Source organism: Parasphingomonas zepuensis, assembly GCF_036663735.1.
In the GTDB taxonomy this organism is placed as follows: domain Bacteria; phylum Pseudomonadota; class Alphaproteobacteria; order Sphingomonadales; family Sphingomonadaceae; genus Sphingomonas.
The window spans coordinates 1-54,224 of the sequence record NZ_JAXOJO010000010.1 but is presented as its reverse complement, the minus strand read 5'-3'; the positions used below and the strand labels follow the sequence as shown (position 1 = coordinate 54,224).

Annotated in this window: 60 protein-coding genes; 47 read left to right on the top strand and 13 right to left on the bottom strand. The window is 65.0% G+C overall.

Features of this window, described 5'->3' with window-relative positions; genetic code table 11:
* The 7 genes from U1769_RS24345 to U1769_RS24315 form a co-directional block, all read right to left on the bottom strand.
* Nucleotides 1-547 (bottom strand): hypothetical protein (locus U1769_RS24345; RefSeq protein ID WP_332720756.1); only part of this gene is annotated, 547 nt, incomplete at its 3' end.
* Nucleotides 548-577: 30 nt separating this feature from the next.
* Nucleotides 578-2,662: a DNA cytosine methyltransferase gene (locus tag U1769_RS24340; protein WP_332720755.1), complete on the bottom strand. Its 2,085-nt coding sequence runs from the start codon at nt 2,660-2,662 to the stop codon at nt 578-580.
* Nucleotides 2,659-3,036 (bottom strand): XkdD/Y8K6 family phage-associated protein, encoded by a 378-nt coding sequence (locus tag U1769_RS24335; protein WP_332720754.1) that lies wholly within the window; start codon nt 3,034-3,036, stop codon nt 2,659-2,661. The genes U1769_RS24340 and U1769_RS24335 overlap by 4 nt, the downstream gene beginning before the upstream one ends.
* Before the next feature lie 115 nt (nt 3,037-3,151).
* Nucleotides 3,152-3,316, bottom strand: a complete 165-nt coding sequence (locus tag U1769_RS24330) for a hypothetical protein (RefSeq protein WP_332720753.1) — start codon at nt 3,314-3,316, stop codon at nt 3,152-3,154.
* A 75-nt stretch (nt 3,317-3,391) separates the two neighbouring features.
* Nucleotides 3,392-3,703, bottom strand: a complete 312-nt coding sequence (locus U1769_RS24325; protein ID WP_332720752.1) for an HIRAN domain-containing protein — start codon at nt 3,701-3,703, stop codon at nt 3,392-3,394.
* An 87-nt stretch (nt 3,704-3,790) separates the two neighbouring features.
* Nucleotides 3,791-4,132 carry a hypothetical protein gene (locus U1769_RS24320; protein WP_332720751.1) on the bottom strand — a complete coding sequence of 114 codons (342 nt, stop codon included), beginning with the start codon at nt 4,130-4,132 and terminating at the stop codon, nt 3,791-3,793.
* 2 nt (nt 4,133-4,134) lie between these two features.
* Nucleotides 4,135-4,731 carry a S24 family peptidase gene (locus tag U1769_RS24315; protein ID WP_332720750.1) on the bottom strand — a complete coding sequence of 199 codons (597 nt, stop codon included), beginning with the start codon at nt 4,729-4,731 and terminating at the stop codon, nt 4,135-4,137.
* Between the two features lie 171 nt (nt 4,732-4,902).
* Between U1769_RS24315 and U1769_RS24310 the strand changes: the two genes are divergently transcribed.
* The 32 genes from U1769_RS24310 to U1769_RS24155 all read left to right on the top strand — a co-directional run bounded on the left by U1769_RS24310 (nt 4,903) and on the right by U1769_RS24155 (nt 27,800).
* A complete protein-coding gene (locus U1769_RS24310) occupies nt 4,903-5,178 on the top strand; it encodes a hypothetical protein (RefSeq protein WP_332720749.1) in 276 nt (91 codons plus the stop codon).
* Nucleotides 5,175-5,654, top strand: a complete 480-nt coding sequence (locus U1769_RS24305; protein ID WP_332720748.1) for a phage regulatory CII family protein — start codon at nt 5,175-5,177, stop codon at nt 5,652-5,654. The genes U1769_RS24310 and U1769_RS24305 overlap by 4 nt, the downstream gene beginning before the upstream one ends.
* The gene (locus tag U1769_RS24300) at nt 5,654-5,953 is read left to right on the top strand and encodes a hypothetical protein (RefSeq protein WP_332720747.1); all 300 of its coding nucleotides are present in this window, start codon (nt 5,654-5,656) and stop codon (nt 5,951-5,953) included. The genes U1769_RS24305 and U1769_RS24300 overlap by 1 nt, the downstream gene beginning before the upstream one ends.
* Nucleotides 5,953-6,192 (top strand): hypothetical protein, encoded by a 240-nt coding sequence (locus U1769_RS24295; RefSeq protein WP_332720746.1) that lies wholly within the window; start codon nt 5,953-5,955, stop codon nt 6,190-6,192. Before U1769_RS24300 ends, U1769_RS24295 begins: the two co-directional genes overlap by 1 nt.
* A 5-nt stretch (nt 6,193-6,197) precedes the next feature.
* Nucleotides 6,198-6,764 (top strand): hypothetical protein, encoded by a 567-nt coding sequence (locus U1769_RS24290; protein ID WP_332720745.1) that lies wholly within the window; start codon nt 6,198-6,200, stop codon nt 6,762-6,764.
* Complete coding sequence (locus U1769_RS24285; RefSeq protein WP_332720744.1) at nt 6,761-7,255, top strand: hypothetical protein; 495 nt, start codon at nt 6,761-6,763, stop codon at nt 7,253-7,255. Before U1769_RS24290 ends, U1769_RS24285 begins: the two co-directional genes overlap by 4 nt.
* Nucleotides 7,252-8,370 (top strand): DNA polymerase III subunit beta, encoded by a 1,119-nt coding sequence (dnaN, locus tag U1769_RS24280; RefSeq protein WP_332720743.1) that lies wholly within the window; start codon nt 7,252-7,254, stop codon nt 8,368-8,370. The genes U1769_RS24285 and dnaN overlap by 4 nt, the downstream gene beginning before the upstream one ends.
* A gap of 11 nt (nt 8,371-8,381) precedes the next feature.
* Nucleotides 8,382-8,636 (top strand): hypothetical protein, encoded by a 255-nt coding sequence (locus U1769_RS24275; RefSeq protein ID WP_332720742.1) that lies wholly within the window; start codon nt 8,382-8,384, stop codon nt 8,634-8,636.
* Nucleotides 8,633-11,203, top strand: coding sequence for a DNA methyltransferase (locus tag U1769_RS24270; RefSeq protein ID WP_332720741.1), 2,571 nt, complete (start codon nt 8,633-8,635; stop codon nt 11,201-11,203). Before U1769_RS24275 ends, U1769_RS24270 begins: the two co-directional genes overlap by 4 nt.
* Nucleotides 11,200-11,793 carry a DUF1643 domain-containing protein gene (locus tag U1769_RS24265; RefSeq protein ID WP_332720740.1) on the top strand — a complete coding sequence of 198 codons (594 nt, stop codon included), beginning with the start codon at nt 11,200-11,202 and terminating at the stop codon, nt 11,791-11,793. Before U1769_RS24270 ends, U1769_RS24265 begins: the two co-directional genes overlap by 4 nt.
* A gap of 239 nt (nt 11,794-12,032) precedes the next feature.
* Entirely contained in the window at nt 12,033-12,275 is a 243-nt protein-coding gene (locus U1769_RS24260) for a DUF2312 domain-containing protein (protein ID WP_332720757.1), read from the top strand.
* Nucleotides 12,275-12,733: a hypothetical protein gene (locus tag U1769_RS24255; RefSeq protein WP_332720739.1), complete on the top strand. Its 459-nt coding sequence runs from the start codon at nt 12,275-12,277 to the stop codon at nt 12,731-12,733. The genes U1769_RS24260 and U1769_RS24255 overlap by 1 nt, the downstream gene beginning before the upstream one ends.
* Complete coding sequence (locus tag U1769_RS24250; protein WP_332720738.1) at nt 12,730-13,173, top strand: hypothetical protein; 444 nt, start codon at nt 12,730-12,732, stop codon at nt 13,171-13,173. The genes U1769_RS24255 and U1769_RS24250 overlap by 4 nt, the downstream gene beginning before the upstream one ends.
* A complete protein-coding gene (ssb, locus tag U1769_RS24245) occupies nt 13,164-13,649 on the top strand; it encodes a single-stranded DNA-binding protein (protein ID WP_332720737.1) in 486 nt (161 codons plus the stop codon). Before U1769_RS24250 ends, ssb begins: the two co-directional genes overlap by 10 nt.
* 88 nt (nt 13,650-13,737) lie before the next feature.
* On the top strand, nt 13,738-16,542 hold the full coding sequence (locus U1769_RS24240; protein WP_332720736.1) for a phage/plasmid primase, P4 family: 2,805 nt from the start codon (nt 13,738-13,740) through the stop codon (nt 16,540-16,542).
* A gap of 285 nt (nt 16,543-16,827) precedes the next feature.
* Entirely contained in the window at nt 16,828-17,307 is a 480-nt protein-coding gene (locus U1769_RS24235; protein ID WP_332720735.1) for a hypothetical protein, read from the top strand.
* Between the two features lie 168 nt (nt 17,308-17,475).
* A complete protein-coding gene (locus U1769_RS24230) occupies nt 17,476-17,850 on the top strand; it encodes a hypothetical protein (protein WP_332720734.1) in 375 nt (124 codons plus the stop codon).
* Between the two features lie 113 nt (nt 17,851-17,963).
* On the top strand, nt 17,964-18,572 hold the full coding sequence (locus tag U1769_RS24225; RefSeq protein ID WP_332720733.1) for a phage terminase small subunit P27 family: 609 nt from the start codon (nt 17,964-17,966) through the stop codon (nt 18,570-18,572).
* Nucleotides 18,572-20,233, top strand: a complete 1,662-nt coding sequence (locus U1769_RS24220; RefSeq protein ID WP_332720732.1) for a terminase large subunit — start codon at nt 18,572-18,574, stop codon at nt 20,231-20,233. The genes U1769_RS24225 and U1769_RS24220 overlap by 1 nt, the downstream gene beginning before the upstream one ends.
* The gene (locus U1769_RS24215; RefSeq protein ID WP_332720731.1) at nt 20,233-21,609 is read left to right on the top strand and encodes a phage portal protein; all 1,377 of its coding nucleotides are present in this window, start codon (nt 20,233-20,235) and stop codon (nt 21,607-21,609) included. Before U1769_RS24220 ends, U1769_RS24215 begins: the two co-directional genes overlap by 1 nt.
* Before the next feature lie 2 nt (nt 21,610-21,611).
* The gene (locus U1769_RS24210; protein ID WP_332720730.1) at nt 21,612-22,316 is read left to right on the top strand and encodes an HK97 family phage prohead protease; all 705 of its coding nucleotides are present in this window, start codon (nt 21,612-21,614) and stop codon (nt 22,314-22,316) included.
* Nucleotides 22,317-22,336: 20 nt separating this feature from the next.
* The gene (locus U1769_RS24205; protein WP_332720729.1) at nt 22,337-23,590 is read left to right on the top strand and encodes a phage major capsid protein; all 1,254 of its coding nucleotides are present in this window, start codon (nt 22,337-22,339) and stop codon (nt 23,588-23,590) included.
* 102 nt (nt 23,591-23,692) lie between these two features.
* Nucleotides 23,693-24,193, top strand: a complete 501-nt coding sequence (locus U1769_RS24200; RefSeq protein ID WP_332720728.1) for a hypothetical protein — start codon at nt 23,693-23,695, stop codon at nt 24,191-24,193.
* Between the two features lie 35 nt (nt 24,194-24,228).
* Nucleotides 24,229-24,504 carry a hypothetical protein gene (locus tag U1769_RS24195; protein ID WP_332720727.1) on the top strand — a complete coding sequence of 92 codons (276 nt, stop codon included), beginning with the start codon at nt 24,229-24,231 and terminating at the stop codon, nt 24,502-24,504.
* A gap of 2 nt (nt 24,505-24,506) precedes the next feature.
* Nucleotides 24,507-25,076 (top strand): head-tail connector protein, encoded by a 570-nt coding sequence (locus U1769_RS24190; RefSeq protein WP_332720726.1) that lies wholly within the window; start codon nt 24,507-24,509, stop codon nt 25,074-25,076.
* Complete coding sequence (locus tag U1769_RS24185; protein ID WP_332720725.1) at nt 25,073-25,399, top strand: phage head closure protein; 327 nt, start codon at nt 25,073-25,075, stop codon at nt 25,397-25,399. Before U1769_RS24190 ends, U1769_RS24185 begins: the two co-directional genes overlap by 4 nt.
* Nucleotides 25,400-25,426: 27 nt before the next feature.
* Nucleotides 25,427-25,837 (top strand): hypothetical protein, encoded by a 411-nt coding sequence (locus U1769_RS24180; RefSeq protein ID WP_332720724.1) that lies wholly within the window; start codon nt 25,427-25,429, stop codon nt 25,835-25,837.
* Complete coding sequence (locus U1769_RS24175) at nt 25,838-26,296, top strand: HK97 gp10 family phage protein (protein ID WP_332720723.1); 459 nt, start codon at nt 25,838-25,840, stop codon at nt 26,294-26,296. It abuts the gene before it with no gap.
* Nucleotides 26,297-26,299: 3 nt separating this feature from the next.
* Complete coding sequence (gene gp17, locus U1769_RS24170; RefSeq protein ID WP_332720722.1) at nt 26,300-26,692, top strand: tail completion protein gp17; 393 nt, start codon at nt 26,300-26,302, stop codon at nt 26,690-26,692.
* Nucleotides 26,693-26,704: 12 nt separating this feature from the next.
* The gene (locus U1769_RS24165) at nt 26,705-27,139 is read left to right on the top strand and encodes a hypothetical protein (protein ID WP_332720721.1); all 435 of its coding nucleotides are present in this window, start codon (nt 26,705-26,707) and stop codon (nt 27,137-27,139) included.
* On the top strand, nt 27,139-27,486 hold the full coding sequence (locus U1769_RS24160) for a hypothetical protein (protein ID WP_332720720.1): 348 nt from the start codon (nt 27,139-27,141) through the stop codon (nt 27,484-27,486). Before U1769_RS24165 ends, U1769_RS24160 begins: the two co-directional genes overlap by 1 nt.
* A gap of 83 nt (nt 27,487-27,569) precedes the next feature.
* The gene (locus tag U1769_RS24155; protein ID WP_332720719.1) at nt 27,570-27,800 is read left to right on the top strand and encodes a hypothetical protein; all 231 of its coding nucleotides are present in this window, start codon (nt 27,570-27,572) and stop codon (nt 27,798-27,800) included.
* Here the strand turns inward: U1769_RS24155 and U1769_RS24150 are convergent.
* Nucleotides 27,797-28,243 (bottom strand): zinc ribbon domain-containing protein, encoded by a 447-nt coding sequence (locus U1769_RS24150; RefSeq protein ID WP_332720718.1) that lies wholly within the window; start codon nt 28,241-28,243, stop codon nt 27,797-27,799. The genes U1769_RS24155 and U1769_RS24150 overlap by 4 nt on opposite strands.
* Before the next feature lie 102 nt (nt 28,244-28,345).
* Here U1769_RS24150 and U1769_RS24145 point away from each other — a divergent pair, with 102 nt between their 5' ends.
* The 14 genes from U1769_RS24145 (at nt 28,346) to U1769_RS24080 (ending at nt 40,712) form a co-directional block, all read left to right on the top strand.
* The gene (locus tag U1769_RS24145) at nt 28,346-30,643 is read left to right on the top strand and encodes a hypothetical protein (RefSeq protein WP_332720717.1); all 2,298 of its coding nucleotides are present in this window, start codon (nt 28,346-28,348) and stop codon (nt 30,641-30,643) included.
* A gap of 20 nt (nt 30,644-30,663) precedes the next feature.
* Nucleotides 30,664-31,290 carry a hypothetical protein gene (locus U1769_RS24140; RefSeq protein WP_332720716.1) on the top strand — a complete coding sequence of 209 codons (627 nt, stop codon included), beginning with the start codon at nt 30,664-30,666 and terminating at the stop codon, nt 31,288-31,290.
* Nucleotides 31,287-31,919 (top strand): hypothetical protein, encoded by a 633-nt coding sequence (locus U1769_RS24135; RefSeq protein WP_332720715.1) that lies wholly within the window; start codon nt 31,287-31,289, stop codon nt 31,917-31,919. Before U1769_RS24140 ends, U1769_RS24135 begins: the two co-directional genes overlap by 4 nt.
* 1 nt (nt 31,920) lies before the next feature.
* Nucleotides 31,921-32,322 carry a DUF6950 family protein gene (locus U1769_RS24130; protein WP_332720714.1) on the top strand — a complete coding sequence of 134 codons (402 nt, stop codon included), beginning with the start codon at nt 31,921-31,923 and terminating at the stop codon, nt 32,320-32,322.
* A complete protein-coding gene (locus tag U1769_RS24125) occupies nt 32,322-34,919 on the top strand; it encodes a phage tail protein (protein WP_332720713.1) in 2,598 nt (865 codons plus the stop codon). The genes U1769_RS24130 and U1769_RS24125 overlap by 1 nt, the downstream gene beginning before the upstream one ends.
* A 32-nt stretch (nt 34,920-34,951) precedes the next feature.
* A complete protein-coding gene (locus tag U1769_RS24120) occupies nt 34,952-35,365 on the top strand; it encodes a hypothetical protein (protein ID WP_332720712.1) in 414 nt (137 codons plus the stop codon).
* Nucleotides 35,362-37,509, top strand: coding sequence for a hypothetical protein (locus tag U1769_RS24115; RefSeq protein ID WP_332720711.1), 2,148 nt, complete (start codon nt 35,362-35,364; stop codon nt 37,507-37,509). Before U1769_RS24120 ends, U1769_RS24115 begins: the two co-directional genes overlap by 4 nt.
* Nucleotides 37,506-38,474, top strand: coding sequence for a hypothetical protein (locus U1769_RS24110; RefSeq protein WP_332720710.1), 969 nt, complete (start codon nt 37,506-37,508; stop codon nt 38,472-38,474). Before U1769_RS24115 ends, U1769_RS24110 begins: the two co-directional genes overlap by 4 nt.
* Nucleotides 38,475-38,566: 92 nt before the next feature.
* Entirely contained in the window at nt 38,567-38,998 is a 432-nt protein-coding gene (locus tag U1769_RS24105; protein ID WP_332720709.1) for a hypothetical protein, read from the top strand.
* Complete coding sequence (locus U1769_RS24100) at nt 38,998-39,423, top strand: N-acetylmuramoyl-L-alanine amidase (RefSeq protein ID WP_332720708.1); 426 nt, start codon at nt 38,998-39,000, stop codon at nt 39,421-39,423. Before U1769_RS24105 ends, U1769_RS24100 begins: the two co-directional genes overlap by 1 nt.
* Nucleotides 39,420-39,812, top strand: coding sequence for a hypothetical protein (locus U1769_RS24095; RefSeq protein WP_332720707.1), 393 nt, complete (start codon nt 39,420-39,422; stop codon nt 39,810-39,812). Before U1769_RS24100 ends, U1769_RS24095 begins: the two co-directional genes overlap by 4 nt.
* Complete coding sequence (locus tag U1769_RS24090) at nt 39,809-40,180, top strand: hypothetical protein (protein WP_332720706.1); 372 nt, start codon at nt 39,809-39,811, stop codon at nt 40,178-40,180. Before U1769_RS24095 ends, U1769_RS24090 begins: the two co-directional genes overlap by 4 nt.
* The gene (locus U1769_RS24085; protein ID WP_332720705.1) at nt 40,140-40,382 is read left to right on the top strand and encodes a hypothetical protein; all 243 of its coding nucleotides are present in this window, start codon (nt 40,140-40,142) and stop codon (nt 40,380-40,382) included. Before U1769_RS24090 ends, U1769_RS24085 begins: the two co-directional genes overlap by 41 nt.
* 42 nt (nt 40,383-40,424) lie before the next feature.
* Nucleotides 40,425-40,712, top strand: coding sequence for a hypothetical protein (locus U1769_RS24080; RefSeq protein ID WP_332720704.1), 288 nt, complete (start codon nt 40,425-40,427; stop codon nt 40,710-40,712).
* Between the two features lie 10 nt (nt 40,713-40,722).
* Here U1769_RS24080 and U1769_RS24075 read toward each other — a convergent pair whose 3' ends face one another.
* The gene (locus tag U1769_RS24075) at nt 40,723-40,959 is read right to left on the bottom strand and encodes a peptidase S24 (protein WP_332720703.1); all 237 of its coding nucleotides are present in this window, start codon (nt 40,957-40,959) and stop codon (nt 40,723-40,725) included.
* Nucleotides 40,960-41,258: 299 nt separating this feature from the next.
* Nucleotides 41,259-44,381, bottom strand: a complete 3,123-nt coding sequence (locus tag U1769_RS24070; protein ID WP_332720702.1) for a TonB-dependent receptor domain-containing protein — start codon at nt 44,379-44,381, stop codon at nt 41,259-41,261.
* 319 nt (nt 44,382-44,700) lie between these two features.
* Here U1769_RS24070 and U1769_RS24065 point away from each other — a divergent pair, with 319 nt between their 5' ends.
* Nucleotides 44,701-46,833, top strand: coding sequence for a S9 family peptidase (locus U1769_RS24065; protein ID WP_332720701.1), 2,133 nt, complete (start codon nt 44,701-44,703; stop codon nt 46,831-46,833).
* Between the two features lie 33 nt (nt 46,834-46,866).
* Here U1769_RS24065 and hutC read toward each other — a convergent pair whose 3' ends face one another.
* From hutC to U1769_RS24050, 3 genes are all read right to left on the bottom strand, one after another.
* On the bottom strand, nt 46,867-47,601 hold the full coding sequence (gene hutC, locus U1769_RS24060; protein WP_332720700.1) for a histidine utilization transcriptional repressor HutC: 735 nt from the start codon (nt 47,599-47,601) through the stop codon (nt 46,867-46,869).
* A 139-nt stretch (nt 47,602-47,740) separates the two neighbouring features.
* A complete protein-coding gene (locus U1769_RS24055) occupies nt 47,741-50,338 on the bottom strand; it encodes a M14 family zinc carboxypeptidase (protein ID WP_332720699.1) in 2,598 nt (865 codons plus the stop codon).
* Nucleotides 50,339-50,775: 437 nt separating this feature from the next.
* A complete protein-coding gene (locus U1769_RS24050) occupies nt 50,776-53,805 on the bottom strand; it encodes a TonB-dependent receptor plug domain-containing protein (RefSeq protein WP_443030451.1) in 3,030 nt (1,009 codons plus the stop codon).
* Nucleotides 53,806-54,224 lie beyond the last annotated feature (419 nt).

Here is a 54,224-nt window from a genome sequence, read left to right as displayed (position 1 = left end):
ACCGCGCCGCCGCCGCCGCCGCCCACCGCGCCTCCGCCGCCGCCCACCGCGCCGCCGCCGCCGCCGCCCGAGCGAGCGACAGGTCGCCCTTGCCTTCAAGGGCGTTGATGACGCCTTCGCAGGCGTCGACGACCTTCTGCCAATATTCCGGCTTGGGATCGGGCTGGACGGGCTCAGCGGAGGCCAGGGCGTCGCGGATCGACATGATCAGGAAGCCGGTCCTGATGCGCTCCCATGCGGCGCCGTCGAGGGTGTGCCAGCGCTTGGCACGGGCGATGAGTTCGCCGCTGAACCAGGGCACGTCCTTGGCGTCGATCCCGTCGTCGAGGGTCGGCACCAGCTGCGCCAGCCATTGCGGCATCAGGTCGGCCGGGCAGTCGCCCGAGCCGTTGATGTCGGGACCGAAGGCAGCGAGGGCGCAGACCAGTTCGCGGCCGGGGCCCTTGCCCTTGCCGCCATCGTTGCGGCGCCATGCGCCCTGGATGATGCGGCCTTCGCTATGGGCCTTTTCCGCGTAAGCGAGCCGTTCGGGAATCGAGATATTCATGATGCTTTCCTCCTTCGTGAAAAATGGGATTCAGGCCGCGACCTGTTCGCGGACCCCGATGTCGATGTTCGCGCCGGCCAGGGCCTTGGCCATGTCGGGACAGACGCTGTTGCCGATCATCCTGATCTGCGCCGTCTTGCTCAGCGGCTTGCCGTTGGGGCCGATGGGATCGAGGATGTAGCTGTCGGGAAAGCCCTGGGCCCGGGCGAGTTCGCGCGGGCTGAGCATGCGCATGCCGATGTCGACGATGACATAGGTGATCGTGTCGATCGTCACGGTCACGACGCCGAAACGCGGCTTGCTGGTGACAGTGTCGAACGGCCGATCGACGGGCTGGCCGTGTTCAGCTGCGCCGTAGTATTTGATCAGGAACGCGGCGACCTGCACTGCGCGCTCCATGATCGCCGGAGGCAGTGCGCCTTCCTCGATCAGTGTCGTCTCGACGAGGCGTTGCGTGCTGCCCCTGCCGACGATGGTCGACACCGGCTCGAGCATGTCGTGCCCGACCAACCCGGTGTTCGCCTGCTCCATGTGAGCGCAGACGACCGAGATCGGCGGCGCGCCGCCCGGTCGCTTGATATAGCTGTTGGCCGTGATGGTCGGCGCCGGTTCGTCCATCGACGCGCCGGGACTGTTTGGCCGGTATTTGTGCAGGAAAGACGAGACGACGGCGGTCTTGGCGCTGCCAGCGCAGGCCGCCCCTACAGGATCCTGCACCGATGCGCCGCGCGACGTGCCGAACTGGCGATCGAGGCTGACGGCCTGGACCAGTTCGGTTTCGATCACGGCGTGTCGCGGAGCGCCCGCCATGGCGGTGTCGAGAGGATCGGTCGCCGCCTTGCCCCGGCTGTTCTGGCTGAACTTCTCCAGGTGCGCGGTGACCAGGCCGTGCTTCGCGCCGCCCGCGACGACCGTCCCGAGCGGAGCCTCGACGTCGAGCGCGCGGGGAGCCTGGCCCTCGCGCTCGCCATAGCCCATCTGGACCATGGTCGCGGCGGCGATGCAGGCATCGGCCTTGGCCGTCGTCGTGGGATAGGGCCCGGCCGGGTCGACTGGCCCGCTCTGGCCACGCCGTCCGCCACAGCCGACGATGACGGGCGCGACAGTCGCGCTGATCGCCGCCAGTTCGCCGCGGTTGGCGGTCGTGATCGTGCGCAGGGGATCGTCCGGACTGTCGACGCGAACGTCGCCCGAATGCGTGATCGGCACGATCGCGGCATCGACGATGCCGTGCGAAGACTGAGCGGTGGCGGTGCGCAGCGGATCGGCCGGATCGAAGGTGCGGGCCGCGCGCGTGTTGACGAAGGCGGTATCGACGATGAAGGGCCGGGCCGCGTTGACGACGTAGCGCATCACGCCGTGGGCGATGCGACGGTGCGTGTTGTCCTTCAGGTCCTTCGACCGTTCGAAGATCGACGGACAGGGGATCGACCAGTCGATGCACTCGGCGGCGGTACGCCAGGGCAGGCGCGCGCCCGATTCGACTTCGGGCGAACCCGGCTTGCCATGGGTCGGTTCCGGCCAGACGATCGGACGGCCGTCACGGCGCGCGATCAGGAAGAGGCGCTTGCGGCTGGTCGGCGCGCCATAGTCGCAGGCGCGCAGCTCGCGGTACTGGACCTTGTAGCCGAGCCGCTTCAGGGCGCGAACCCACAGGTCGAACGTCTCGCCGCGCTTGGCGGGATCGGGACGATCATCCGGGGTGAGCGGGCCCCATTGACGGAACTCCTCCACGTTCTCGAGCATGATCACGGCGGGCGCGCCGATGCCGTCCGGTGTCGCCTTCAGCAGGCGTTCGGCCCAGTGCACCACGATCCATGCGAGATCGCGAATGCCCTTCTCGACCGGCTTGCCGCCCTTCGCCTTGCTGTGATGCTTGCAGTCGGGGCTGAACCAGGCGAGCGCGACCGGCGCGCCACCCGTGGCCACCAACGGATCCACCGCCATGATCGACTGGCAGAAATGCTTCGTCACGGGATGGTTGGCGAGATGCATCGCGACGGCTTCGGGATCATGGTTGATCGCGATGTCGACGACGCTCCGGAGCGCAGCCTCGATGCCGGTGGAGGCGCCGCCCCCTCCGGCGAAATTGTCGATGATAAGGCCACGGGTCATGCTGCGCCCTCCGCCTTGGCGATGGCGTCATCGATCGCTGCCTCGGTTTCGGAGAAGCCGTCCGGCATCGAAGCCATGTGATTGCGGAGCAACTGGCGGATCATCTCCTTGGCGCCGTGCAGCGCGGCAAGGAGATCGGGCGCAGCGTCGCTGACCAGCCGGGCCGCGTCGGCGGTATCGTCGGCGTCGTCGTAGCCAGGCCCCGGATCGAGCGTCAGGGTGAAGCCGAAGCCTTCGACGTCAATGAAGGTCTGGCCATCGCGCTCAAGCACTTCGACCGAAGCCTCTTCCAGACCAGAGTGATCCGGCAGGAAGGTTTCGAGCGTTTCGCGGATGCAGATCGCGAGGGCGGTTTCGTCGATTGCGGCGCCCATCACAGTGCTCCCCGCGAAGCGAGGATCAGGGCGGCGGCCAGCATGAGGCTCGCGCCGATCGCGACGAAGATCGCGAGCATGAGGCTCGCGCCCTCGGCCGTGGGTTCGAGGTCCATCACAGCCAGCCCATCCCGCGCACGACGCACCAAGTGGCGATCATGCCGGCGGTGACGAGCGCGTAGCGCTCGGTCCGGCTCAGCGCGCGATCATAGAAGGCGGCGACTTCCGGGCGGGGTTCGATCCGAATGGTGCGGATCGGGTGACTTGAGAAAAGGGACATGGGCGCCTCCGTTGTTCGGAAGCGTCATGCGATTATCGGAACTATCAGTCAAGGAAAACTTGCGACTATCGCAACTCACTCGTCCGGATAAATCTCATCCGGATAAAAATCGGGATCGTCGCGGTGATTTTCCGAGGCGCGTGGGGCAGGGAGTGCTGGCTTTTCGCCATCGAACGCGATGCGCACTATCGCGCCGAACTGGGTCGATTCCTGAAAGATGGCGTGCAGCTCGCGGCCGTTGATGATCATGCCGCAAATCCATGCGGCGCGTTCTGCACTTAGATATCCAAGCTGGATACCGCGGTCGCTATAGACGGCGATAGCGCGTTCGTCGGCGACGTTCTCAGGCTCGCGGCGCAGCTCGATCGGATCGCCGGGACGGCACAAGGCAATCCCGAACCGCCTACCGGGCCCCTTGCCGTTCGGATGGTCGGCGCCAACGACGGCCAGGCTGAAAGCAGGGAGAGGCATAGCCTAGAGGCAGGCTTTCACCTTATCCAAGCCATTGTTGACCTTCAGGCGGCTGCGATATTCGACGATCGAACCGCTCCCGGTCGGGGATGGCTTGAAATCGTAACGGACTACAGTTCCCCAAGTGCTCTGCCTGGTTACCCAGAAATTCTTGCCGTCAGTGCCCATCGTCGGACCGCCCCGCAACGCCTGCTGAGCACAGCCAGCGACCTGCCCAGCCTCTTTCGTGCTGGTAAATTCTTCCAACGACGACTGTTCCAACATCGCGCCCTGGCTGGTCGCGCAGCTCGAGAGGATGAACAATCCGACCGCTACACCGCTTTTCGCCATGTCCTTCATGATCATCCCTACAGCTCCCTTGCAAACCAGATTGCCCTGCCTTCGATGCGAAGGTCTTCGGCATCTACCTCGAAATTCTCGACAACGGGATTGTCCGAAATAATCATGACCTTGCCGCGACCGGCGGCTCGCAAGCGCTTGATCCCGTGCATGCCGAGATGGTCGATCCAATAGATACCATTGATCCGTGTCAGCTGCCGCTCGTTGATGTCGATCATGACCTGGTCACTGGTTCGGATCGTCGGCTCCATGCTTTCGCCGATCCCCCTCACCAGTCGGAGGCGACTCGGCGATGTCCGGGTGATGGCGCGGACCATACCGAGATCGAACTTGATCGGCTCTGCCTCGACGAAGTCTTCGATCATAGTACCGGGGCCCATCGAGAGGGACAGGTCCAGTGCGATGATTTCCACGGTTGCATCGTCGGCTGAGGCATTTCTCGTGGATTGCTGATCGGGCGCTACATCGCTCCCGCGAGCAGCGCCCTTCGCCTCGATCTGGTCCAGCCACTGGCCGGCGCGAACATACTCGCCCGGCTGAAAGCGTCGCTCGCCTGATCGCATCTTGGAAATCTTCGTCGGCTCGATGTCGAGTAGATCGGCCAAGTCCTTCTGCGGACGGCCTAGTGCATCTAGTCGCCTGAATATCTCAATCGCTTCGGGGGAGGGTTTTCGCTCAGCCATTTGCGGCTTGGACCCGAAATTGCGATTATCGTAAACGCGATTATCGCAACTTTCCGCTTGCGATGTAGTTCCGATTATCGCATATCGCTGCAGATGGACACTTTCGCCACCACTCTCATCGCGACGCTCGGGGGTTCTACCGCTGTCTCGCGCATGATCGAAGCGCCCGTCTCCACGATCCATAGCTGGAAGACGAACGGTATCCCTACTTCCCGCCTCGCGCACCTGAGGCTCGTGGCGCGCCACGAGGGCATCGCAGTGAACTGGGAAACTGGCGGTCCTGCGGATCATGTCGATACCGATACTATCGCAGTGCAGCATGCGTCGCCGGGAAATGGTGACGAAATTTCCCGGCAGGTGCCGGCATGATCGCCTCCGGCATGATCAAGGGGCGGATGCTCAAGATCGCGTTCGGCGAGCTGATCGGCGCGGCGAACGGGCTGGAGGCGGCGGCGACGATCTGCCGGGTCGGGAAGAGCACGCTGGCGCGCTACGCCTCGCTCTCGCCGGATGACGCGGCCTGTTTCGCGCCGATCGATGTGGTGCACGATCTCGAAGAGCTGACGGGCGTGCCGATCGTCACGCGCAAGCTGGCGCAGATGGCGGAGCTGGCCCTTTTCGACCTGCCCGAGGCGATGCCCGACGTCGCCGACCTGCTCGTGCTGAGCGTCCGGCTGGCCAAGGAACATGGCGAAGTCGCGGCGGCGATCATCCGGTCGCTCGAAGACCGCAAGGTGACGAAGAGCGAAGCGCAGGAATGCCGCGCTGAAGTCGCCGATGCGATCCGCCTGCTCGTCACGCTGGATGCGGTGCTGGCGCAGTTCGAAGCCGAGGGAGGACAGTGATGAAAATGCATCTCGCGGCCGTGGTGCCGAACGAGGGCGCGCGGCGGCTCGCCTGGGCCATCGCGCAGCAGCATGACGCCGACATCGTCGCGTTCGCCGCGGCGGCGCAGGTCAGCTGTTCGGTCGTCGACCGGCTGATCGCCGGGGAGATCGTGCCGGGCACCGACCTGGCGTTGCCGGTCGGCTTCGCGTCTGACGGCTTCGTCTCGCGCATGGACTGGCAGCGCGAGCCGGCCGGCTGGTGGTTCGACAGGCCGAGCGCGCGGCCGAGCCTGCGCCGCATGGCGGGGGTGGCGTGATGGCGACGGCAAAGGTTTCTCGTGGAACATCGCCGCACCGTTCCACGGCCGCGCGATCGGCGGCGTCGCGCAAGGGGCATGTGACGCGCAAGCGCATGGCGGCCGTCCGCGCGCAGATGATGGCCGGCGAGATCGAGGCGCCCGGGCAGGGCAGCGCGATTGGCCTGACGATGAAGCCGGGCGACCTGATCCGGCAGATGATCGCGAACATCCGCGCGCGGGAAGAGGCAGCACAATGAACGCCGTGACGAAGATTCCTGCGCGCGATCTGGTCGAGCGGAGCCTGGACGAAGCGCCGGGCGTGGTCGCGGCAGCGGCGCGGATCCTCGGCTGGGCGGAGATCGCGCTGGCCGGGGCGGAGTTCGTCTATGCCACCCGCTGCTACCTGCCGATCGGATCGGAGGGCGCCAAGGCAGCGCGCGAGCTGCAGGAACGCGGGCTGGTGCATCTGAAGCAGCGGCGGGTGCAGGGCGGGTCCACCATCAATTACGTGGCGGAGCGCAGCAGCCTGCCCTGGGAGCGTGCCCGGCCGCGTGCCGTGCCGAAGGCCATGCCGTATCGCCCGGCCGCGGGGGAGGCAGCGACGATCAACGCGCTGTACCCGGTGCTGCGGCGCGCGGCGCGCTTCTCGCGACCATGTCCGACCGACGCGCAGCTGGCCGAACGGGCCGGCGTGGAGATCGATGCGATCCATCCGGCGCTGAGCGCGATGGAGCAGATCGGGATGATCCGGATCGAACCCGCGAAGGCGCCGACGCTGCGCCTCGTGAGCATCGTGGCGACGGGCCACAGAACGGGGCTGGTGGCATGATCAGGATTTTGGCGGAGCGGGTACTGCACCCGTGGGCGGAACGCGCGATGGCGCGGCGGGTGCCCGACTATGTGATCGGGGAACCGACCAACCCCTATATGCGGCGCTGGTGGGTGATCCCGCGCAACCGCGTGTTCAATATCTATCTGCACGAAGTCCTGCGGTCCGACGACGATCGCGCGCTGCACGACCATCCCTGGGTCAACGTGTCCTTCCTGATCGGGGGGGGGTATGTCGAGCATCAGATAGAGGCTGGCGGGATCGAGCGCCGCTATCACCGCCTGCCCGGCTCGATCGTCGTGCGGCGGGGACGCTGCGCGCACCGGCTGGAAATCCCGTCGGGCGGCCGGGCGATATCCCTGTTCATCACCGGACCGCGCCTGCGCGAATGGGGCTTCCACTGCGCCAAGGCGGGATGGGTCCACTGGCGCGACTTCACGGGCGGCAAGAACGGCGAGCTGATCGGCCGTGGATGCGGAGAGGCTGAATGACCGTCGAGGTAGATCGCGACGCCCTGAAGGGCGCGCTGGCGGCGGTGGCCGATGTGGTTGCCGGGCGCACGACGATCCCGATCCTGAGCAATCTGATGATCGTGGCGGAAGGCGGGCAACTGCATCTGACCGGCACCGACCTGGACATCGAGGCGACGGCGCAGATCGAGGCTGCAGGCGACCTCAGCACGACGGTATCGAAGGAAAAGCTGGTGGCGGCTATCACCAGCCTGAAGCCGGGTCGGCTGACCATCGCGCCGGCGGCAACGCCAGGCGCGATCACGATCAAGCAGGGGCGCAGCGTCCGCACGCTGGCGACGCTGCCGGTATCCGATTTCCCCAAGCGCGAGCAACTGCAGGGCGGGACGCGCTTCCGGCTGCAGGGCCCGGCGCTGACCCGGCTGATCGAGACGACCTATTCGGCGCAGTCGGTCGAGGAAGTCCGCTATTATCTCTGCGGCATCCTGCTGCATGTCCGCGAGGGGCATCTGGTCGCGGCGGCGACCGACGGGCACCGACTGGTGCGATCCGAGACGGCCGCCCCGGAGGGGTGCGAGGCGATGCCGGACAGCATCGTGCCGACCAAGACCGTCACCCTGCTGCGCAAGCTGCTGAGCAAGGTCGACGCCGAAGTGGCGATCGCCCTGACCGATCGGGCGATCCTGTTCGAGATCGGCAGCATCCGGGTCGCGAGCAAGCTGATCGAGGGTACGTATCCCGACTATCAGCGCACCATTCCCGCGCTCTGTGGCAATGTCCTGACCCTCCAGCGCGATGCGCTGATCGAGCCGGTGGAAGCGGTCGCGGCGGTGGTGAATCCGGAGGGCGAGCAGGTCAAGCGGCGAGCCGTCGTGTTCGACCTGACCAAGGGCGACGATCACGAGATCAGCGCGCGGGACAGCGCGGGCAGCAGCGCAAGCGAAGCCATCGACTGCACCTATGAGGGCGCGCCGATCCGGTTCGGCCTCAACCAGCGATACGCCGTCACCATCGCTTCGATCTTTTCCGACAACGCCACGCTGACGCTGTCGATCAGCGACCCCGCGGCGCCGATCCGCGTCACGTCCGACAAGGATCCGGACGTGATCGCGGTGATGATGCCGATGCGGGTTTAGGGAGAAAGACAATGGCAAAAGCACAGAAGAAGACTGACTGCCCAGTGCCGAAACGCCGGGGGAAATATCGCGAGTGCGCAGAGGTGATCGCGTTCCATCCCGGGCCGCCTGCCGGCACGGCACTCCCCGTCAATGTGCTGGAAGAGGATTGCGACCGGCTTCGTCGATACGAGGATGAAATGCTCGACCTCGCAATCGAGTGCCATATGCACGGTGGTGGCCGGATGGGAGAGCTGGCACGCGCGATCACCGTGCTGCGGGCATGACCGCGCCGGAATCCTATCAGGCGTTCCTCGAAGCCAAGGTGCCGCTGGCGCAGGCGATGGGGCTGCCGTGCGATCTCGCCGATGTGCAGACGCACCGGAGCGACGGCCAGCCGTTGCGCGATCATCAGCGGGCGTGCATCCGCTGGGGCGTCGAGGGCGGTCGCAGGGCCTATTTCCTGAACTTCGGGCTGGGCAAGTCGACGATCCAGGTGGAGACCGGCCGGCTGGTGCTGGAGAAGGTTGCGGCGGAGCGCCAAGCTGCGGCAGGCGCGACCGCGCCGATCGGCCTGATCGTCGGGCCGCTCGGCTGTCGCAGCGACCTGATCAAGGATGCCCGGCTGATCGGCGTCGAGGTGCGTTTCGTGCGCGACATGGAGCAGGTCTGGGCCGGCTATGCCGAAGGCGTCCGGATGTTCCTGACGAACTTCGAAACCGTGCGCGATGGCAAGATCGAGGTCGCGGCCTTCTCGTTCGCGTCGATCGACGAAGCGGCGGCGCTGCGCGATTATGGGTCCGACACGTTCCAGACGTTCGTGCCGCTGTTCGCTTCAGTGCCCTACCGGTTCGTCGCGACGGCAATGCCTGCGCCGAACCGGTACAAGGAGATGATCCATTATGCCGCGTTCCTGGGCATCATGGACAGCGGGCAGGCGCTGACGCGGTTCTTCCAGCGCAACAGCGAGAAAGCGGGCGACCTGACGCTCTATCCGCACAAGGAAGAAGAGTTCTGGCTGTGGGTGATGAGCTGGGCCGTGTTCCTGCAAAAGCCGTCCGACCTGGGATTTTCGGACGAAGGCTATACGCTGCCGGCGCTCGACTTCCGCACGCACATGGTGGCGGCCGATCTGGGCAATGCCGGCGAGGATCGCCACGGGCAGGGCCGGCTGATCAAGATGGCGGCGACCGGCGTGATCGACACCGCGCGCGAGGCGCGGGATACGATCGACGTGCGCGTGGCCAAGGTCGCCGAGATCGTCGCCGAGAGCCCTGACGATCATTTCCTGCTGTGGCATGATCTGGAGGATGAGCGGCACGCGCTGCGCAAGGCGATCCCCGGCGTTGCCGAAGTGTTCGGATCGCAGAAGCTGGACGTCAACGAGCGGATCGCCGATGCCTTCGCCGCGGGCGAGCATCAGTGGCTGGCGGCCAAGCCGTCGATGCTGGGGGCGGGGCGAAACTTCCAGTATCATTGCCATCGCGCCACGATCTTCCCGACGTACAAGTTCCACGACTTTTTGCAGGCGCTGCACCGCATCTACCGCTTCATGCAGCAGCATGTGGTGATCATCGACCTGGTCTATGCCGAGACGCAGAGCGAGCAGTTGCGCGAGCTGATGCGCAAATGGGACGATCACACTGCGATGGTCGACCGCATGTCGGACCTGATCCGGCGTTACGGGCTGGATCATGAGGCGGCCGCGGCAACGATGGCGCGATCGATGGGCGTGGCCCGCGAGGTGGCCGAGGGCGTGGCCTGGACGGCCGTGCACAATGACTGCGTCGCCGAGACACGGACGATGGAAGAGAATTCGGTCGACCTGATCGTCACCTCGATCCCGTTCGGCAATCATTATGAATATTCGGCGCGGTACGAGGATTTCGGGCATACCGACGACAGCGCGCATTTCTTCGAGCAGATGGACTATCTGACGCCGGAACTGCTGCGCGTGCTGCGGCCCGGCCGGATGGCCTATATCCACGTCAAGGACAGGATCCGCTTCGCGGCCGTGACCGGGCTCGCCCGGCCGACGGTCGATCCGTTCCACGCCCAGACGATCGAGCATTTCCGGCGCCACGGCTTCATCTATGCTGGACTGCGCTTCATCGCGACCGATGTCGTGCGCGAGAACAATCAGACCTATCGCCTGACCTACAAGGAGTTACGCAAGGACAGCACCAAGATGGGCTGCGGAAGCCCTGAGTTCCTGCTGCAATTCTACAAGCTGCCGACCGACCGCTCCAAGGGCTATGCCGATATGCCGGTGATGCGGGCGGAGGACGAATACAGTCTTGCGCGCTGGCAGGTCGATGCGGACAGCCTGTGGCGCTCGTCGGGCGACCGGCCGCTGCGCCCGGACGAACTGGGCATGCTGACGCCAGGCGCGCTCAAAAAGGCGTTCCCGGCATGGTCCGTGCAGGACGTCTATAATCACGAAGAGCATGTGGCGATCGGCGAAGCGCTGGCCGGCCGGGACGAGCTGCCGCGCACCTTCGCGGTCCTGCAGCCGGCGACGATGCGGACCGACGTATGGACTGACGTGGCGCGGATGATGACGCTGAACGGCGAGCAGACGCGGCGCGGGCTCGAGAATCATATCTGCCCGCTGCAGTTCGACATCGTCGACCGCGCGATCCGCCTGGGATCGAACCCCGGCGAGCTGGTCTATGACCCGTTCGGCGGCCTGATGACGGTGCCGGTGCGGGCGATGAAGCTCGGGCGCCGCGGCCTCGGTGTCGAACTCAACAGCGATTATTGGCGCGACGGCGTGCGCTACTGCCGGGAAACCGAAGCCGAGCGGGATACGCCGTCGCTGTTCGATCTGCTCGATATGGAGGCGGCGGCGTGAGCGACTATCTCAAGAAGGGCGCGACCATCTCGGCATGCGGACGCTATCGCTACCATTTGTGGCGGGAGTGGCGCGGCTTTGGGCGTGACGACACCTGGACATGGTGGACCGACAGCCGCGGCAAGAAGATCGTGGACGGGGCCGGTGCGCCGATCGGTGATCCCAAATCGGTTCTGTTCGTGATGCTCAATCCCAGCACGGCGGACGGCACCGCTGATGACCCGACGATACGTCGCTGCGTCAGCTTCGCGAAATCGTGGGGGTATGACCGGATGGAGGTCGTGAACCTGTTTGCCTGGCGCGCGACCGAGCCACGCGACCTGCTGGCTATGACCGGCGATGGCGACCCGATCGGGCCCGAGAACAAGAGCGCGATCCAGCGGACGGTCAGCGATGCCGGGCTGGTGGTATGCGCATGGGGCGCGCATGGCGGCCATATCGACCAGGATGAGACCGTGATGGGCTGGATCGAGGATGCCGATGGCGCGCCGCATGCGCTGCGGCTCACGAAGGACGGATATCCTTCGCATCCTCTGTATCTCCCGGCGATCCTCACGGCAGTGCCTTATGCCGGTCGACGGGCATCATGACCGAACGCACCCTCGGGAGCGCCGTGGCTGAGGCGGTGGCGGCGTTGCTGGCCGATCTGGTCGAGATCGCGCCCGACGATGTCGCGCTGAAGCTGCCGGAGCATATCCGGCGCGGGCGGCCGTCGAAGAAGACGATCGGGGAAGCGGTGATCGCGCTGGGCTGGCGGCGGGTGCGCAAGGGCGATGTCGTGCTGTTCCGGGCGCCGCAGGCGCAATCCGATCCGCTGAAGCAGCATGGCCTGGCCGGGGACAATATCGGCGCCGATCAGCTGCGCCAGTTCATCGAGCGGATCGAGGGGCTGGAGGAAGAGAAAAAGGGCATCGCCGATGATATCAAGGATGTCTACGTCGAATCCAAATCCAGCGGGTTCGACACGAAGACGATGCGCGCGATCGTCAAGCTGCGCGGGATGGAGAAGCATACGCGCGACGAAGCGGCTATGCTGCTCGATCTCTACAAGTCCGCGCTGGGGCTCGACTGATGCCAGCGACCCCCGATCCGATCATCCCGGAGGAAAGCCATGTAGACGGCGGCGCGTCGCGCGCACCCGAGCCGGAAGCGCCGACGTCCGCGGGACAAGGGCGACCAACTCAACACGGCGCTTCCACCTTACCCCCCCCCAGCGGTCCCGCAGCGGGCCTGACGGCCGTCTACGTCCTGCACTTCGACCCGCCCTTCAAGCACGCGCATCACTATGTCGGCTTCACGACGCATGCCGACGTCGCGACGCGGCTGGACGAGCATATGAAGGGGACCGGATCGCGCCTGGTGCGTGCCGTCTCCCGCGCCGGCCATGCTGTGCATATCGCCCATGTGTTCATCGGCGCCGATCGCCGGTTCGAACGCCAGATCAAGAATCGCAAGGACGTGTCGCGCTGGTGCCGCATCTGCGCGCGCAACGAGCGGGCGAAGCCTAAGATGAAAAAGGACATTCCATGAATCCGGTCAGGATCGAGGGCGCGACCATCCCGCTCGGGAAGCCGGAGGGCTGGGACGAAGACGAGGCCGGCCACTGCTCAACCCTATGGGTGCGCCCGGATATCGATGGCGGCCTGCCATTCCTGCGCAGCGCATGGGAGGTCACGGTCAATGAAATCGGGCTGCTGCTTGCCGGCGCCAAGGTTCAGCTGGGCGTCTGCGCAAAACAGCATCCCGTGGTCAATCTTGGCCTTGGGCCGGCGCCAGAGAGCTATCTGCCTCCGGTCGTGGTGCAGCAGACGGCGCATCATGGGTGCCCGGCCGTCATGGTCCTGATGTTCTTCCCGTGTGGTCAGCGGGTCAAATCGGAAGCCTCCATCGGCAGAGACGGCTTAGGCGCGGCGGTGAAGCTGGCGATCGACGAAATCGAGAATTTTGCGCGTGAAAGGAAGTGGCTGTGAGCAGCGTCAACAAAGTCATCTTGGTCGGCAATCTCGGCCGCGATCCGGAGGCCAAGAGCTTCCAGAACGGGGGCGAGCTGGTCAATCTCAGCATCGCCACGTCCGAACGCTGGAAGGATCGCAGCACCGGCGAGCAGAAGGAGCGGACCGAGTGGCACAATGTGGTCATCATGAACAATGAGGGCCTGTGCCGGGTGGCGAAATCCTATCTGCGCAAGGGCGGCAAGGTCTATCTCGAGGGGCAGTTGCGCACGCGCAAATGGCAGGACCAGGAGGGCAAGGACCGCTGGTCGACCGAAGTCGTGATCGGCGCGTTCAACGGATCGCTGGTGCTGCTCGACAAGCGCGAGGCCGATCCCGGCCGGTCGGACTATTCGGGCTATGCCGACCAGCCGGGCGCAGGATCCGGTGACGCGGCCGGGGGAAGAGCAAGCGGCGGATTCGGCGGCGATCTGGACGATGACGTGCCGTTCTGACCTTCCAGCAACGCTGATCGCGGGCATGGCCCGCACCCGCTGACAGGGCGGGCAGGGCATCTGTCGCTTCATTTTCCCGGGGGTATCCGTGGCCGTTATCGATAAGCCGTCGCCTCTCCTCGATGCGGCGCTCCACTTTGCGCGTCGCGGCTGGCCGGTGTTCCCGTGCAGCGTGAAGAACAAGCGCCCGCTGGTGAAGAAGGACGTCGACGGCGAGGGCAAGCCGATCGCAGGCAGCGGCGGCGTTTCCAAGGCGACGACCGACGAGGATCAGATCCGCGCCTGGTGGCGGAAATGGCCGAACGCGATGGTCGGCGTCTCGGTCGGCAAGGCCGGCATGCTGGTGGTCGATTTCGATCCGCGCAAGGACGATATCGTCGATCCGGTGACGGGCGAAGTCACGATCGACGAATGGACGCTGGACCGGCTGAAGGGGCAGCTGGAAGCCCAGATGGGTTGCCCGCTGCCAGTGAGCCTGGCGGTGCGGACGCCTTCCGGCGGGGTCCATATCTATTTCCGGATGCCGGAGGGCGCGCCGATCGGCAACCGCGGCAACCTGCCCAAGCATGTCGATGTGCGCGGCCTGGGCGGTTATGTGATCGTGCCGCCCAGCTATTGCGAGGGCGATGCCAACAATGCGACGGGGCCGTATCGCTGGCTGCGCGGCGATGCCGATGCCGAGATCGCCGAGATGCCGGCGGCGCTCGTCAGGATCCTGCGCGAGCCCCCGATGAGCGGGCGCAGCGCCGATCGGCCGGCCCGGCCAGCGCGCGAGCATGTCGAGCGCGAATTCACGGCCGACCTGGACGAAGCGCACCGCAAATATGCGCTGGCGGCGCTGGACGGCGAGTTGCGCGAGCTCGCGGCGACGCCGAAGGGCGGCGGGCGGCATGGCGGGCGCAACCAGGGCGCCTACATGGCGGCGCACAATCTGGGCGGCTATGTCGGCGCCGGCGCGCTTTCCGAGAGCATGGTGCGCAATGCCCTGATCGACGTGGTGCGCGGCTTCGATCCCGGGGCCTATCAGCAGCATGTCGACGCGATCGAGCGTGGCCTTGCCAATGGCATGGCGAAACCCCGCGACCTTAGTGCCGTAGGCACTCAAAGAACGCGCGGGCGCGACAGCGACCGCTCCTCATCCCCTCCCCCTCCCACGGGCGATCCATCTGCCTATTCCGATTTCGCGGACTTGCCGGGCGGGCCGCCCGCACCCGGACCCGACGGGGAGGTGGAAGGTTCGATTTCCTTCCAGAATGGAAGCGGGAGCGCCGCCGGCCTCACTCGGGGGTCAGGGGGACGCATCGACGTCGAACCCGATGCGGAGATGGACCGCCAGTGCGCCTTGTATGCGATGACCGACCTGGGCAATGCCGAGCGTTTCCGGGCGCGGCACGGCTGGCGTTTCCGCTTCTGCAACGAGCTGGGCTGGTTCATCTGGGACGGGCGGCGGTGGGAGTTGCTGAGCGAGGAAAAGGACAAGGTGCCGGGACAGGTGAGCCTGGCGGTGTTCCAGACGGTGCGCGCGATCCGCAACGAAGCCGAGCTGATCGAGGAGAGCGGGCTGAAGGAGGATCATCCGGACGATCCCGAGGCGCTGGATTTCATCGTGATGTGGAAGGGATCGGGCGACAATAAATATCCGGTGCTGTTCAGCGAATTGCTGCGCCAGCACGCCAAATCCAGCGAGGGCGCGAGCCGGATCGGCTGCATCGCCAATCTCGCAAAATCCTTCAGCGACGTGGCGATGCGGGCCGATGCGATGGATCAGGACCGGATGGCGATCAATGTGCTGAACGGCACGCTGCGGCTCGATCTCGCCGGCAACCGGGCGGCGTTGCGGCTCGATCCGCATCGGTCGGGCGACCTGATCAGCAAGATCGCCAATGTGGTGTACGATCCCTCCGCCGAATGTCCGGACTATGACGGGTTCCTCGCCAAGGTGCAGCCGGAGGAGCCGATGCGGCGATTCCTGCACCAATGGGCGGGATTGAGCCTGACCGGCGACATCACCGAGCAGAAGCTGGCTTTCTATCATGGCGGCGGCCGGAACGGCAAATCGACGATGACGGACCTGCACGCCCATATCGCGGGCGATTACGGGGCGAGCGTGGCGATCGAGACGTTCCTCGACCAAGGAAGGGGGCGGAAGGGTGGCGAGGCGACCCCCGACCTCGCCCGGTTGCCCGGCGTCCGCCTGTTGCGCACCTCCGAGCCGGAGAAGGGCGCGAAGCTGGCCGAGGCGCTGATCAAGCTTGTCACGGGCGGCGAGCCGATCGATGCGCGGCATCTGAACAAAGGGTTCTTCACCTTCCTGCCCAGCTTCAAGCTGACGGTGCAGGGCAATCACAAGCCGAAGATCACCGGCCATGACGACGGCATCTGGCGGCGCATGATGCTGGTGCCCTGGGCCGTCCAGATCCCGCTGGACGAGGTCGACGGCAAGCTGCCGGAGAAGTTGCGCAAGGAAGCCTCTGGCGTGTTCAATCGCATGCTGGCGGGGCTGCTCGACTGGAAAGAGGAGGGGTTGATCCCGCCCGATGCCGTCATCGCCGCGACTGCCAAATATCGCGAGCAGAGCGACCAGCTCGGGCGGTTCCTTGCCGAATGCACGAAACCGACCCCGGGCGAGCGCTCCAAGTCCTCCATCCTGCTCAACCTGTTCACGGCATGGTGCAAGGCGACGGGGGCGGCCGAATGGCAACCGCAGGGCTTCTCCAAGGCGATGGAGGACCGCGGCTTTGAGAAGAAGACGTCGAACGGTGTCCAGTGGCTGGACATCGAGATGATCAAGACGGCCGACGACTTTGCCGAGAGCGGCGCGTCCGACCGGGAAAGCGCGCGGCCCAAGCATGAGGACGATCCGGGGCCATGGCCTGACGACGTGCCGTTCTAGGCGATTTGGAAGGCGGGCAGGTTCCACGTGGAAGGTGGATTGGAAGGATGAAAATGGCTGTTTTCTGCGGGATTGGAAGGGCTGGAATGGTTTCGCTCCCCCCTGCCGTCATGTGCGCGCGCATGCGCGCATGCGCGCGCGGAACTACCCTGATTATTCCTTCCAATCCTTCCAAATGGTTCAACTGATCATCTTCCACCTTCAATAAATGGCGGTTTTCCGCCGAATTCTTCAGGCAAGGGACAAGGCGAAATGGAAGCAGACGGGCAACATGGTATCCCTCCGATGGAAGGAGGCGTCCTTCCGGGGCATTGGACCTTCGATGCGGTGCAGGAGCGGCTGGTCGAGGCGATGATCATCTGCTGGCGCAACCCGGACCGCGAGCGGGGATGGCAGACGATCCGGTCGGCATGGCCCGACGTGCTGCGCGAGCAGTCGGCTGGTGACTATGATGCGCGGGGCGGAGCTCACTCCAGTTCGGACGTGGCGCTTCGGCCTGCCGCCCTGACGCGGGCCGAGCAGGCGGAGATGGAGGAAGCGTTCGGCTGGCTCGACGCGGTGCCCGTGCATGATCGCAAGCTGATCGGACTCGCCATCGTGCAGCTGGCACGTGGCCGGCGCGAGGTTTCCTGGCTTCGCCTGCTCAAGCCGATGGGCCTTCGGCATGGCTCGGAGGGCCTGCGCAAGCGCTATGGACGGGCGATCACCGCCATTGCCACGCGCATGAATGGCGGAAATCCACGGGCGAGCGTGTCAAGGGGGTAAATTCGCATCCGATGAAATTTTAGGTGTCCGCCTATCGTGCGATTTGGGTCTATATCACGTCAGGCTGGGACGGGCCTTCACCCTTACCCCCTCAGCTTCCTCCCTGAACCTTGGAACGACCGGCGAGCCTCGCGGCCCTGCCGGTCGTTCCGCGTTGTAGGCACACCGATGCCCGTCATGCCGCCCACCCACCGACCGCATGGCGGCCGGAGCAAGCGGGAGCGGGAGAAGGAGCATGACGCGGTGCGCGGCACTGCGGCTCAGCGGGGGTATGACAGCCGGTGGTCGAAGGCTTCGGCCGGTCACCTGCGGAACCATCCGCTCTGCGCCTATTGCGAATTGAACGGTCGGATCACGGCGGCGACGCTGACCGACCATCTCTATCCGCAGCGGCATTATCAGGACGTCTTCTGGAAGACCGAGTGGTGGGTGTCGAGCTGCGCGCCCTGCCACAACGGGATGAAGCAGGCGGTTGAGCGGCAGGGCAAGGCGGCGATCGACGCCCTGGCCATGCGCCTCGGCCTGCCCGTGCTGGCCGCCTGAGGGGGTGGGGGGGGTAAAAAGTCGAGGCCCTTTCGCCTCAAGACCGGTGTCATCCCTTTCTGCGTTTGCGCGCAGAATTCCGGAAATTTTTTTCTTTGAGATCGGAGCTTTAGATGACGCGTGGACGGCGACCGGCCCCGGCTGCGGTGCAGGAGGCGAAGGGCAATACCCAGCGCCGCCCGGCGGCGAAGCGGGTCGGCGCGAGCGTCGATGCGAAGCCGGCCGGCGGTTCGCTGCCGGGCTGGCTCAACACGAAGCGCCAGATCAAGAAGGTCGCGGCGGAAGAGGCGACGAAGCTGACGGGGGAGGTCTGGGCCTTCCTTCAGCCCGAGCTGAGCCGCATGAACCTAGTCAAGTCGACCGACGAAATCGCGCTCGGCCGGTACTGCCGGTACATGGCGGAGTGGATCGTCTACACGCATATCCTCGATCGCGAGGGCACGTTCTATACGACCAGCTCGCCGCACGTCGGAGAGCTGCGCCGCCCCCATCCTGCGTTCAAGCAACGCAAGGATATCGAGCAGCATCTGAAGGATCTCGGCGACGTGCTGGGCCTCTCGCCCTCCGCGCGGCAGCGGCTGATGATGCAGCTCGCCACGAACAACGGTCTTAACCCGGCGTCCGGCGCACAGCCGGCCAAATCGGAAGGGGGTGATGAGCTGCCCGGGATGAGCGTACCGGCTTCGCCGATCGGCATGCTGGGATCGCGCATGGTGAACTGATGGCGACCGCGATCGCGGAAGCCGCGGTCCAATGGTCGCCGTGCGGGAAATACTGGTTCGATGCTGAGGCGGCCGATGCCGCAGCGGCGTTCTTTCCGGAGTATCTGCGCTTCACGGATGCGGAATGGGCGGGGCGACCGTTCATCCTCGCGCCCTGGGAAGAGCATGACGTCATCCGGCCAGCCTTCGGCTGGAAGCGCAGGGACGGAACGCGCCGCTATCGCCGCGTCATCGTCTGGATACCGCGCAAGAACGGCAAGACGGAACTCGCCGCAGGCGTCTCGCTGCTCGCCCTGATCGGCGACGGGGAGATGGGCGGGCAGGGTTATTCGATCGCGACGGATAAGAACCAGGCGTCGATCGTGTTCGACAAGGCGACCACGATGGTCGGCTTCTCGGATCCGCTGAAGCGGCACCTGACCTGCTTCAAACCGTCGATCTATTGCGCCGAACTGAACGCGAGTTTCAAGCCGCTGTCCGGCAAGCCGCAAGGCAAGCATGGCCTGTCGCCGTCGGTGATCGTCGGCGACGAAGTCCATGAATGGGATTCAGCGGACCTCTACACGTTCGTCCACCAGGGTACGGGCGCCCGGCGCCAGCCGCTGGAGTTCCTGATCTCGACCGCAGGCAAGAAATCCGGATTCGGCTGGGAGCTGTGGGACGAGTGCCAGAGCATTCTGAACGGCGAAAGTCAGGACGAAGAGACCCTCGTGGTGGTCTATGCGGCCGATCCGGAAGACGACTGGACCGACGAAGCGACCTGGCGGAAGGCGAATCCGAACCTCGGCATCTCGCCGAAGATCGATTATCTTCGTGCCGAGTGCATGAAAGCGCAGCAGCTGCCGCGCCTCGAGAATGATTTCAAGCGCTACCACCTCAACATCTGGACCGAGCAGGCGGTGCGTTGGTTGCCGCTGGAAGCCTGGGACCGGTGCGGACTGGCGGATGCGACGGCCGAGCCGGCGCGAGATGCGCAACGCAGGATCCTGAACGACCGGTGGAAGACGCTGGACGAAGGCCTGCGGACGCGGCGCTGCTTCGGCGGACTGGACCTTTCGACCAGCCGTGACCTGACGGCCTGGCTGTTGGTGTTCCCGCCCGAGGAAGAAGGCGGGCGATGGATATGGTTGCCGCGGGTTTTCATGCCCGAGGCGAATGTCGAGGACAGGGTCAAGCGGGACAAGGCGCCGTACGACCTGTGGATCAAGAGCGGGGCTCTCATCCCGACGCCGGGAAACGTCACCGATTACGGGCGGATGAAGGCCCAGATCTATGCCGATTGCGAGACGTACAAGGTCGACGCCATCGCGATCGACCGGTGGAACGCGACGCAGTTGTCCGTCGAATTGCAGGAGGAAGGCTTGCCCGTGACGCTGTTCGGGCAGGGTTATGCGTCGATGTCAGCGCCCTCGAAGGAACTGGAGCGCCAGATCATCGGCGGTCTGATCGATCATGGCGGGCACCCGGCACTCCGCTGGTGTGCCGGCAACGTCGCCGTCGAGACCGACGCGGCGGAAAACATCAAGCCGACCAAGGCGAAGTCGACCGAAAGGATCGACCCGCTGGTTGCTGGCATCATGGGATTGGGCGTGGCTATGGCAAGCGGTGAAGAGGATACGTCGATCGACGACTTCATCGCTTCGATGAAGGGTGTCGCCTGATGGGCATCGGCACCTGGGTAGGGTCAACGCTGCGCTGGTTTGGTACCGGCGACAATGGGAAGCTGAGCGGCGCGCCGGAAGATGAGCCGACGCGCAAGGCGATTGCCTACGGGTCCGGGATCGATAGCGCTGGCCAGACGGTCAACCAGAAAACGACACTGGGGCTGGCGACTGCATGGGCCTGCGTGCGGCTCAAGTCCGATGTCGTCGGTGCGATGGGAATGGGCGTTTTCGAGAAGGCCGCTGATGGCGGACGGAAGAGCCGCACGGACCATTGGCTATACGATCTCGTTCATGAGGAACCGAACCGCGATCAGACGCCGGCCGAATTCTGGGCTGGCCAAGTCGCAGCGATGGACCTGTGGGGCAACGCCTATGCGGAGAAGGAGACGCTTGGACAGCGCACTACGGCGCTGACCCCTCTTGCCCCGCACCTGGTGACCGTCAAACGGAACAACCGAAACGAGCGGGTCTATCTCTATGCCGATCGCGGGAAGACCGAAGAGCTTCCTGCCGACAAGATATTCCACCTGCGAGGCCTCACCCTCGGCGGCGACGTCGGTCTCTCGGCCATCGAATATGGTCGCCGGACACTTGGCGGCGCGATGGCCGCCAACAAGACCGCGGCGGACACGTTTCGCAGCGGGCTCCAGGCGGCTGGCTTCATGGAGACGGGAACGTCGAATCTGAAGCCGGAGCAGCGCGCCGACCTGATCGCCATCTTCGACGCGTTTGTTGGGGACGCGATGCGGGGCCGCATCGTCCCGCTGGAAAAGGACTTCAAGTTCCAGCCGCTGAAGATGAACCCGGCGGAAGTGCAGTTGCTGGAATCGCGCGGCTGGGATGTCGAGGAAATCTGCCGCTGGTTCGGTATGCTGCCGATGCTGATCGGGCATGCCGCCAAGGGCCAGACGATGTGGGGCAGCGGCATCGAGCAGCTTCTCCTTGGCTGGCAGACCTTGCTGCTCAATCCGCTGCTGACCAACATTCAGCAAGCGGTGAAGAAACAGCTGCTGCCGATCGGCGAGCGGAAGAAGGTGTATCCGGAGATCAACCGGGAAGCCCTTATGGCCGCGGACAGTTCGGCCAGAGCGGCGCTGTATTCGGCCTTTGGGCAGAACGGGGTGATGACGCGGGGCGAAATGCGCACGCGCGAGAATCTCCCGTCCATGCCCGGCGACGACTTCCTCACGGTGCAGTCCAACCTCGTGAAGCTGGCCGATCTGGGCAAGATCGAGGGGGTGCCGGAGAAGCAGTTGCGATCCGCGCTGATGAGCTTCCTCGGCATGCAGGACGGCACTGTCGAGGCGCTGATCGACGCTCGCGTGAAGGCGGCAATGCTGGGCCATAATGGCGGCCCGCGAATGGAGGAATGACGATGCGCTTGCATCCCGATTTTGGCCGCAAGCATAGCGGCGCCCTGAAGGTCCGCGACTTCGATTTCGAAGTGAAGGCGGTCGGCGATGACGGAACATTCAACGGCTATGGATCGGTCTGGGATGTCGTCGACAGCTATCAGGAAATTGTTGCACGAGGGGCGTTCACGGACAGCCTGAAGGAGATCGGAGCGAAGGGCCGGCCAGTGCCGATCCTGTGGCAGCATCGCAGCGCCGAGCCGATCGGTGCGTGGTCCAATCTGAAGGAAGATGATCACGGTCTGTGGGGTGATGGTGAGTTGCTGATCACCGATGTTGCCCAGGCCCGGGAATCTCACGCGCTCATGAAGAAGCGGATCGTGACCGGCTTGTCGATTGGATACTGGGTCCGGGAATCGTCCTATGACGAGAAGACCGGCATCCGCACCCTGACCAAGCTGGACCTGGTCGAGATCAGTCTCGTGACCTTCCCCGCGAATGACGATGCGCGGGTCGAGGCGGTAAAGTTCAAGCTCGCGCACGGCGAACTGCCGACCGAGCGGGAAATGGAAAAGTACCTGCGGGAGGTAGGCTTTTCCAAATCACGGGCAGCGGGCGTTGTCGCCCACGGCCTGACCGAAGTGCGTCGGAGGGAGTCCGATCGCGACCCTGCAAACAGCCCGGCCCTGAAGGCCCTTTCGGACACCCTGGCCAGCTTCAAGCTGTAGCCTTTTCGAGGAAAAACATCATGAAGACCCCCGCAATGCTCCTGGCCTCTGCGGCCGGGGTGATCGCTGCCGAGTATCGCTCGGCCCCTGAGTTTGGCCGCAAGGATGGCGGCGCCGATCCGGCAACTCTCGAACAGCGCCTCGCTCATGCACTGGAAGAAGTGAAGGGCTTCGCTACCGAATTCAAAACCAAGAATGAGGCCGGCGAAAAAGTCTCGAATGAGACGAAGGAGAAAGCCGACAAGGCCCTTGTCGATCTGACCGAAATCCGCGGTGAGGTCACCGAGCTTTCCCAGAAGCTCGCCCAGATCAAGCGCAGCAGCGAAGACGATCAGCCTGCACTGAAATCGCTCGGCCACGAAGTCGCCAACCACGCCGATATCAAGGCCTATGCCGAGGGCGGCTGCAAGGGCACGGTCGGTATCAGCGTCAAGGCAATCACCAGCGCGACGACGTCCGCTGGCGACCTGATCCGGGCTGACCGACAGACCGACATCGTCGGCCTGCAGCGTGTGCAGATGCGGGTCCGTAGCCTGCTGACGCCGGGACGGACCGAGGGCAACGCGATCGAATATGCCTATCAGACGGCGCGCACCAACGCCGCTGCGGCTGTCGCGGAAGGGGCGCAGAAGCCGGAATCGGATTACGTCTGGGACGTCGCGACCGCGCCGGTTCGTACGATCGCCCACTGGGTGCCCGTGTCGCGTCAGGCGATGGACGATATTCCGCAGCTGGAAAGCCTGATCGACGGCGAACTGCGCTACGGCCTAGACGATGTCGAGGACGCCGAGCTGCTGCTGGGTGACGGCACCGGCCAGCATCTCAATGGCCTCTACACGCAGGCGACTGCCTATTCCGCACCGATCGTCATCGCGGGTGCAACTCGCATCGATCAGCTGCGTCTGGCGATCCTGCAGGTGGAACTCGCTGACTATGCGCCGGACGGCATCGTCCTGCACCCGAGCGCATGGGCCGGCATCGAACTGACCAAGGATGCTGCTGGCGGCTATATCTTCGCCAATCCGCAGGGCATCGCCGGGCCGATCCTCTGGGGCCGGCCGGTCGTGCCGACCAAGCGGATCGGCGCGGGCAACTTCCTGACTGGCGCCTTCAAGCTCGCCGGCCAGATCTTCGACCGGATGGATACCGAGGTCCGCATCTCCGATCAGGACCGCGACAACTTCATCAAGAACATGCTGACCGTCCGCGCCGAGAAGCGTCTCGCCCTCGTGGTGCGGCGCCCCGGCGCGCTGGTGAAGGGCGCCTTGCTCTAAGCTGGGAACTCTACTGGGCCGGGGAAACCCGGCCCGGTTCTTCGAAGCCGCGGTGCGCCACGGTTTCGAAGAACCGAGGAGACGAACATGAAAAACGCATATGTGATCGAGCATCACTTCGGCGACGACGGGTCCGTCGACGTCGGAATGATCCTGGCAGACATGACGGAGAAGCGCTTCGACGCGCTCGAAAAGCGTAAGCTGGTTCGTGAGGCGACGCCGGCCGAAGTGAAGGCGGGTTACAAGCCGCCCTTCGACCGTGAGGATGAAGGCGGTCCCGGACAAGGACCGCTGACCGCAGCGGAACGCGTCGCCGAGCAGGCTCAGGCCTTTATCACCGAGCTGAAGGAGGATCATGAAAAGCAACTGGCGGACCTGCGCGACGGACACGCGCACGCCCTCGACACCGAAATCAGTCGTGCGAATGCCGCGGAGACGGCGCTTGCCCAGGCTCGCACTGAGATCGATGTGATGAAGACCGCAAGCGAGACGTCGGCCAAAGATCTCGCCGAGGCGAAAACCGAGATCGAAACGCTGAAGGCCAAGCAGGAAAAGCCGCCCGAGAACAAGAAGGCGGCCGATCCCGCCAACAAGGGCGCCTGATCGTGGCGCGGTCTGCTCGGCGTTCGCGCGGTTACGTGGTGGTCACCACCTTTACGGTTGCTCCGGTAATCACCGGGACCGCACAGGTCGGGCAGACCCTCACTGCAACGAACGGCACCATCGTCGGTGGTGCGTTCGCCGGCCGGCGCTGGTTTCGAGATGGTTCGCCAATCTCCGGCGCAACCGCTTCGACCTATGTCGTCCAGGCTGGTGATCTGGGGAAGAAGGTTACCCAAGAGGTGACAGCTCTCCTCACCACGGGCGGAAGGGTGACGAAGCTGTCTGCCCCGACCGCGACCGTGATCGCCTGACCATGCGCGTCCTCGTCATCACGCCTCCGGTGCCGGTCATCACGACGGATGAGGCGAAGGATCACCTGCGGATCCTGACTGGTGACGAGGATGCGCTTGTCGATTCGCTGGTCGCCGCGGCGACCGCGCATATCGACGGGCCGGACGGCTGGCTGGGCCGGGCGATCGGGGTGCAGACGCTGGAGTGTTATCTGCCTGCGTTCGGCTGCACCTCGATCGGCCTGCCCTATCCTCCGGCGATCGACGTCACCGAGATCGGCTATGTCGATGCGGCCGGCGCGACGGTTACGCTGGACAGCGCGGCCTATGAGTTGCGGGGCAATCTGTTGCGGCCGAGCTGGCCGAACGCCTGGCCGTCCGCCTCGTGGCGCGGCGCGGGGGGCGAGACGGTGCGGATCCGGTATCGGGCGGGCTATGAGACCGTCCCCGCGCCGATCCGCGCCGCGATCCTGCTGATGGTCGGCGATCTCTACGCCTATCGCGAGACGGCCGTGACCGGCACGATCGCAGCCAACATCCCGATGTCGACCACGGTGCAGGCGTTGCTCTCGCCCTATCAGGTGTGGGCATGACGCTTTCCTCCGGCGAGCTGGACAAGCGCATCAGCATCGAGCGCGCGACCGTGACGACGGACGGTTATGGCGGCGAGGAGAAGGTGTGGACCGAGTTCTGCCCAGCCTGGGCGAAGGTCATCAACGGGCGCGGCGATGAGCGCCGCTCGGCCGCGCAGGAGAATGCGTCGCTCGCAGCGACCTTCCGAGTCCGCGCGAACAGTAAGACACGGGATGTCGCCACGACGGACCGCATCCTGTTCGACGGTGCCGCGTGGGACATCAGTTCGAACGTAGCCTTCGGTGCGGATGGTCGCGACATCACCGCGACGCGGCCGGCCTGATCTTCATCGTTTCACAGGAGAGTTACCATGGTCGATATCAGCATCACTGCCGCTAACGTCCTTTCGGGGGCGGGCGGCGTTACCGAGAACGGGACGGCCGGTGCCACGAGCACGGCCGGGCAGCTTGTCTATCGCGATCATGCGACGGGCCGCTACGTGCTGGCGGACAGCAATTCGGCGACGGCGGCGGCGCGGGTGCCGCGCGGGTTCTCGCTCAACGGCGCGGCCAATGGCCAGCCGCTGGCGATCCACAAGGAAGGGCCGATCACGGTCGGCGGGACGCTGGTACCCGGTGTCGCCTATTATCTCTCCGACACGCCGGGCGGGCTGTGCCCGGTCGCCGATGTCGGGTCGGGCGAGTATAGCTGCCTGATCGGCATCGCGCTCTCGGCGACCGTGCTGGACGTGAACATCCAGCCGAGCGGCGTCGCGCTGTAAGTGGCCGACGTCGTCGTCAAGATCGAGGGCCTGCGCGAGCTGGAGCAGGCCCTCGCCGAACTGCCCAAGGCGACGGCGAAGGCGACGCTGCGTCGCACCCTGAAGAAGGCAGCGGGGCCGGTCAGGGACGCGTGGCGCCAGAATGTTACCCCCTATCGCGAGACCGGCCACTACGAAGATTCTATCATTGAGGGCACGAAGCTGACCCGGCGACAATCGAGGGCAGCGAAAAAAGAGGGCAAAGCGTTCTCCGAAACCTATGTCGGCACGTCCGATCCGGCAGCGCTTCAGGACGAGTTCGGCAACTTCCGCCAGTCGGCCCGTGCACCTGGCCGAAAGGCATGGGCCGAGACGCAGGATGGAGCGCTGACGACGATCTCGGACGATCTCGGCAACGAGATCGAGAAATCCCGTGCGCGGCTCGCGCGCAAGGCCGCGAAGCTGGCCGGCGGAGGCTGACCGATGGACATGGAAAGCGCCCTGCGCGCGCGGCTGCTGGCCGCGGCGCCCGTTGCCGCGCTGGTGGGCAGCAAGGTGGCGTGGATCGAGCGGCCGCAGACGGACGCCCTGCCCGGCATCACCCTGCAGATCGTCACTGACGAGCGCGCGCAGAGCATGACGGGGCTGGACGATCTCCAGCCCGGCTATGTCCAGATCGACGTCTGGGCCGCGAAATACGAGCAGGGCAAGGCGATCAAGGAAGCCGTGATCGCCGCGCTGATGCCGAAGGCGTCTGTCAGCGGCATCCGGTTCGATCGCGGGTTCTTCTCGTCCCGCGATCTCAGCGAGCGGACGGATACCCAGTTCATCTTCCGACCCTCGATCGATTTCACCTTCCACTACGCGAACGCCTGAAGGAGGCATTAAATGGCTGACGAATCCACGGGCTTCGGCTCGACTTTCAGCATGGGCAACCCGGTTACCCTGCTGGAGCTGGCGAACATCGAGGAGTTCCCCGATCTCCCGTCGTTCACCCGCGACCTGCTCGACACGACCAACTTCAAAACGGTCGGCGGGTTCATGACCTATATGGGCAGCCCGCTGAAGGATGGCGCGGAAAGCGACCTGGTGATGAAGATCGCGCTTGGCTCGCCCAGCGACGTCGCCTGCCGGCTCGCCATGTCCGACGGGATGCAGCGTCCCTATCTGATGGTGCTGCCCACGGCGAATGACGGCACGTGGGAAGTGAGCGGCAACCTGATCGTCCGCAACTATGTCCGGACCAACCCCAAGGCCGATATCCGGCTGGCGACCCTGACCGTCAAATGGAGCGGGATCGCGACCGAGGAAGCGGGCTCGTAATGATCGAGGCCTTCTACAACGAGGAAGCGGTGGCGGTCGGCGACGACACGCTCCGCCTCGTCATCAACTTCCATACGATCGACGCGATCGAGAGCCTGACCGGCCGCGACTTCGACGACATCCTGGAGGATCTCACGGCGAAGAAGCGCAAGCCGGGGCAGGCGCTGCTGACCAAGGTGGTGTGGGGCCTGTTGCGACAGCATCACCCGGACGTGACGCTGGACCAGGCGCTCGGCCTGGTGCGCGGCAAGGCCAGCCTCGCGATCGGGGTTGCGATCGGAAAGCTGATCAACGCCGGTTTCGCCGAGGCGGAAGAACCGAAAGCGAAGGACGAAAACCCCAGCTAGCCGCGTGGAGCGTAAGGGAGTTCTTCATCGCCTGGTGCGGACAGGGGCTTGGCCCGTCCGAATTCTGGCTGCAGACGCCGCGCATGTTCGTCGCGGTGATGAAGGGCCGAGCCCACGCGGCGAAGGAACAGCGCGACCTGGCGATCTGGCAGGCGTGGCAGGGCGAACGCTTCGCCCGGACGAAGAAGCTGAAGGACCTGAGCGAGTATCTGTCGGGCGGCTCGAAGGAGCCGGTGCAGCCCGAAGTCGTGCTCGACGCGATGCTGACCCTGCAGGCGCAGGGCGCAGCGATGACGGTGCGGCGGGTGAGTTAAGGCGTCTTTCCGTTGATGCAATGTTGCTGCCACACGGTGTCGAAAGCCTCGGGGCCGTCGGCGCGAAAGACGACCTTGTCGTTTGCGCCAACCACGAACTGCTGATCGCCGGTCATCCCGCCAAAGCCGTTCTTGGAATTGACGTAGCCGCAACCGCCACTGAGGTGTTTGAAGGCTGCTGATCCGGGATCGCGCAGGCGTTGCTTGACCAGGCGCTCAATCCTGACGGTTCGGCCAGCCTCTGCCATCTGTTGTTCGAAAGATGCTGAGGACTCAGGCGACCTCGGCGAGCATTGACCAACTGCCCACACGATCAAGCACAACAGAATAATAGCGCCAAAGCATCCGATATTGGGCGGGTTGAAGCCAAACTTGTGGCCGCAATGCTTACAGACTTTGGCTGCATCCTGAACAAGTTCGGCGCATTGCGGACATTTTTTCATCGGCTCACCCCTGCCCAAGCAGCGAAAGCTACTCGGGTGGGCGACCGTTTTCAACACGTCGTCGGAGTAGTCCGGCGAGCGTAACCACTGGAGGATTTGAGCATGGCGGCTGGGGGCGGATTGATCGGGGCGCTTCGCGTCACCCTTTCCGCCGATACGGCTGCATTCCAGCAAGGGATGACCGCGGCCGAGCGCAAGGCCGCATCCTCGGGCAAGTCGATCTCGCGCTCGCTTGGCGGAGTGAAGACGGCGGTATCCGGTCTAATGGCCGGCATCTCGATTAGCGCGATCGTGGCGGTGACACAGCGCGCGCTCGATTATGCCAGCTCGCTGGGCGAAGTCGCGAAGCAACTGAGCGTCACCACGAAGGACCTGCAGGAATATCGCTATGCCGCCTCTCAGGTCGGCATTGAGCAGGACGAGATGGACAAGGGCCTGTCCAAGCTGAGCCTGACGATGGGCAAGGCGCGCGAGGGCGTGAAGGCGCCGGTGGAAGCGTTCAAGCAACTCAGCGATATCCTGGGCAAGGATATCCTGACCAGCGCCGCCACGGCGGGCGACGCGATCCCGCTGATCTCCGACGCGTTCAAGAAGATCGAGGACCCGACCAGGCGGGCGGCGCTCGCCGCTGAATTGTTCGGGGCGAAGCTGGGCAACAAGTTCCTGACGCTGCTCGATGAAGGGTCGGCCGGCATCAACGGCCTGCGCGACGCGGCGCAGAAGCTGGGCGTGGTGCTGTCCGACGAACAGATCCAGTCAGCGGACGATACCGCGGACAAGCTGTCCGCGCTGAAGCAGGTTCTGGAGGCGAACATCGCCGGCGCCGTCGCCGACAATGCCAAGTCGATCTACGATTTTGTTTCTTCGATCGAGGCGCTGATCCGCAAACTGCCAGAGGCGATCCGGACGATCGAGAATTTCCGGTCGCGGCTAGTGATCGCCGGGGCAACGATAGCGCAGTTTAACCCGCTGCTTCTCCCGTCTGGCAAGGACCAAGCGCGCGCGGATGCAAAAAAAGCTGGCCTCAATATTCGGGAGAACCAGATTCAGAGCATGATGGCGGGCTCGCCGAAAGTCGACATCGCCAGCTTGCTTCCGGCGCCGAAGGCCCTACCCAGCGCGGGTGCCGGTGCCGTCACCGGCGGAGGCGGTTCCAAGGGCAAGTCGGCCGAGCAACTAGCGAGCGAGGCGGAACGCAAGCGCAAGGATGCTATCCGCGACAAGTACAATGCCGACCGGGACGAGCTGCGCGGGCAGATGGATATCATCGACGCGCAGGCGGACCTGGCGACGGACGTCAAGGATCGCGGCGTGCTCGCGGAGCGGCGGCTGGCGCTGGAGAAAACCGGTGCCGATGCCGAGGTCGCGTACAACCTCGCGATGGGCGAGATCACGAAGGAGCAGGCCGACAAGCAGCTTGCGTTGAACGAAACGATCAATGGTCTGCGTCTGGAGAAGCAAAAGCAGGACGAGCTGTACGACATCCAGGAGGAACAGATCCGGCGGCACGAGGCCATCGCCCAGTCGTCGATCGATGTGCAGGAGATGGAAGCCAGCCTTGCCACCACGGCAGCCGAGCGCAGGACGATCGAGATCAAGATTCTCGAGGCGCGCTACGCGCTGCTCCGCCAGGCGCAACAGGATATCCTGGACGATCCGCGGAGCAGCATGGAGCAAAAGGATGCTGCTGGCCGGCGGCTGATCGACCTCGACAAGTTGCAGGCGGGTGCGACCGAGCAGACACTGCGCGGCACGGCAGGGCCGATGGAGAGCTATCTGCGCAACCTGCCGGATACGGCGGCGGAAATTCAGGAGGCGTTCGAGGGCGCGGCGGTCAATGGCGTCGGGCGGATGAACGATGAGCTGGCGGAATCGATTTCCAACATGATCGGCCTGAAGGGCGAGGCCGGCGAGTTTCTGGACGAACTGATCAAGATCGGGCTGCAGATGGCGCAGGTCGCGCTGTTCGGGAACGGATCGGGCGGCGGTGGTGGCGGACTTGGCGGCCTGCTTGGCGGTCTCGGTTCTCTGATCGGCGGCGGGGGCGGTTCCGGCGGGATGTCCTTTGCGGCACAGTCAGCCGCGAATTTCAGCCTGCCCGGCTTTGCCGATGGTGGCCGCTTCAAGATCGGTGGGAAGCACGGGCTGGACACGAACCTGCTGAGTATCAACGGCACGCCGGCGGCAATGGTCAACCGGGGCGAGACGGTGGACGTGATGCCGGCCAACGACCGGCAACGGGCCGGATCGAGCTTCATATTCCAGAATGATTTCCGCGGCGCCGATGCAACGGCCGTCACGGGGATAAAGGCGAGACTCGACCAGATGGAGCGCGAGCTGCCCGGCCGGATCGTCGGCACCGTCAGCGATGCCAAGGCCCGGGGAGTGCTGCGCGGATGAGCATCACCTTTCCACGGCCGATGCCCGATCATGCAATTCTGGATTGCCGCTTCGCGGTCGAGCGGGTCGACTATCTCTCGCCGGAGGCGGGCGGTCGGCTGGGGGCCGTCAGTGCAGGGTTCCCGCTGTGGCATATGAGCCTTGGCCTGCAGAACATGACGGTCGAGGAAGGCGACGCCTGGATGGCGTGGAAGGACAGCCTGCGCGGAAGCCAGCGGCGGTTCCACGCCTTCGACGTGAAGCGGCTGATGCCGCGCTTTCATGCCAAGGGCATGCCCTACACCCGGACGCCGTCGGGCTGGGAACAGGAGATCGACGGGGAAGGCAACCAGCTGATCACCCTTCAGGGCATGATGACGGGCATGGTGCTGTCGCGCGGGGACTGGATCGGGTTCGAATGGGACGGATTCAAGCGATCTCTGGTGCGGGTTCTGGAGGGCGGCATCGCCGATAGCGGGCAGGAGTTGCTGGTGACCGTCGAGCCGAGCGTGCCGAGCATGACGCCGGCCGATGCGGTGGCGAACCTGCACAAGCCGACATGCCTGATGCGGCTGGTCACGGACGAGACCGAGCTGATGGACGAGGCGCTTGGCGGCTTCGTGCCGGCAGGCGGTCGGATCGGCGCAGTGCAGGACCTGGTCGCATGAAGATCTATAGCGAGGAAGCGCTGGCGGCGCTCCAGGCGGGCGATGTCGTCGTGTCCGGCGCGGTCGCGATCGAATGCGATCCGCCCGTGCGCGTGTTCGGCGGTTACGGAACGGTGGAGATCGATGGCCAGCCCCATGAGGGGATCGGCGATCGCGGCCTGGTCCAGCTGTCCGAAGCGGCCCTGGGCGGTTCGGCGCAAAATGTGACGCTCACGCTCAGCGGCGTCGATCCGGAAGCCCTCGATCTGCTCGACGCCGAGGAAGTGCGCGGTGCCGCGGTGACGCTGCGCCGGCTGGTGTGCGATTCCGCAGGGCGGACGATCCTGGATGCTCAGGTCTTCCGGCGCGGCCGGATCGACCAGTTGCCGACCGAGGACGTGATCGGCGGGGAAGCGACGATCAAGGCCATGGTGGAGGGCGCGGCGCGGGGTCTCGGCCGGCGCGGGGGCAGGATGCGCACCGATGCCGATCAGCGCATGATCAAGGTGCTCGACGGCGGGTTGAAGCATGTCAGCTATGCCGCGGAGAAGACGCTGTACTGGGGCGGCAAGCAGCCGGCCCGCGCCGGTTCCGTTCTGTCGCAGGCTGTCACGAAGCTGTTCCAGCCGAAAAACGGCAGCGCGGACTGAGATGGCCCGCGATTACCGAGCACTCGCCGGCTTCATCGCCGGTCGCGAGACCGCGCCCTTCGCCTTCGGACGCCGCGCCAATGACTGTGTCGCCTATTGCTCCGGCGCCGTCGCGGCACAGACCGGCAAGGATCCGCTGAAGGGTCTGCGCTGGTCGACCGAGGCGGGCGCGGCGCGGCTGTTGCGGCGGTTCGGCGGGCTGGCCGAGGCAGTCAGCTCGCGGCTGACGGAAATTCCGCCAGCGACGGCGCATCGCGGCGACGTGGCCGGCGTGGCGGACGAAGCCGTACCGGGCGGCATCCGGCTGATGATCGTCGAGGGCGAGCTGCTGGTGGGCCCGGGCGACGCCGGCAATGTGCGGATGCGGCGATCGGCCATGAAGCGTGCGTGGAGCGCTGGCTGATGGGCAAGACAGCCAAGCTCATTATTGGCGGTGCGCTGATAGTCGTCGGTGTCGTCACCGGCCAGTTGTGGCTGGCGAACATCGGCTTCCAGATCACGGTCAGCGCGCTGATGACGCCGAACCCGCCCGCGCGGCAGGCGGCGGCACTGACGCTGCAGTTCGGCGAGAACCCGCGTGTCGCCCTGTTCGGCGAGGCTGCAACGGGTGGAACGCTGATCGATGCGTTCAACTGGGGCGGGAAGTACGGGACCGACTGGGAAGGCGTGGTGATCGGGCTGGCCGATCATGAGTGCGACGACCTGGTCGGCTTCTATGTCAACGACACCTATTACAGTTTCACCAGCAGCGGGCTGGTGCCCGGGTTCAACAGCCAGCTTTCAGTAAAATGGTTCAGGGGCACCGAGGATCAGGCCGTCGCGTCCGAGATGCTCACCTATGGCGGGTGGACGTCGAACGACAACCTGGCCGGCATGTCCTATGTCTTCGCCAGCTACAAGGCGGACAAGAGCGACGCGAAGCATCCGGTGTGGCCATCGGGCCGGCCGCGCTTCCTGTGGGTGCTGCGCGGCAAGAAATGCTACATCGCGCGCAAGGATTCGAGCGTCGGCGGTTCGGGCGACCATCGCTGGGACGATCCCTCCACATGGGAATGGACCGACAACCCGATCGATTGCCGCTACAACTGGGCGAGGGGCATCTATGCCTGCGACCGGATCGACCAGCCCGACCAGCTGCTGATCGGTCGCGGGCTCACCGCGACGGAAGCGCCGCCCGAAAACACCTTCTGGCGCGCCAATCTCTGCGACGAAGACGTCGACCTGGCGGGCGGTGGGACGGAGAAGCGCTACACGATCGGCGCGACGATCCTTTCCGACGATCAGTTCATCGAGACGGAAGAGACGTTCGCGGCGGCCTGTGCCGGGGTGATCACGCAGCCGGAAGGCGCGGTCGAGATCGAGCCGGGCCACGCCAAGACGCCGGTCGCCTACATCACCGACAGCGACCTCGTGGTCGGATCGTCGGTCAGCTTCTCCAGCTTCCGGTCCGAGGCGGACGAGGAATGGTGCAACACCGCGATCGGGCGCTATGTCGAGCCGACGCAGAAATGGGCCGAGCACAGCGCCCCGATCCGGCGCAACTATGCCGATGTCCTTGCGGACGGCGGCGCGCGCGAACGGACGCTGCAGCTGGCGGCTGTCACCTCGGTCACGCAGGCGCAGCGCTGCGCGGAGATCGCGCGGCGGATGGGGCGCCTGCCGCATACCGGGGCGATCACGCTGGGCCCGCGCTTCGCCGGGCTGGAGGAAGGCGACTGGATCGTCTGGACCTCGGCGCGGCGCACCAAGGGCTTGCCGATGATGTTCCGAATCGAGGCTTATGGCCTGGACCCGAAATGGCAAAACTCGCTGGTGCTGCGGGAGATCAACGCCGAAGTCTATGACTGGGAGACGACGGACGAGATCGCGCCGGGTTCGGTGGCGGAGGCGACGACGCCGCCAGACGGGTTCGGCGTGCCGGATGAGGAATCCTGGGCGCTCAGCGGATCCTCGATCGGCAGTGATGGCAAGACGCTGCCGGCGGTGGAGTTCACCGGGGCGGTCGAGGATATCTATGTTTCCAACGTGCGCTTCGAATATCGCGAATATGACGCGGGGGCCGGGCCTGACGACAACTGGATCACGGCGGCGCTGGCGCCTTCCGACGTGACGAAGCGGACGATCACCAGCGTCAAGAGCGGCGCGCAATATGAAGGGGCGGTGTCCTATTCCTTCCCGGAGGGGCGGTTCGGGGATCGGCTGGTGCTCGGGCCTATCACGGCCGGCGACCTGGCGACGGCGACGTCGATCTCGCTGACGATTCGATCGGCCTATGTGCGGGTCGCGGACGGCGTAGTGCTGATCACGGCGGAGGATGTGGCGGGCGACGGCGTGATCACCATCGCCGATCACAGCTGGGACTATCCGGTGGGGACGGCGGATGTGGACCGGATCGGCGGTGTCATCACCGGCCTCGATCTCGGCACGCGCTATTATGTGTATTTCGACGATGCGACGCTGGCCGACTGGACGCCGGTCTATGCGGCGACGACGATCCTGGTCGACGCCCTGAACAGCAACGCGAACCCGTACCGCCACTATCTGGATTTCGTCGACGTACCGGCTTCGGGCGAGCCGCCTGCGGGTGGCGGCGGCGGTGGCGGCGGGGGCTATTGCCCATCCGACGACATGTATCTTTTCGTGAAGGATGTCGGGCCGTGTCAGCCGGACGATATCACCGTCGGCACGCTGGTATGGGGCAAGCACGAGATCACCGCGATCTGGGGCTGGTATCCAGTGAGCGGCATCAGCTTCACGGACGCGGAGTGCCTGGAGGCGACAATACGCGGCGAGACCTATCGCGCAACGCCGTCGCACCTGTTCGAGCTGGGATTGGCGTGGCGGAAGATGGCCTCGGTTCGGAACGCGACTTCGATCGGGGTGCGGCGGGTCGCGATCATAACCGTCGAAGGGGCGCATACGTACATGCTGCTCGCAACGGCCGAGAGCCGCCTCGGGCTGCTGTCGCACAACAAGATCGTCGAGAACATGCCCGACTGATCGGGCCCCAACTGCTTTCATCGGAGACTGAAATGGCGGGACCAACCGAGCCTGGCAGCGTGGACCTGCGCGTCAACCGCTGGGTGCCGTTCGACGACATGATCGGCATCGAGGGCGCGGACCTGAGCGACGCGACGATGCTGATGCAGGTGCGGGCCTATCGCGATGCGCCAGGCGATCCGCTGATCAGCCTGGTGAACGCGGCGCCGCCCGCTCAGGGGCTCTCGGTCAGCGCCGAGACGGTCGAGGGCATGCCGACCTCCACGATCCGGATCATGATCAACGAGACGACGATCGAGGGGCTGTTGCCCTTCCCCGCCAACGGTGTGGAGCCCGGCGCGGATGTCGTGCTCGTCTGGGACCTTCTGCTTTCGAAGACCGGCTTCACCAAGGCCCGCTGGTTCGAAGGCGCCTTCATCATCGTACCGGGAGCGACACAGGCATGAGCATGCTTTTCAGGCTGACGACGGAACAGAAGCTGTTCCAGCTTCCGGGCTCCGAGCTGATCGCGCCGTTGGTCAAGCGCGCGACCGATGCGGCAGGCGAAGCATCCGGTTCGGCCACGGCGGCAGCGGGCAGCGCGACGGCAGCGGCAGGGTCGGCGACCAGCGCGTCCGGCTCGGCCACGACGGCGACGACGAAGGCAGGCGAAGCATCCGGTTCGGCCACGGCGGCGGCGGGTAGTGCGACGGCAGCGGCAGGGTCGGCGACCAGCGCGTCCGGCTCGGCCACGACGGCGACGACGAAGGCAGGCGAAGCATCCGGTTCGGCCACGGCGGCGGCGGGTAGTGCGACGGCAGCGGCAGGGTCGGCGACGGCGGCGGCGGGCAGCGCGACCAGCGCGTCCGGCTCCGCAACGACGGCAACGACGAAGGCGAGCGAGGCTGACGCATCGGCGGTCGCCGCTGCCACTTCAGCGGCGGACAGTCTCACCGCGTCCGTCAAATCCAACGCGCGGCTGGACAAGATCGATGTCAGCGCCGGGGGCTTCCGGCGCTACACTGGCGCAGACCCTGTCCTGCCGCTCTACATGGGGCGCAACGGTGGCATCCTGATCGGCTGGAACACCGCGACGCAGAATCTGTGGATCGAGTTGCCGCCCGACAATCCTGGCCTCGTTTCCGCGCTGCGCATGCGCGTGCTGGCCCAGGCGGGGCCGATGCGCCGCTACACCGGAACCAGTTTTCGCAAGCCGCTGATCATGGGGAAGAATGGCGGGATCGCGCTTGGCTGGAACGAGAATGAAAGCAAGGTCTTCGGTCCCGGCATCCCGAGCGATAACCTGCTGATCGGCGCCAAGACCTATCTGCCGGTCGGCGAAGCGCCGGTGCGGCGGCAGGTCAATGCGATCATCGCCAATGGAGAGAGCGTATCCGCCGGCACCGCGGCGACGCCGCCTTTGTCGGCGTCTGACGTGTACAATGCCGACACCTTCGGCAGCGGCCCCAAGTCGGGCTTTGCTGGCAGCACATCGGGAGCGTTGAACACATCGCCCGGGATGGGGACTCTGACGCCCCTGCACGAAGATAATCCGGCAGTCGCGGCGGATGGCAGCTCCAACAGCGGAGAGACGATCTGCTCGCGCGCAGTGAAGGTCGCGCTCGAGCTCGCGGCCCGCCACAAGGGCCGGACCCCGGCCAACAACCGGATGTTCGCCGCGGCAGCGGGTCGCGGCGGCGCGACGATCGAGATCCTGACCAAACCTAGCTCCGGCGGGCAGGCATGGGCGACCGGGCCGACCCGGTATTGGTGGCAGAACCTCGTCGACGCCTTCACGCAGGCGACCGCCCGCTACACCGCTCTCGGCCTTACCTTCGGCGTCCACGCCATGCCGCTAATTGTCGGGCAGAACAACTCGAGCGGGGCGACCAGGGCGGGCTGGACCGCGAAGCTCATCACGTACACCAACGACGTCAACGCCGATCTGCCGGCGCTGACAGGGCAGGCGACGCCGATCCACATCTTCGCGTATCAGACGGCATCGAGCATCACGAGCGCGACCAATCCCGGCGCGATCGTGCTGGGCTGGTTCGATGCGGTGAACCAGCATTCGCGCATCCACTTCGTCACGCCCTATTACTTCATCCCGCACGGGTTCGGCATCCATCCGCCAAACACCGGCCAGTGCCTCGCTGGCGCCTATTTCGGCCGAGCCTATCACCAGCTCGTCGAGGACGGCCGCAAGCCTGATTGCGTGTGGCCGGTCGGCGCCTGGGCGCGCGGCACGACGCTGAAGGTGCGGTTCAGGACGCCGACGCCGCTCGTGCTCGACACGGCGACGCTGGGCACGCTGACCGATAACGGCTTCAAGGTAGTGGACGGTACCGGCACCCTCACGCTGGGCGCGATGTATATCGAGAATGGCGACACGCTGGTCGTTCCGCTGAACCGGGCGCTTGGCAGCAACCCGATGTTCCGGGCCGGTCTCGACTATGTCGGCAGCCTGGCGACCGTGCCGGCGGACAGCGCCTGCACCGGCCTGCACGACACGACGGCCGACACGACCGTCATCAGCGGTGTCACCTGGTCTCTCTGGCACTGGTGCCCCCATTTCGACATGTCCATCAGCATATTGGATGCAACATCATGAGCGATATCTGGCCCGTCATCCGCCTCCCGATCGACGTAGCGGGGACTTATTACGCCACCCCGTCGGACACGCCGCCTATGCTGCCGACCGATGCCGAGACGAGCGCCCATGCCCACTGGCTGTTCGGCGTCGACAATCCGACCGATCTCGACCTGATCAGTGGCCAGAAGATGCGCCGGCATATCGTCACGCCGACGATCACGGCGGGCGGATCGGGCTATACCACGGCTACGGTCGCGGTGACCGGCGGCGGCGGTACCGGAGCAACGGCGGTCGCGGTGTTGTCTTCCGGCGCCGTCTCGCGGATCTACTTCACCAGCTATGGCTCCGGCTTTACCTCCAACCCGACGCTAACGATCACCGGAGACGGCACCGGGGCGACGGCAACGGCCGCGCTTGGCGGTCTGGCGACGCGGTCGGGCTCCACGATCATCACGCCGATCACCGGTTGGAACGGGCTGCACAGCGGTGTGCCGGAGCTACCCGAACAGACCGTGTGGGGCATCTTCAAATACGACACCACGGCCGGTGTTCGCGCGCTGATGGGTACGGCCTCCAACAAGACGGGAGAGACGGGCGGCTGGGTGCTGCTGGCATCGGCGGCCAATATCCAGATCATCACCAACGGCATCAGCGGATCGGCCGTCGGGGTCACGAAGCCGGCATGGACCAACGGCGACTTCGTCTTCATCGCCGTGCGGCATGTGGCAGGAACCGAGACGGTCCTGTCGGGGCTGGGCAACGCCCTGACGCTCAACACCCGAGCCGGCACCAAGGATGCCACGGCGACGCCGGCCCGCGACATCGGCCTGGGCCCGACCTATTACGGCATGGCGACGGCTGCGGGTGTCTATGCCGAGTTCGGCGTGATCGATTACGCGATGAGCGACGCTGAAATCCTGGCGGTTTACCTCCGCTCCCGCGCGCGCCTGGCAGCACGGCCGACGCCGATCACGGTCGTCTGACGCAAGCTCTCGCTGTTCGATCGATAATCAAAAATGGGAGGCCGGAGCGATGATCAGCAATGGTTAGCGTGGCAGAAGTCGCGCTCGCGGTGATGGGCGGCAGCGGCGCCACGATGGTGACGCAATGGGGCGCGGCCTGGCTGAAGACGCGCGGCGATCGGCATCAGTTCGACCGGACGGCGGATGCCAAGCTGGAAGAGCATCGCGACGCGCTGACGTTCCAGTTGCTCGAGGCTGCGCGCGCCGAGGTGGCGCAGGCTCGCATGGAGGTCGCGCAGCTGCGCCCGCTCGAACAGCACCTGTATCATTTCCAGCAGGCGCTGGAGCACATCGAGGCGATGCTGTCCGCGACGGACCCGGCCGAGCGCGGATCGGCCGAGCGGAATGCCCGCGCCTTCCTCAACCGGATGCGACGGTTGAGCGATGCGCGCGGCACCGCTGCGAACGAGGCGCAGCGGGCGGAATCTGTTTTGCATGTCGCCGAACGAAAGATCCCGGGGAAAGACGAGAAAGGAAAATCGTGATGTTGCCTATCAAGTTTCTGACGATCCACTGCGCCGCGACGCCGGAAGGCCGCGACGTGAAAGCGCCGACCATCTCCGCATGGGACATCGCGAAGTTCAATCAGGTGAGCTATCATCATGTGATCGAACTGGACGGCACGGCTGTGCGGACCCTGCCCGACACGACGCGCGGCGCCCACACGGGCGGACACAACACCGGCAATATCGGCATCTGCTATGTCGGCGGCGTCGATAAGAACAACAAGGTCGCTAAGGATACCCGCACGCCAGCGCAGCGCGCCACGCTGAAGCAGCTCGTTGCCGAATATCAGAAGCGCTATCCCGGCATCATCGTGAGGGGGCACCGCGACTGGCCGGGCGTCGCCAAGGCATGTCCATCCTTCGACGTCGCCGCCTGGATGAAAGCGGAAGGGCTGGTTGGATGACGATCGGCAGCGTTGGGGCAGCCTGCTGGCGGGCAGCTGGTGCCCCGTGGCGCGCGATTGCCGCGCTGCGTGACCCGGAGGGGCGCCGCGGTGCTGCCCTGTTGTTCATGGCTGGCGGCGGGGCAGCGCTGACGGGGTACGCCATCTACGCGCTGTGGCTAGTGCGCGAGCGGCCGGATTACGCTTTCTATCTCGGGCTTTCCGCCATGGTGCTGATCGGCATCGTGCTGACCGGGTTCGCCGGGCTGCTGATCAAGCGCACGATCAAGGGCAACGTGCTCGGCAACAGCTTCGAGATCTCGGACGAGCATGTCCAGCAGATCGCTGCGGCCGGCGCGGCCGCGGGTGTCGCCGCGGCGACTGCGGTCCAATCGGGAGAGACGACATGACGTGGTTCGAAAAGTGCGGCGCGCGCCTGTTGATGATCGGCGCAGCGATCTGCCTCGTGATGACCGTGGTCACGCTCAAATCGTGCGGCGAGGCTCGCACGGCCAAGACGACGACGAAGCTGGCCACTGGCCAGGCGGGCGCCTCGCTCGCGAGCGGCGCGGACGCGGTCGACACGACCGGCGCCGTCCAGGGAAACGAGATCGCGGCCGATGCGATCACTCAGGAGAATGACGATGCGATCCACAATGCCGAGGGCGCTGGTGCGCCTGTTGCTGCCCCTGTCCGCAATGCTGGCCTTGCCAGCCTGTGCCGGCGCGCCGCTTATCGTGGCGACCCCAAGTGCGTGCAGCAGCCTTCTGCCCGATGAGTGGCGGAAAGGGGTTCCTGGTGCGCCCCTGCCGGACGGCGAGACGGTCGGCGACTGGATCGCCTTCGGCGATGCCCAGACCGCGCAGCTCGACAAAGCCAATGATCGCTATGGCGCGGCGGTGGGCATTGTCAGCCGCTGCGAGGCTCGGGATGCGGCGGCGGTGAAGAAGGCTCGGCCTAAGGTGCTGGGCATTTTCTGAGCGGCCTTGCGCGGGCGCGATGTTCTCGCGATGTTCCGCGCCATGTCCCGACGATTCGATACGGCCACGATCAACCTTGCGCTCTCGATCCTGCATGGCGTGCTCGGCCGTGTCGCGACCCGGAACGTCGGGACCGTCGATGTCCGCCTCGCGCTGCGCGTGCTGTACCGGCACGTGCCGGCCTGTCCCGGCCTCGCCGAATTCTGGAGGCAGGCTAGCAGCGACGCGGGGCATCCATGGGAAAGCGGACACCTGCCCTATCGCGAGATCGTGCGGGACCTGACGGCGGCGGGTTGGCTGATCGAGCCGCGCTATCAGGACTGGCCGTAGCCTCACCTGATCAGCGTTGCCGGCGTGGCGCGCCGAGCAGCATCGGATCGATCCTGAAATAGCGGGCGAGCGTGCGCGCTTCCTCCGGCTCTAGGCTGCGCGGCGTTCCTTCGCGCACGAATCGCTGGAGATAACGATCGCCGCGGCGGAGCATGCGGGACAGGCCGGCGAACGTCTCGCCATGCTGCCGCGCCTGACGCTCCAGCGTGGCGCGGATCATGTCGGCGGTGATGATCGGATCGGTCATTTCTGTTTTGCGCCCGATTCCCAAGCTATTGAAATGCAGAGCCAAATTTCTGGCATGTTTTGCGCTGAGAACGGCAGATTACTGCGGTTCGCGCATGCTTGGGAAGCTTCTGCTCTGCCATTGAGCTACACCCGCAAGGGTCTGTTGAACCTTTACTCGGTCGTTGCAGCCACGTTGGATCGACGGCGGTACAGCGACGCGCTCGCCCACTGCCACAACGACCCGCCCGCGGTCAACGGCGGGCGGGTCGTTGCGCTCAACTCGCCATGGCCCGCCATGTCGGCGGGCCATGGCGGGCATCAGAACTTCACGTTCATCGACACGGTATAGCGCCGGCCGAGCAGGTCATAAGAAGACAGCAGGTCATAGGGGTAAGGCGGCGCGGTATCGAACAGGTTGGAGACGTTGAAACGCAGCGTCGCCTTGTCCGCGATCTTCTGCGAGAGCGCGAGGTTGAACAGCCACTGGTCGTCCAGTTCCAATATGTCCCGGCTGTCGGCGTTGAACAGCATGTCGTACTTCGCCTTGCCGGTATAATTGGCCTGGATGCTGATGCCGGCACCGCTCGGGCTGGCATAGCTGACATTCATCTGCCCGCTATATTTGGGCGTGCCGATCTCGCCGGCCTGCGGATCGATGGTCACGCCGTTGTTCGACGACCGCAACGTGTCGAGGTAGAAGAAGCTGCCGTCGAGGCTGATGCGCCCGCCAACGCCGATGCCATCGAGCGGGATCAGATAGGAGGCCGTCGCCGTCAGCCCCTTGAACTCCATGAAGCTGCCGTTGACGAAGCCGGTGCGGATGCCGGGCGCGGCGGGATTGGACGCGATCTGGCCGTTCTCGTTGGCGTCTGCGCTGTGGACCCGGGTGAACTGGGTGCAGAAGCTATTGCCTGCATCCGGATTGTTCAGGTCGAAGCTGGGATTGTCGTAACAGCCCTCGGCGATATTGGCCGCGGTCAGCGAGGCGATATTGCCCGTGACCTTGATCCGGTTCCAGTCGATCGCTGCCTGGAACCGCGGCAGGAAGCGAGGCCGCAACACCACGCCGAAGGTGTAGGAATCCGCCACCTCGTTCTTGAGATTGGGGTTGCCGCCGGTCACGCCCGGCACGGCCGAAGTGCGCGCGATCGAACCGAACTCGTTGGTGATGCCATAGGCCTGGAAAAAGGCCTGGCAGTTGCGCTGCCGGATCGCCGGGTTGCTGCCGCCGCCTATGTTGGCTGCATCGCACGGGTCCGGAAAGAAGGAGCCGGCGTTGGTGCGCGGCGTGAAGAGTTCGACGATCGAGGGCGCACGCAGCGACCGCGTATAGTTGCCGCGGAACTCGATATCCGGGATCGGACGGTAGCGACCGCCTCCGGTATAGGCCCAGAAGCCCCCGTTGATCGAATTGTTGACGTAACGACCCCGTCCTTCGAGCGTCAGGCTGTCGATCAGCGGCACGTTGTTGTCGCGCGAGACCAGCGGCACCAGCAGCTCGCCGAACACCTCGTCGGTGTTGAAGCCGCCCTGGTTGCCGACGATCGCCGCCGCGCGACCCCGCCCGGCAACCTGGAAAGGATCGGGGGTGAATTTGCCGAACTCGTGGCGATGTTCGTAGCCGAGGTTGAAGCCGACGCCGCCCGACCACAGGGTCACGAGGTCGGACGAACCGATGTTGAAGTTATAGACCTGCTGCTCGATCACCGAGCGCGCCGTGGAGCGATAATTGACATAGGCGACCGCGCCCGGATCGAGCCGGCCCGGCCCGAACGGATCGAGCGCGACGCAGGCCGCGTCGGCGATCGGCGTGACGCCGCCGGGCGCGGCGTTCACCAGCGGGTTGGGATTGCAGTTGTTGATCGCGTTCACGAACTTCTGCTGATCGAGCAGGACCTGGTGGAAGGCGCCCGTGGTCCGGCCGATATTGACCGACGCTTCGTAGGTGAAGGTCTTGCCGCCCAAGGCCTGGAAGTCGCCGCCGACACCCAACACGCCGCGATAGACATTGGTCTCCGAGCTCGCGGCGCCGTTGGTGATGTCGACGAAATCGCGCGACAGGTAGAAATTGGTGACGCCATATCCCTGCAGGATCGTTCTGGCCTGCGCGTTGAGGCGCGGATCGTTGACGTTGAAGGTCAGCGCGCTGTTCGCCCCGCCCGGGAACAACGGCGAGTTGTACACCGGCTGGTCGATGATCTCGCGGCCGACGCCGTGATAATAGGTGCCTTCGTAGAATACCTTGAACCACGGCGCGAACTCGTAATCGGCCACCAGATTCACGGAATAGCGTTCGAGGTCGTTGGTCAGCGGACGCGTGTCGGTCAGGTTGAAGCCATCGCCGCCGCTGCCATAGGTGTTCCCGAACGGACTGCCCTGGTCATAGGGGACGATATTGCCGCTCCCGTCGAACTGCAGGCGGTTCGCACCGCTGGCGCCGAAGCCTGGGACATTGCCGTTGAGGATACCGTTGGTGGACCCGAACGGCAGGATCAGGCCGGCCGTGGATTCGGAGAAGATCCGGGTATTGCCGATCAGCACCGTGTTCGGGATTCCGTCCAGCACCGGCAGGTTGCCGTTAAACGGCACATTTGGGTTGATGCGGCCGTCATTGCCGGTAGTGCGGCCAGGAAATTGCGTTGCCGCGTTTCTCACGCTCGGGTTGGTCTGGAAGGTCAGTGCCTCCCGCGCGCGCTTGCGGTCGACGGCGCGCAGACCGTCATTACGGTCATAGGAACCGCCGATCAGCACATGGCCCAACCCCTCCGCGCCGATCTTGAAACCGGCGATGCCGGACAGGTTGAGGCGGTAATTGTCGCCCTTGTCGCTGATGCCGCTCAGCGCCTGGAGCTCGACGCCCTCATAATTCTTCTTCAGGATGATGTTGACCGTGCCGGCGATGGCGTCGGAGCCGTAGACCGGTGCGCCGCCGATCGCGACATTCTCGACGCGCTCGACCATCAGCGACGGGATCACGTTGAGATCGACCTGGAGGCCGGCCGGGTTGCCCAGCACCGTCGGCGCGTTGGTCGACACGAAGCGGCGGCCGTTGACGATGGTCAGGGTCCGCGCCGTGCCCAGGCCGAACTTGTTTACGAAATTCTGGCTGACGCCGTAGCTGCTCTGGCCACCCTCGGCGCTTTGTGGAATGCCGAAGCCGGGCTGCTCGTTGAGCGCGTCGGCGACGTTGGTGATGCCGCGCACGTCGAGATATTCGGAGGAGACGACGGTGGTCGGCTCGAGCGCGTCATATTCGGCGCGGCGGATGCGCGATCCGGTGACGATCACCGTATCGCCTTCCTCGACCGCTTCCGTGCCGACCAGCGGCGCGTCCTGCGGGAGGCTTGGCTGTGGCTCGGGCGCCGACTGCGCCTCTGCCCGTACCGAAACAAAAAGGAGCGTCCCCGCAAGGGCACTCGCCGCCAGCAACCGATTCTTCATCCCGGATTCCCCTTGTTGTTAGCCTCTCCTCCCTGCCGTTTCCCGGTGCGCCGACTGTCGCGGCCGCTTACCGGCAATCATTTGTATAGACATAAGCTATCACGCTGCTGCCGCTTTGCAACATAAAAGACATGGGACAAGAATGAATGTTTCCTGACTGGCGGTGCACGCATGAGAATCTTCCAGAAAACAACCATTATGGTGCGATCATGCCACATGTCCTGCCAGTAGCGCGCCTTTTGTATAGACATTTAGCGGCGGCCATAGGACACTCCGGCGCGGTGCTGAGTCGGTGCGGTCAGGCAAAGAGGGGGAACAGATGAATCACAGCAGCAGGTCGGGATCAGGCAAGTCGGGATCCGGGCGCGCGCGATTCGCGCTGCTCGCCGGCGTGGCGCTTTCGTTCGCCGGCATGGCCACCGGCATTCCCGGTGCGTCGCCCGCCATGGCCGCCGACAATCCTTCCGCCGGCTTTCCCATGAACGAGGAAATCCGCACCAAGGTGCGCGCGCTGCGCGGCATCGCTTTGGCGCCGGACGGCAAGTCGGTACTGGCCGGCATCACGGACACCACGGCCGATGGCGGCCAGCCGCATCTGTGGCTGCTGCGCGCCGGCGCCAAGCCGCGCCAGCTGACTTTCTCGCGCTCCGGCGAGCGGGGCGGCGAAACGGCGGGGCAATTCTCGCCCGACGGCAGCGCGATTCTGTTCATCGCCACGCGCGACGGCACGCGCTCGCTGTTCCGCCTGCCGCTCGCCGGCGGCGAGCCGGAGCGGCTCCAGATCGCGAAGAATGCCAGCGGTGCCGTGAGCGCTGCCTGGGGCGGCGCCAAACTGGACAATCCGCTTTCGGCGGGCGGCTTCGCTTTCTCGCCCAACGGCAAATATCTCGCTTTCTGGGCGGACGATCCCGAAGCTGCGGCGGTGAAGACGCGCAAGGAGCGCAAGGACGACGCCTATAGCCATGGCGAGCCCGATCACCGTACCCACCTCTATCTGCTCGATCCGGTTAGTGGCGCGGCGCGGGCGGTGAAGCTGGACGGCGTCTATGACAAGGTCAGCTGGTCCTATGACAGCGCCGACATGATCGTGACGACGGATCCGGATTCGGATCTGACCGGCCCGAACGCCGTCACCTGGAAGGTCACGCCGGATCTGGTCGTGACCAAGCTCGATCTGCCTGCGACGGCGGCCGACGCCGCCTATCTCCCGGGCCGTACCCGAATGATCTACACCGATAATTGCGTGGACGACGCGCCGCCGCGCTGCAACGACCTGTTCGTGAAGGATCTCGCGAGCGGCGAAGCGCGCAACCTCACCCGCGGGTTCGACGGCGATATCCCCTCGGGCTTCAAGATCCTGCCAAGCGGGGATCTCGTCGCCGCCATTCCCACGCATATGCGCAGCCGCCTCGCCCGCATCTCGACGAAGGACGGTTCGGTCACCTGGTTCGACATCGGCCGGCCGGTGGTCGGCTCGCTGGTGACCAATGCCGCACAGACTGGCTGGGCGATGACGGGCACCGGCCCGACCGATCCGATGACGGTGTTCGTGACGCCGAAGCTGGGAGCGGCCGCCACCGCGCTCGAAGCGCCGGCGCTCGTCCCGGCCACCTGGGCGAAGGTGCCGTCGAAGCTGGTGACCTGGCAAAATGAGGGCCTGACGATCGAGGCGATGCTGTACATGCCCAAGGTCGCGCCGGGCACGAAGGTGCCGCTGGTGGTGAGCATCCATGGCGGCCCGGCGGGGCGCTTCGCCGACGATTATTCCGCTCTCATCCAGATGCTCGTCGCTGAAGGCTGGGCCGTGATGCAGCCCAATATCCGCGGCAGTTCGGGTTATGGCGCGAAGTTTCTCGCGGCCAACAAGAACGACCTCGGCGGCGCCGATTACCGCGACGTGATGACGGGCGTCGACAGCGTGCTCAAGGACTATCCGATCGACGAAAAGCGCATGGCGCTGATCGGCTACAGCTATGGCGGGGAGATGGCCGGCTTCGTCGTCGGCAAGACCGACCGGTTCAAGGCGATCGTGTCGGGCGCGCCGGTGATCAACCAGTTCAGCGAATATGGGACGGAGCGCGGCACCTTCTACGATCGCTGGTATTACGGGAAGCCGTGGCTGAACTTCGCCGATGCGTGGCGCCAGAGCCCGCTCTCGACCGCCGCCAATGCGAAGACGCCGTTCCTGCTGCTGCAGGGCGCCGAGGACGTCACCGATCCGCTCGGCCAGTCGCTCGAGATGTGGACGGCGCTCAAGCAGAGCGATGCGCCGGTCGCCCTGGTGGTCTATCCGCGCGAAGGGCATGGCGACACCGGCGGCCACTTCCGCGCCCTCGTCAGCACGGAGCCGTGGCACGGTATCGATCTGCGCCGCCGCATGTTCGGCTTCCTGCGTGCCGCCTTTGCCGGCGAGCCCGATCCGCTGGCGGTCGCGCGCAAGGACGTGCCGTAAAGGATAGGTCGGGCGGTCAACCGACCGCCCGACCTATGAGCCCGAAACGAACCGCGCGGTCAGGTCGAAATTGTCGCCGTTGAACACCTGGCGCACATAAGTGATCGATTCCTGCTCGCGCCACGTCCAGCGTTCGAGCACCAGGCACGGCTTGTCCTCGCGCACCGCCAGCAGCTTGGCCTGCTCGCCCGCCGCCGCGGCGGTGATGCGGTGCTCGGCCTCGGTCCAGGGGACATGGTTCAGCAGCCAGCTTCCCGGCGGCGTCTCCGAGAAATCGGCGTCGATCGCCTGCGGCACCGCGGTCAGGTTGATGAAACGATCCTCGGTCGCGAACGGAACGCCGTCGGCCAGATGGATGCACCGCAGCGCCAGCAGCTCGCCCTTTTGCGGAATACGCATGATCTCCCCGGCCTCGCTGTCGGCATCGAGCACCACGCAGCTCAGCAGGTGCAGCCGATAGACATGGCCGCGCCGCACGATCTCCTCGCGCATGTCCGGGATTTGCAAGGCCGCCATCTGGATGCGCGGCCGGTTGACGAACGAGCCGCGGCGGCGCTGGCGCGAGATCAGGCCGGCAACCGCCAGGCTCGACAACGCCTTGTTCACCGTCATGCGCGAGCAGCCATATTCGGCCATCAGCTCATGCTCGATCGGGATGCGATCGCCCGGGCGCAAGGCACCGGACATGATCTTGGTCTCGATGGCGTCCCGGATCTTCTGATAAAGCGGCCGGTGATCCGGCGCGGGACGTTTCAGTGGGACGGCCATCGGCGCTCCGCGGCTGCGCATGCGCGGCCCCTATTGTTCGTCATGTCCGGGGCGCGCACCATGAGCGAGAGAAACGGCGCGGCGGGCAAAAGGTCAAGCGCGGACTGGCCCTGCCGGTCCGCGCCCGATCGATCTTCGGTCAATCCGGCTTCACCTCGAGCGTCGAGGCTTCCTGCGTCGGATAGCTGTAGAGCAGGTTGAACAGCAGCTTGTAGGTGCCGTGCGCCTGGCCGCGCCATTGCGGCTTGAAGCCGTAGAGGAAGACCCGGCCCTTGCCATATTCCACTTCGAGCGCCGCTGCCTTGCCGCGAATCTTCTCCGGGTGGAGCAGCACGCCGCTGCGCAGCGGATTGCCCTCGGCCGGATAGGAAGCGAGCACATTGCCCTTGAAGCCGACGGTCGGCTGGAACACCGGGCCTTTCTCGAACATCACGATCGGATCGGCCGGCATGCCCGCGGTCGCCCGCGATGGCGTACCGAGCTTGATCTGCAGCAGCGCGCCCGAACAGAAGAACTCCTCGCTGCGGGCATTCTTGACGATGTTGGTGACCGGCAGGTCGAACAGGTCGATCGCCGCATCGGCCGCGCCGTTGAGCGCCACCAGCGTGCCGCCGTCCGCCACGAACTTCTTCAGCGCGATCGATCCCTCGTCGCCGATGCCGCCGGTATAGCCCGGAGGGGCCTGAGTCGCATCCAGCCCGTTCAGCAACTGATCGCGGCTGCGCACATCGGGCAGGATGATCGTGTCGAACCGGGCCGAAAGCCCACCCTTCTTCATGTCCTCGTTGCGCAGGCTGACGGCACCATATTGATATTGCTCGAGCAGCCAGCGGGTCCAGCCCTCGTCGATATTCGATCCCCAGGGGCGATACAGGCCGACGCGCGCCCGCTTCACCGCCTGGGTGGCCGGCGCCGGTGCCCCGGTCGCGGTGGCGCTCGTCGCCGCCGCGATCGCCGCCATGGCGTCCGCGCCGATGCCGCTTACCACGATCGCGCCGGTCTCCTCGCCATTGGAGGTGGTGACGGATCCGGTCGAGAAACCGATCTTCGCGCCCTTCAGCGCTGCCTGGTTGGCCGCGAGGAAGCTCGCATTGGCCTTGCGGCTGAGCAGATAGGCGCCGCCCGATCCGACGACTCCGCCCTCGACTTTGGCCGTGGCCACGGGCGTGAGCGCCGCCAGCGCCTCGGGGCTCAGCTTCTCGGTCACGGCGATCGCCTTCACGCCGAACTGCAGCGGCAGGGTCCATCCGGTCACGTCATAGGGAAGGTCGACTGGCTTGCCGTCGCCGCCCAGGATCGCGTCGGGATATTTCTGCGTCTCGAACAATTCCTGCGCCAGCCCGGCATAGGGCTGGTCCATCTTCACCACCCAGGATCCGGCGGGATAGCTCTGCGCGCCCAGCGTCACCGCCGACGATGCCTTGCTGATGGTCAGGCCCTGGTCGATCAGCTTCTGCGCGAGCAGCGCGGCTTCCGGTGCATCGGTCTGGCCGGCCGGGATCACCCAGGCATAGGGGCCGTCGCCGCTGGCGTATTTCTTGATGGTGTCGCGCGCCGCCTGATAGCGATTGTACAGCAGCACTTCGCGGTAACGGACCGCGGTATCCAGCGTCGACATCGAGGCGACCGTTTCATAGCGGATCGAATCCGAGAAATGCCACCAGCCGCCCTTCCACGGCGAAGGGTACATCACCTGCGCCTTCAGATCCTGCATGTTGCGCGGGAATTTCTTCGGATCGTAAAATTTCGGCGTGGCCGATGCATGGGCGACCTCGGTGAAGTAGGAGATCGTGTTGCGGAACACATGCGTGTAATCGAGGAAGCCGGGATACCAGTTGTCGAAGCGCGCCTGCGCGATCGCGCCCGGCATCTGCTTTTCCTCGAACGCGTTGATCATGTTGACGCCGATCGCCGTCGTCCATGTCCGCATATAGGGGCTGATGTTGCTCGACATCGGATCGGAGAAGGGCGGCACCCAGATGCGCGCGGGGAACGGCGCGACCTGGTGATGGGTGTACCAGATGGTCGGGCTATACTCCTGCTCCGCCTTGAAGACGTTCTGCGATTCCAGCATGTTGAGCATATAGCCGTCGCGATTGTTATCGTGGCCGACATATTCCTGGTACAGCCAGGGCATGCCGCTGGTCTCCCACGGCGTGCCGCGGTTCTTGCGATACCAGTCGACCACCATCGTCATGCCGTCGGGGTTCAGCGTCGGCCACAGCACGACGATGACGTCCTTCAGCACCTTCTGGACTTCCTCGTCGTCCGGCGATGCGACCAGCTTATAGGCCAGCGCGATCGCGGACTGATGCGCGGAGACTTCGCTCGAATGCAGCCCGCCATCGATATGGACGATGATCTTGCCGTCCTTGGCCAGCGCCTTGGCGGTCGCGTCGTCCAGGCCATTGGCGGTCGACAGGCGCTTCTGCAGCGCCTTGGTCTCTTCCCACTTCGCCAGATTCTCGGGCGAGGAGATGATCGCATATTCGATCGTCCGGCCCTGGGTCGTCTTGCCCGCGGTGAACAGCTTCATCTTGTCGGTCGATGCGGCGAGCTTGTGGAAATAGGCGACCGCATCTTCATAGGAAGCGAGATAATAATCCTCGCCGACATCGTGCCCGAGCACGGATTTGGGGGTGGGCGGCTGGGTCTGTCCTTGCGCGGAGGCCGGTCCCGCCATCATCAGGCTGACGATAATCGCCGAAAGCGCCGCACCCGATTTCAGTCCCCGCATCTTTTGTCTCCGTCCCATGGCCACGGCCCGCTCGGCCCTATATCGCGGGGCAAGGCTAACCCGAGGGTTTTGTATATACAATAGCGGTCGATAAAATTTGTGCGTCGGGTGTGATGCCTGTTTTTAAGGCGCGTGGGTTGCGGTCGACACTCCATGCTCTGTACCCAAACTAACCGACGCTGATGGGCGGAGTGGGGCTTGCGGTCTTTCGGGGTCGGAGCAGAGCGACCAACATTCCTGCGTTTCGTTCAACTGGCCCGCCGCGTCCGCTTCGCGCCAATAGCCGTCGTTCGAGGTTTGGCGGGATCTTCCAATCGCCGCCGATCGCGTCGTGGCCGACGCATGTAGGTACCGTCCTAGAATTTTCATCGTAATCCGGCAGTAACGAAAAAGGGCAGCCGGTGGGCTGCCCTTCGTCTTTTGCACTGTACGATAAATCAGAACTTGAAGTTCGCGCCCGCACGGAATGTGCGGCCGATCAGGCCCGGCAGGTGCCAGGAGGCCAGATAGTTCGGCTGCGTCGTGTAGAGCGTATTCGCGTAAACCGGGGCTCCCGCGTTCGTGAAGTTGCCGACAAACATGAAGAAGCTGAACTGGTCGTTGACCTTGATCGTCGCGTTCAGGTCGGCGTAGATGAACCGGTTGATCTTGCAGAACGAGTTGCCGCCGGTGGCGTCCTTGTAGATCGTCGCGGCGCACGAGGTGTCCAGGTTGCCCTGGTCCGTCGCGACCCCCTTCATGCGTCCGACATAATAGGTCGTCGCTGTCAGCGAGACCGGTCCCATGATCAGCGTATTCTGCCAGTTGCCGCGCCACTTCGGCGTGCCGCCGCCCGACGAGAGATCCGCCGGTCCGACCGTGCCGGTAAAGTGCTGCACATTGCCGTTATCGAGGTGACGGTCGAACTTCAGCGTCGCCTGCAGGTCGAGACGGGTCTCGAATCGCACATCTTCGCTGATGTCGAACCGCCCGTTGGCGCCGAATTGCAGGCCCGTCGTCACGTCGTAGTTCGCATTGACGTAAGGCGCATTGACCACGAGCAGACGCGGCAGTGCGTTCAGTGCGAACGGATCGGCACCATCGACGACATTGCACGAGTAGCCCGGGATCGCCGCCACCTGCGCACACCCGGCCGCTGAGGCTGCGGCCGCCGAGGCGAAGGTCTGGCCCGCCACCGAATAATAGGCCCGGATCGCGTCGCCGGTCTGCGGCCCCGTAACAATCAGGTCGGACTTCTTCACGTTGAAATAATCGACGGTGAAGCTGACATTGCGGCTCGGCTCGAAGACCGCACCCAGCGTGAAGCTGCGCGACTTCTCCGGCTTGATGCCGGGATTGCCAACATAGCCGCGACCCAGCGAGTAGTTGGCAGTATAGGCTGCGTTGGCAGCATGCGCCTGCCGGAATGCGACGGCATCAGGCGAAGTGCTCGGGTTGAAACCGACAAAGCCGGAGTAGGAACTGAGCGGGTTGATCTCCGCAAAGGTCGGGGCACGGAATCCCTTTGAGAAAGTGCCGCGAAGCGAGATCTGCTCGATCGGCGAGAACTTCGCGCCGATTTTTGGCGAGAAGCGGCCGAAGCCTTCGGAATAGTCGTCGTAGCGGCCCGACGCATTGACCTCGAGCGAGTCGAGGATCGGCGCGTTGATTTCAAAATAGCCGGCCCACACGTCACGATTGCCATAGGCCTGCGCGGTCGAGAGGCCAGGCACGTCGAGGTTCGGATTGGCGCTGCGGTTGGTCAGCTTTTCCTTGCGGTACTGCGCGCCGACTGCGACCTGCAAGTCGCCACCCGGCAGCGCGAACAGGCTGCGGCTGAGCGAAGCGTCGACCGTGGTCTCTTGCGAGTTGGACAGCGAGGTGATCGGCGGCACCACGGAATCGCGGACTGCCTGCGAGTTCAGGCTGGGATTGACGAAATTGTACGAGCCGGTGTTGATCGCCCGCACCAGGCCATTCAGATTGGCGAAACCGGTCTGGATCAGTTCCAGATCGTCGCGCGAATAGCCGGCATCGATATTCCACTTCCAGCTATCGCCAATCGTGCCGCGCAGGCCTGCGGTGACGCGATACAGCTCGTTGGTGCGTTCCGAACCGGCCTTTACGTCGCCGAACAGATAATAGAGGCGCGCCGCATTCGCCGCCGCGATCGCCGGGGTCGCCGCCAGGTTGGTGGCATAGGGGTTGTTCGGGTTCAGCTTGCGATCCGCCGCGGTCGCGCAGTTCACGCCCGACGAGCAGATGAAGTACGGCAGCACGATGCCCGGGTTCGTCGTCGAGGTGGCAGGCGAGCCGCCGAACGCCTGGTTCTGCCGGATGGCGCGCGGCGGCAGGGTGATGTCGACTTTGTTGTTCGAATAGCTACCCGCAACATAGCCTTGGATCGCATCGCTGACGCGGAAGCTGAAGCGGGCGACGCCGGCATAGCGTTCCTGCTTCGGCAGGATCTGGACATATTCGCGGGTCATATTGTGCGCGCACGCGGTGCCGACGCGAGCAGCTGTGTTCTCGGAGTAGGTGCCGAACTGACAGTTTGCGAGCGGGGTCAGCGAGTTGAAGATCGCCGGCGTCGTCGCGTTCGCAACGCTGCCCGCTAGCGGATTGTTGAGGTCGGTCTGAGTCACGCGCGTAACGACTGCATCCGGCGTCGCGGTGCCCAGCGTATCGTCTGCACGATTGCTGTCGACACCGCCGATCGCGCGCAGATCCAGCGTGTTGAACGGGAAGCCACGCGAATCCGCCGTGATCGTGCCGCCCTTTTCATATTCGCCGCCGACATAGATGTTCCAGCCCCGGCTGTCATAGTCGCCAAAGCCGGCAAGCAGGCGCGCACGGTACTTCTGCCCGTCGCCTTTTTCCGAAACGCCCGCCTCAACCCCGCCTTGAATGCCGACAAACTGCCTGCGCGTGATGATGTTGACCACGCCGCCGATCGCGTCCGCACCATAGGTAGATGACGCACCGTCCTTAAGGACTTCGACACGCTCGACATTCACCTGCGGGATGCTGGCAAGATCGACATAGGAGTTGTGGCCATCGTCGCTGAGCGGGAAGTTTGCAGAGCGCAGCCCATCAACCAGCACGAGGGTCGAGGAAACGCCCAGATTGCGCAGCGATACCGCAGAACCGCCCGCCGAGAACCCACTGGTGAAGCCAATGCCGATCGATCCCGCGCCATCGGCCGACGCCTGGCGGATGGCATCGGCCATGTTGGTTACGCCGGCCCGCTCGAGCGTCTCGGCATTGATGACGGTAACTGGCGATGGGGTTGCGGTGTCTGCCCGGCTGAAAAGTGATCCGGTGACCACGATGTCGCCACCTTCATCCGAAACCGGCGGGTCCTCCGACTGCGTTTGCTGCGTGGTTTGAGCGATAGCGGGCGCCGCACACAGGGCAATACCGCTCAATGCGAGCGCGGACGTCGCTGCAGTGCTGCGCAGCAATGCGGCTAGTGAATCCGTTTTCATAATCAGAACCCCCTCTAAAAGCGGGGCGACGATCACGTTCGACCTGCTTCGCCCCCAATCTGAACTGCGAGGCCGATGCATTCGGGCGACACGATCTGTAAAGCCGCTGCGTAACGGTATGTTGCTGCACGCTATCGAATTGTTGCCAGGTGCCACATATATGCAACACGGCTCCGCTCACTCGAGCCCCTCTCACTGCGGCGCAAATTGACGATGCAGGCGTTGCACGCGCAACTAGGCGGGGGGCAATCCGTGGCGGTTACCTCTAAGTGCCCACCGCCGGTGCGTGCGCCGCGAGATTTGGGGACATTGTGTAATTGAATTAGCCATCCTCCTGCAGAGTACGGAGTCGCCTGGCAGGTGCTCCACGGCAGGAGGATGACCGATGACGATTTATGCAGGATTGGATGTTTCTGACA

Bases quoted from the DNA above. Each gene is read 5' to 3' on its own strand.
- U1769_RS24340 (WP_332720755.1), bottom strand. From the start codon at position 2,662: ATGACCCGTGGCCTTATCATCGACAATTTCGCCGGAGGGGGCGGCGCC.
- U1769_RS24335 (WP_332720754.1), bottom strand. From the start codon at position 3,036: ATGGGCGCCGCAATCGACGAAACCGCCCTCGCGATCTGCATCCGCGAA.
- U1769_RS24330 (WP_332720753.1), bottom strand. From the start codon at position 3,316: ATGTCCCTTTTCTCAAGTCACCCGATCCGCACCATTCGGATCGAACCC.
- U1769_RS24320 (WP_332720751.1), bottom strand. From the start codon at position 4,132: ATGATCATGAAGGACATGGCGAAAAGCGGTGTAGCGGTCGGATTGTTC.
- U1769_RS24310 (WP_332720749.1), top strand. From the start codon at position 4,903: ATGGACACTTTCGCCACCACTCTCATCGCGACGCTCGGGGGTTCTACC.
- U1769_RS24305 (WP_332720748.1), top strand. From the start codon at position 5,175: ATGATCGCCTCCGGCATGATCAAGGGGCGGATGCTCAAGATCGCGTTC.
- U1769_RS24300 (WP_332720747.1), top strand. From the start codon at position 5,654: ATGAAAATGCATCTCGCGGCCGTGGTGCCGAACGAGGGCGCGCGGCGG.
- U1769_RS24295 (WP_332720746.1), top strand. From the start codon at position 5,953: ATGGCGACGGCAAAGGTTTCTCGTGGAACATCGCCGCACCGTTCCACG.
- U1769_RS24285 (WP_332720744.1), top strand. From the start codon at position 6,761: ATGATCAGGATTTTGGCGGAGCGGGTACTGCACCCGTGGGCGGAACGC.
- dnaN (WP_332720743.1), top strand. From the start codon at position 7,252: ATGACCGTCGAGGTAGATCGCGACGCCCTGAAGGGCGCGCTGGCGGCG.
- U1769_RS24275 (WP_332720742.1), top strand. From the start codon at position 8,382: ATGGCAAAAGCACAGAAGAAGACTGACTGCCCAGTGCCGAAACGCCGG.
- U1769_RS24270 (WP_332720741.1), top strand. From the start codon at position 8,633: ATGACCGCGCCGGAATCCTATCAGGCGTTCCTCGAAGCCAAGGTGCCG.
- U1769_RS24255 (WP_332720739.1), top strand. From the start codon at position 12,275: ATGCCAGCGACCCCCGATCCGATCATCCCGGAGGAAAGCCATGTAGAC.
- U1769_RS24250 (WP_332720738.1), top strand. From the start codon at position 12,730: ATGAATCCGGTCAGGATCGAGGGCGCGACCATCCCGCTCGGGAAGCCG.
- U1769_RS24235 (WP_332720735.1), top strand. From the start codon at position 16,828: ATGGAAGGAGGCGTCCTTCCGGGGCATTGGACCTTCGATGCGGTGCAG.
- U1769_RS24230 (WP_332720734.1), top strand. From the start codon at position 17,476: ATGCCCGTCATGCCGCCCACCCACCGACCGCATGGCGGCCGGAGCAAG.
- U1769_RS24225 (WP_332720733.1), top strand. From the start codon at position 17,964: ATGACGCGTGGACGGCGACCGGCCCCGGCTGCGGTGCAGGAGGCGAAG.
- U1769_RS24220 (WP_332720732.1), top strand. From the start codon at position 18,572: ATGGCGACCGCGATCGCGGAAGCCGCGGTCCAATGGTCGCCGTGCGGG.
- U1769_RS24215 (WP_332720731.1), top strand. From the start codon at position 20,233: ATGGGCATCGGCACCTGGGTAGGGTCAACGCTGCGCTGGTTTGGTACC.
- U1769_RS24210 (WP_332720730.1), top strand. From the start codon at position 21,612: ATGCGCTTGCATCCCGATTTTGGCCGCAAGCATAGCGGCGCCCTGAAG.
- U1769_RS24205 (WP_332720729.1), top strand. From the start codon at position 22,337: ATGAAGACCCCCGCAATGCTCCTGGCCTCTGCGGCCGGGGTGATCGCT.
- U1769_RS24190 (WP_332720726.1), top strand. From the start codon at position 24,507: ATGCGCGTCCTCGTCATCACGCCTCCGGTGCCGGTCATCACGACGGAT.
- U1769_RS24185 (WP_332720725.1), top strand. From the start codon at position 25,073: ATGACGCTTTCCTCCGGCGAGCTGGACAAGCGCATCAGCATCGAGCGC.
- U1769_RS24180 (WP_332720724.1), top strand. From the start codon at position 25,427: ATGGTCGATATCAGCATCACTGCCGCTAACGTCCTTTCGGGGGCGGGC.
- gp17 (WP_332720722.1), top strand. From the start codon at position 26,300: ATGGACATGGAAAGCGCCCTGCGCGCGCGGCTGCTGGCCGCGGCGCCC.
- U1769_RS24165 (WP_332720721.1), top strand. From the start codon at position 26,705: ATGGCTGACGAATCCACGGGCTTCGGCTCGACTTTCAGCATGGGCAAC.
- U1769_RS24160 (WP_332720720.1), top strand. From the start codon at position 27,139: ATGATCGAGGCCTTCTACAACGAGGAAGCGGTGGCGGTCGGCGACGAC.
- U1769_RS24155 (WP_332720719.1), top strand. From the start codon at position 27,570: ATGTTCGTCGCGGTGATGAAGGGCCGAGCCCACGCGGCGAAGGAACAG.
- U1769_RS24150 (WP_332720718.1), bottom strand. From the start codon at position 28,243: ATGAAAAAATGTCCGCAATGCGCCGAACTTGTTCAGGATGCAGCCAAA.
- U1769_RS24145 (WP_332720717.1), top strand. From the start codon at position 28,346: ATGGCGGCTGGGGGCGGATTGATCGGGGCGCTTCGCGTCACCCTTTCC.
- U1769_RS24140 (WP_332720716.1), top strand. From the start codon at position 30,664: ATGCCCGATCATGCAATTCTGGATTGCCGCTTCGCGGTCGAGCGGGTC.
- U1769_RS24135 (WP_332720715.1), top strand. From the start codon at position 31,287: ATGAAGATCTATAGCGAGGAAGCGCTGGCGGCGCTCCAGGCGGGCGAT.
- U1769_RS24130 (WP_332720714.1), top strand. From the start codon at position 31,921: ATGGCCCGCGATTACCGAGCACTCGCCGGCTTCATCGCCGGTCGCGAG.
- U1769_RS24125 (WP_332720713.1), top strand. From the start codon at position 32,322: ATGGGCAAGACAGCCAAGCTCATTATTGGCGGTGCGCTGATAGTCGTC.
- U1769_RS24120 (WP_332720712.1), top strand. From the start codon at position 34,952: ATGGCGGGACCAACCGAGCCTGGCAGCGTGGACCTGCGCGTCAACCGC.
- U1769_RS24115 (WP_332720711.1), top strand. From the start codon at position 35,362: ATGAGCATGCTTTTCAGGCTGACGACGGAACAGAAGCTGTTCCAGCTT.
- U1769_RS24110 (WP_332720710.1), top strand. From the start codon at position 37,506: ATGAGCGATATCTGGCCCGTCATCCGCCTCCCGATCGACGTAGCGGGG.
- U1769_RS24105 (WP_332720709.1), top strand. From the start codon at position 38,567: ATGGGCGGCAGCGGCGCCACGATGGTGACGCAATGGGGCGCGGCCTGG.
- U1769_RS24100 (WP_332720708.1), top strand. From the start codon at position 38,998: ATGTTGCCTATCAAGTTTCTGACGATCCACTGCGCCGCGACGCCGGAA.
- U1769_RS24095 (WP_332720707.1), top strand. From the start codon at position 39,420: ATGACGATCGGCAGCGTTGGGGCAGCCTGCTGGCGGGCAGCTGGTGCC.
- U1769_RS24090 (WP_332720706.1), top strand. From the start codon at position 39,809: ATGACGTGGTTCGAAAAGTGCGGCGCGCGCCTGTTGATGATCGGCGCA.
- U1769_RS24080 (WP_332720704.1), top strand. From the start codon at position 40,425: ATGTCCCGACGATTCGATACGGCCACGATCAACCTTGCGCTCTCGATC.
- U1769_RS24075 (WP_332720703.1), bottom strand. From the start codon at position 40,959: ATGACCGATCCGATCATCACCGCCGACATGATCCGCGCCACGCTGGAG.
- U1769_RS24070 (WP_332720702.1), bottom strand. From the start codon at position 44,381: ATGAAGAATCGGTTGCTGGCGGCGAGTGCCCTTGCGGGGACGCTCCTT.
- U1769_RS24065 (WP_332720701.1), top strand. From the start codon at position 44,701: ATGAATCACAGCAGCAGGTCGGGATCAGGCAAGTCGGGATCCGGGCGC.
- hutC (WP_332720700.1), bottom strand. From the start codon at position 47,601: ATGGCCGTCCCACTGAAACGTCCCGCGCCGGATCACCGGCCGCTTTAT.
- U1769_RS24055 (WP_332720699.1), bottom strand. From the start codon at position 50,338: ATGCGGGGACTGAAATCGGGTGCGGCGCTTTCGGCGATTATCGTCAGC.
- U1769_RS24050 (WP_443030451.1), bottom strand. From the start codon at position 53,805: ATGAAAACGGATTCACTAGCCGCATTGCTGCGCAGCACTGCAGCGACG.